We start from the raw sequence: 57,671 nt of genomic DNA, 5'->3' as shown, positions 1-57,671 counted from the left end.
GCGAGATCGCCGCAAGCGATGCCCCGGTCGCTGAGCGGCTGACCGCCGCGGTCGAGGCCTTCGCCCGTCGCGCCTTCGCCAATCGCCGCCTGGCATGGTCGATGATTGCGGAGCCCGCCGACCCGGCTGTCGACGCGACGCGCCTCGACTATCGCCGCGAGATCGCCGGCATCTTCCGCGCACTCGTCGTGGAAGGCGAAGGGCAGGGCGCTTTCCGTGCCGTCGATCCCGATGCCGCGGCAGCGATGATCGTCGGCGGCTTCATGGAGGCGCTGATCGGCCCGCTCTCGCCCGAACGGCCGATCACCTCGGAACGCGGCCGCGAGATTGCCGCCGCGCTTGCAGATCTCTCCCTCGCAGCGCTGATTTCCCGTGAAGGACAGTCCGCATGACCACGCTCGACGCTTACGGTTACGACACGCATGAGGTGCTGAACCAGGCCCCGGCGCTGGCGGATTACGATACCTTTGCCGCCGATCCGGCGCTCGGACGCATCCTCGACACCTTCGGCGCCGGCTGGTTCCGCGAGCAGGCGAGCGTCGTCGGAGGCCATGTCGGTTCGCAACGCGTGCAGGATCTTGCCCGGCAGGCCAATCGCAGCCTGCCGGAACTGCGCACGCATGATCGCTGGGGCCGACGCGTCGACCAGATCGAGTTCCATCCCGCCTGGCACGAACTGATGGGGCTCGCCATGCGCGACGAGTTCCATTCGCTGTGCTGGACCAGACCGCGAGCCGGCGCGCAAGTGGCGCGTGCTGCCGTCTCCTATCTCTGGAACCAGGGCGAGAACGGCATCTGCTGCCCGCTCGGCATGACCTATTCGGCAATCCCCGTCCTGCAGCGCGATCCCGCGCGCTGGGCCGAGTTCGGCAGGCTGATCACCTCCTCCGACTACGACGGGCGCCCGCTGCCGGCCGCGCAGAAGCGCGGCGGCACGGTCGGCATGGCGATGACCGAGAAGCAGGGCGGCTCGGATCTGCGCCAGACCCAGACCGTGGCGTCGCGCAATGCCGACGGCACCTATTCGCTCACCGGCCATAAATGGTTCTTCTCCGTCCCGCATTCCGACGTGTTCCTGACGCTGGCCCGGACGGAGGAGGGCGTCTCCTGCTTCGTCGTGCCGGGCTGGCTGCCCGACGGCTCGCGCAACCGGCTGCAGATCCAGCGGCTCAAGGACAAATGCGGCAACAAGTCGAACGCCTCCTCGGAAGTCGAATTCCGCGGCGTCATCGCCCATCTGATCGGCGAGCCCGGCCATGGCATCCGCGCCGGGCTGGAAATGAACCATTATACGCGGCTCGATTTCGCCGTCGGCTCGGCCGGGCTGATGCGCCATGCTGTAGCGCAGGCGGCGCACCACACCGCGCATCGCCGCGCCTTCCAGAAGGCTCTGATCGACCAGCCGATCATGGCGAATGTCATCGCCGACCTCGCTCTCGAAGCCGAAGCCTCCGCCTGGCTCGCCTTCCGCTTCGTCCATGCGCTCGACCGCGAGGGCGAAAACGAGGCGGAGAAACTCATCGGCCGCATCGGCGCGCCGATCGCCAAATACTGGAACTGCAAGCGCGCCACGCCAGTGGTGATCGAAGCGCTGGAATGCCATGGCGGCAACGGCTTCATCGAGGACCATCTGATGGCGCGGCTCTATCGCGAAGCGCCGCTCAACGGCATCTGGGAGGGCACCGGCAACGTCGTCTGCCTCGACGTTCTCCGCTCGATCCGCCGCTATCCGGATTGCGTGCCGGCGCTGCTCGACGAATTGCGCGCGGCGCGCGGCAGCGACCCACGCTACGACGCGTTCCTGAACGAGCTGGAGACCGATCTCGTCGACGTTCTCCGCCACGAGCATCTGGCGCGGCGCTTCGTCGAGCGCATGGCGCTGGCGCTGTCGGCCTCGCTGCTGATCCGCCACGCGCCGCATGCGGTGTCCGATGCCTTCATCGCCTCGCGTCTGGCGGGCGGCTGGTCTGGCCATTTCGGCTCGCTGCCGCTGGGAGCCGATCTGCAGGCGATCGCGCGGCGGGCAGTGCCGGACCCGAACTGAGACTTCGACCCGAGACGCATCTTAGGCGTCATGCTCGGGCTTGACCCGAGCATCTCATGCCGAAGGAGGCCCCGGCGCCTTCTCGTCCAGAGATTCTCGGGTCTGCGCTTCGCTCCGCCCGAGAATGACGTGCGGGCGAAGGTCAAAGCAGCGTCATAGCCGCCAGCACTGCCGCCAGTCCCCACAGCAACCCGCAGGCGCGCCGGTAGAGCCTGAGCGCCCGGCGGATGTCGGCGGCGTTCGCTTCGGCCCGGCCATCGCCCATCCAATGGTCCTCGACACGGGTTTTGCCATAGATGCGCGGCCCGGCGAGGCGGAGCCCCAGCGCCCCGGCCATCGCCGCTTCGGGCCAGCCGGCATTGGGCGAGCGATGCTTGTCGGCATCGCGGCGCAGGGCTCGCCAGGCGCCGCCTGCATCGGCCGACCGGTCGAGCGCGGCCGAGGCGACCAGCAGCAGCGCCGTCAGCCGCGAAGCCGGCAGGTTGACGAGGTCGTCGAGCCGAGCCGCCGCCCAGCCGAAGGCGAGATGGCGCGGCGTGCGGTGGCCGATCATCGAATCGGCGGTGTTGATCGCCTTGTAGGCGGCGATACCAGGCAGGCCGCCCGCACCAAGCCAGAAGGCGGGCGCAACGATGCCGTCCGAGAAATTCTCGCCGAGGCTTTCGATCGCCGCGCGCGCAACCCCGGCTTCATCCAGCGTCTGCGGATTACGCCCGACGATCATCGAGACGGCTCGGCGGCCGCCTTCCAGCCCCTCGCGTTCCAATCCTTCGGCGACGCGGGCGACATGCTCGTAGAGGCTGCGCTGTGCGATCAGAGTCGAGGCGATCAGCGCGAGCGGGATGAGGCCGAGCGGCCCGAAGAACAGGCACAGACGCTGGACCAATGCGGACAATGCGATGGTGACGGCGAGCAACAGCGCCAGCGCCAGCACGCCCATGACCTTTCGCGTGACGAAGGACGAAGCCTCGCGGTTGAGAGCCCGGTCGAGCACGCCGATCAGTTTGCCAATCCAGGTGACGGGATGGCCGATTGCGGCATAGAAGCGCGAGGGATAGCCGAAGGCCGCCTCGATCGCGAGGGCGAGCATGAGTAGCGGCAGGCTGGCGGAGAGGTTCATGCGGGGCGCGGGCGCAATCGTGGCTGAGGACAGCATCTGGCATGGCGGCGATCTCGCCACAGCCCGTGCGCTCTTTCCGGATGCGCCCGGACCCTGGATCGATCTCTCCACCGGGATCAATCCGATCCCCTATCCGCTTCCGGAGCTGCCGTTAAGCCTGTGGACGCGCCTGCCCGGCGCCGATGACGAGGCGGCGCTGATCGCCGCCGCACGCGCGGCCTACCGCGTGCCGGATCACGTCGGCATCGTCGCCGCGCCCGGCACGCAGATCCTCATCGAGCTGCTGCCGCGCCTTGCGCCGTCGGGGCCCGTCGCCATCCTCGGGCCGACCTATGCCGAGCACGGCCATGCCTGGCGCAAGGCGGGCTTCGCGGTCGCCGAGGCGGCCGCGCTGGAAGAGGCCGCGACCATCGTCGTGGTCAATCCGAACAATCCCGATGGGCGCGCGCTGTCGCGGGCAGAACTCGCGGATCTGGCGGCGCTCTGCGCCGCGCGCGGCGGTCTGCTGGTCGTCGACGAAGCCTTCGCCGATTTCACGCCCGAGACCAGCACCGTGCCGGAACTGCCGCCCGGTGCGATCGTGCTGCGCTCCTTCGGCAAGACTTATGGACTCGCCGGCCTGCGCCTCGGCTTCGCGATCGGCGCGGCCGAACTGATGGCACGGCTCAAGGCGGCACTCGGCCCCTGGTCGGTCGCCGGCCCCGCCCTTCATGTCGGTGCCCAGGCTTTGGCGGATGCCGAATGGCTGGTCAGCGCCGGCCGAGAGCGCGCACGGGATGCCGCGCGTCTCGACGCGTTGCTCGCGCCCCATGGCCGCATCCTCGGCGGCACCAGCCTGTTCCGCCTGCTCGAGACGCCCGCGGCGGCGGCGCTCTTCACGCGCCTCGGCCGACACGGCATCTATGTCCGCCGTTTCCAGAACGCGCCGGATCGTTTGCGCTTCGGTCTGCCGGGCGACGCCGCCGGCTGGTCGCGCCTGCAGACGGCGCTCACCGTCGATGCGCGGGAGGCATCGGCGTCAGCGTGAAGCTTGCATGCGGCGGATGCGGGGACAGGAGCCGGCGCGCCAGCTAACGTCCACCGAAAAGGATTCGGGGAGAGAAAACGCATGGCATTCCTGCCGCCGGAAGGTGAACTGACGATCGGCTTCGCCCACGCCGCCTACCAGCTGGGTGACGAGTTCGCGACGCGCGGACGAGCGGCAGGAAGTTTCGAGGTCCGCAATCTCGACGAATTGCGAGAGCGCGCGCCGGAGGCGGATGTGCTCGTCGTCTCCGGCCTTTGGCGTAACGACCTTCTGCCGCGCCTGCCGAAGCTGCGCTTCATCCAGTCGATCAGCGCCGGCACCGACCAGTTCGACAAGGCGGCGATTGGGGCAGCCGGCATCCGCCTCGCAAGCGCGCAGGGCAGCAATGAACGGGCGGTCGCCGAGCATGCGATGTCGCTGATCCTCGCGCTCACGCGTCAGATACATTTCGCCCGCGACAACCAGGCGAAGCAGCACTGGCGCCCGATGATCGGCGACCGTGCGCTGCGTGAGGACGAGCTTGGCGGCAAGACGCTGGTCGTCGTCGGGCTCGGCCGCATCGGGCTGCGGCTGGCGAAGCTCGCCGCCGCCTTCGACATGCGCGTCATCGGAGTCCGGCGCAGCTCCGAGCCTCAGCCTCATGTCGAGGCCGTCGTCCATCCCGACAAGCTCGCCGAGACGGTCGCGCAAGCCGATTTCGTCACGCTGACCTGCCCGCTGACGCCAGAGACCGAAGGGTTGATCGACGCCCGCATCCTCGCGGCGATGAAGCCTTCGGCCTTCCTGATCAATGTCGCGCGCGGCCGTGTCGTCGACGAGGCGGCGCTGCTCGATGCCCTCGGCAACGGCGGGATCGCGGGTGCCGGGCTCGACTGCGTCCATGAGGAGCCGCTGCCGGCCGCCTCGCCGCTCTGGCGCCTGCCGCAGGTCATCGTCACGCCGCACAGCGCCGGCGAGACCCGCGCCTATGAAGGCAATGTGGTCGATATCCTGCTCGACAATCTCGATCGCCTCGGCCGAGGCGAGACGGCGTTGCGCAACCAGGTCGTCTGACCGGAACAGGGGGCGGCCATGCCCTGGCCCAAGTTCGGACGGCCCGGCGGGCCGTCGCTCATCCTTGCGCTCGGTGTGACGCAGGTCTTCGGCTACGGCGCGCTCTACTACGCCTTCACCGTGCTGGCGCCCCGCATCACCGCGAGCTTCGGCTGGGCGCCGGAATGGACCTATGGCGGCTTCGCGGTCGGTCTCTTCCTCGGTGGCGCGGTCGCGCCCGTCACCGGCAGCCTGATCGACCGCTACGGCACGCGACTGGTGATGACCGCCGGCTCCGCGCTGGCCGGTCTCGCTTTGCTGGCGCTGGCCGAGGCGCGCGGCATGGTCGGGTACGTCCTTGCGATGGTGGCCTTGCAGGCCGTCACCACCGCCGTCTTCTACGATGCCGCCTTCGCGGCGTTGACGCAGGCACGCGGAAGCCAGGCGCGCCGCGCCATCAGCCAGCTCACCTTGATCGGTGGCTTCGCCTCGACCTTGTTCTGGCCGCTCACCAGCAGTCTGCTCGCGATCCTCGACTGGCGTGGCGTGTACCGGCTCTACGGCCTTTCGCAGATCCTCGTCTGCATGCCGCTGCACTTCGTCTTCCTGCCGGGGCGGGTGAAACGGCCGGTCGTCGCGCCGGCCGCTCATGCCGCATCGCCCGTGCCGCAGGAACCGGAAGTGACCTATCTCACGGGCGATGCCCGTCGCCGCGCCTTCCTGCTGCTGGCGCTGGCCTTTTCGCTGCAGGGTTTCGTGGTCTCGGCCATGGCCGTGCATATGCTGGCGCTGCTGCAGGGCTTCGGGCTCAGCGCCGCCGTCGCGGTCGGCCTCGGCGCGATGCTCGGGCCGTCTCAGGTCGCCGGGCGCCTCGCCGAGATGCTGTTCGGCCGCGCGGTCTCGCCGATCACCACCGCCTGGGTCTCGGCCTGGCTGATGCCGTTGGGCCTTGTGCTGCTCCTGATCGGCGGCTCTCTGCCGGTGGCCGCGGGCCTGTTCGCCATCGCCTTCGGCATCAGCATGGGGCTGAGCTCGATCGTGCGCGGCACCGTTCCGCTCCAGCTCTTCGGCCCGGTCGGCTTCGGCGCGACGATGGGCAAGCTCTCGGCGCCCGGCCTCGTCATCAAGGCGGCGGCGCCGCTCGTCTTCGCCGTTTCGCTGCAACGCGGCGGCGTCATGGTCTCGACGCTGCTGCTGATCGCCGTCTCGGCGCTCGCCGCCATCGCGCTTGTCCTGCTGGCGCGCAGCCGGCGCTAGCAGCGGTGCTTGAAAATTCTCGGCCCTCAGGATGGGGGCTCGCAAAGTTGCTCGCCTATGAAAGGCTCAGGCGAGAAGGCCCTGCCACCAGCGCCGGGCGGTGTCACGGGTGCGAATGGCGAAGCCATAGGCGGCCGAGGCGCGTACCCAGCCCAGCACCTGATCGCGCACGCGCACCACCTGTCCCATGATCCAGGCGAACCAGCGATAGCTCAACAGCTTCTCGCGGCCGGCATGATAGATGCGCTCAACGAAGACGAAGCTCATGAGATGCGCGAAGGCCGTCACGACGAGCCCGGCCCAGAACTGCCCGCGCGCGAACAGCAGCAGGCCGAAGAGCTTCAGCGGTTCGGCGATGGCGAACGGGATCGCCAGCGCCAGCAGGACGAGCGGGCGGGGCAGGCCAGAGACCGTTTCCTCAAGCCTGCGCATGACACGCAGGCCCGCGAGCCGGCGGATCAGCGGCCGGTAGAGCGGCCGCAGCAGCTCATCGAGGACGATGAAGACGGTGAGGACGGCGCGCAGTGCCGCGAGCAGCCCGCGCTTCAGCGGGCCGCGCTCCGGGGCGGGCGGGGGCGGGAGGTTGTCGGACATCGCAGCCGGATTCATTGGCCCGGATTTATGGCATTTCCGTGCCGCTCGATATCCGCCATGGCGAGAAGCGATGCGACGAAGCAATCTGGCGGCGGCAGAACTCCCGGTCTCCCGGATTGCATAGCTGCACCTGCAATGAGGTTCCGTTCCGCCCGGTCTAACGGCGCGCATCCTCTTTCAGCATGGCCACGCCCTTCTCGGCGATCATCATCGTCGGGTTGGCGGTATTGCCGGAGGTGATCGTCGGCATCACCGAGGCATCGATGACGCGCAGGCCCGAGACGCCGCGCACGCGCAGCCTTTTGTCCAGCACGGCGCCCGGATCGTCGTCGCCGCCCATCTTCGCCGTGCCGACCGGATGGAAGATCGTGGTGCCGAGCTTGGCGGCGGCTTCGAGCAGGGCTTCGTCCGACTGGGCGCCTTCGCCCGGCAGGTACTCCTCTGGCCGGAAGCGCGCCAGCGGTGCCTGCGCCACGATCCGGCGCGTCAGCTTCAGCGCGTCGATCGCGACCTGCCGGTCTTCCTCGGTATCGAGGTAGTTCGGCGAGATCACGGGGGGGCCGAACGGATCGGCGGAGCGCAGATGGACGTTGCCGCGGCTCGTCGGCCGCAGATTGCAGACGCTGGCGGTGAAGGCGTCGAAGGGGTGCAGGCCCGAGCCCCAGCTGTCGAGCGAGAGCGGCTGGAAATGATACTGCAGGTTCGCGGTCGCATAATGAGGCGCGGATTTCGCGAAGGCGCCGACCTGCGAGGGCGCCATCGTCAGCGGGCCGGAACGCAGAGCCGCCCATTGCAGCGCCATCAGCGGCCGGCGCCAGATCCTGGCATAGTCGCTGTTCAGCGTCTTGACGCCGTGGACCTTGTAGACCGGCCGGATCTGCAGATGGTCCTGCAGGTTCTCGCCGACGCCGGGCGCGTCGACCAGTGTCTCGATGCCCAGGCTCTGCAGCCGTGCCCCGCCGCCGATGCCGGAGCGTTCGAGCAGGAGAGGGGAGGCGACGGCGCCCGCCGACAGCACGACTTCGCCGCGGACCTCGACCCTGAGCTTCTCCTCGCTCGGAGTGCCCTGGCCATGGGTGAACTCGATCGCCTTCGCCCGGCCGTCCTCGAAGACGATGCGCTCGACATGAACGCGCGTCTCGAGCCTGAGATTGGTCCGGTCGCGCTGTTCGAGCAGCGGCTTCAGGAAGGCGCGATAGGCGCTCAGGCGTCGCCCGCGCCGCTGGTTCACCTGGAAATAGGAGGAGCCTTCGTTGTCGCCGGTATTGAAGTCCGGGATCTTGGCGATGCCGGCGGCCTCGGCCGCGTTGCGGATGGCATCGAGGATAGCCCAGCGCACGCGCGGATGCTCGACGCGCCATTCTCCGCCCGCCTTGTGCATCCCGCCGGGCGGCGGCGCGATATGGTCTTCGTGCTTGAGGAAATAGGGCAGCACGTCGTCCCAGCCCCAGCCGTTGAGGCCGCGCTGGCGCCAGCCGTCATAGTCGGCCGCCTGGCCGCGCATATAGACCATGGCGTTGATCGCCGAGGAGCCGCCGACCACCTTGCCGCGCGGATAGGCCAGGGCCCGGCCGCCGAGCCCGGGCTGCGGCTCGGTCTGGAACAGCCAGTCGGCGCGGGGATTGCCGATGGCGAAGAGATAGCCCACCGGGATGTGGAGCCAGATCCAGTCGTCGTTGCCGCCGGCTTCGAGGACGAGGACCTTGGTCTCCGGATCGGCCGCCAGCCGATTGGCGACGACGCAGCCGGCCGAGCCCGCACCGATGACGACGTAGTCGAAGGTGCCGATCAGGCGGCGGTCGGTCGAAGGCGAATCTGGCATGGCGTTTCCAAGGGCTTAGCTGCGAACCCGCCTGTTCGCCGGCGGTGGAGGTACAATCTGGCATAGGTCGGAACGCCGTGTCAGCGCGCGGATATGCACATCCGTGCTGCTTCTCTGCGGCTCATCTGGGCCTGAAAGCCAATCGCGAGTCGCCGCGCTGAAAACCAGGTGAAGTTCTCGCACTGATATCGGAACGGACTGCGGCATACTTGTCATCGCTGCGAGGATGTGGCCGAAGGTGAGATTGCCAGGCGTTCGCATGCATCCTTTTCGCGAGGAGCGGCAAGACGCGCCCGGCATCGAAGCTCCAGCTGCCGTCCGTCCGAGAATGAGCGATATGAATGAAATTCTGCCGGATGAGGCGGCGAAGAAGCTGCTGCAGCGCGTGCTGGACCGTAGCTTCCGGGTTGGGATCATCGGCCTGGGGTATGTCGGCGTCCCGCTCGCCTTGGCTGCTCTGCGTGCCGGCTTCGACGTGCTCGGTTTCGATATCAACTCTGCACGCGTGTCCGAGCTCAACGCGGGCAGAACCGGGATCAAGCATATTCAGGCCGAGGATCTCGCCGCGGCCGCGAGGGCGGGGCGCTTTCTCGCCACGGACGACTTTTCGCGGCTGGACGAGCCAGACGGCCTTATCATCTGCGTTCCGACCCCGCTCACGCGCCACCGCGAGCCGGATCTGAGCTTCGTCGTCCAGACGGCGGAAACCATCGCGGGACGTTTGCGGAAGGGGCAATTCATCGCGCTGGAATCCACCACCTACCCGGGTACGACCGAGGAAGTCCTCAAGCCGATCCTCGAACGAACCGGGTTGAAGAGCGGCACGGATTTTTACTTGGCCTTCTCGCCCGAACGCGAAGATCCGGGCAATCCGCGTTTTGGAACCGCCTCGATACCCAAGGTCGTCGGAGGCGACGGCCCCGAGGCGCTCGCGATAGCGCAGGCCCTGTATGGCGAGCTCGTCGTCCAGACCGTGCCGGTCTCGTCGACCTCCGTGGCCGAAGCCGTGAAGCTGACCGAGAACATCTTTCGCTCGGTCAATATTGCGCTCGTCAATGAGCTGAAATCGATCTACGCGGCCATGGGCATCGATATCTGGGAGGTTATCGATGCCGCCAAGACCAAACCGTTCGGCTTCATGCCGTTCTATCCCGGCCCGGGGCTGGGCGGGCACTGCATCCCGATCGATCCTTTCTATCTTTCATGGAAGGCCCGGGAATACGGGATCACGGCGCGCTTCATCGAGCTGGCAGGCGAAATCAACACGGCGATGCCGCATCTGGTTGTCGAACGACTCGCGCACGGTCTGGATCAGCATTTCGCGCGCGGACTGAACGGAGCGCGGATTCTCGTCATCGGCGCCGCCTACAAGAAGAATGTTGACGATATGCGCGAAAGCCCTTCATTGCGCCTGATCGAGCTGATCGAGCAACGCGGCGCCCAGGCATCCTATCACGACCCGCATGTTCCGATCATTCCGCAGACCAGGGAGCATGGCGGCCTTGCCGGGCGCCGATCCATTGATCTCGCTCCCGGCACGATCGGCGATTTCGATGCCGTTCTCATCGCTACCGACCACGACGCTGTCGATTACAAGAGGCTCGTCGCAGAAGCGCGGCTGGTTATAGACACGCGTAACGCTTGCGAACGGAACGGCGCCTCTGCAGCCAACGTGATCAAGGCCTGACCCGCGCTTTGAGGACGGCGGTGGTATGATAGGCAGGCAGCTGGGTTGATCTGCGTTGGCTTCTCGCCCCGACAGCCGGGCAGGGTCGCCGGAGCGAGCATTGCTCTGCGGCTATGGCCTGCGCGATAAGCGATGGCCGTGTTTTCGGCGTCCGAGCCTAACGGAGTCTCCATGACTTTCCGCAACATCCATTCGCACGGTCTCGTCCGGATCGCCTGCGCCGCGCCGCGGCTGAAGGTGGCCGATCCGGCTTTCAACGTGGCCGAGACGATTGCGATGCTGCGGCGGGCGGACGAGAGCGGGGCGTCGCTGACCCTGTTCCCGGAACTCGGCATCAGCGCCTATGCCATCGACGACCTGCTGCAGCAGAATGCGTTGCTCGATGCCGTGCGCGAGGCCTTGGGGCACCTCGTCGCGGAGAGTCGCGCGCTGCGCGGCGTCGTCGTGGTCGGCGCGCCGCTGCGGGTCGAGGGGCGGCTGTTCAACTGCGCCGTCGCGATCCATCGCGGGCGCATCCTCGCTGCCGTGCCCAAGACCTATCTGCCGAACTATCGCGAGTTCTACGAGCGCCGGCAGTTCGCCTCGGGCGAGCGGGCGGGCGCGCTCTATATCGATCTCTGCGGCCAGGAAGTGCCGTTCGGCACGGATATCCTGCTGGCCGCGGCCGATATCCCGGACTTCGTGGTGCATATGGAGATCTGCGAGGACGTCTGGACGCCGATCCCGCCATCGTCCTACGCCGCGCTCGCCGGGGCGACCGTGCTGCTCAACCTCTCGGCCTCCAACGTCACCATCGGCAAGTCGGACTGGCGCCACGCACTCTGCAAGGCCCATTCCGGCCGCTGCATCGCGGCCTATGCCTATTCCGCCGCGGGCACCGGCGAGTCGACCACCGACCTCGCCTGGGACGGGCAGGCGATGATCTACGAGAACGGCGCGCTGCTGGCCGAGGCGGAGCGCTTCGCCGCCGAGCCGCAACTCATCCTCGCCGATATCGATCTCGAACGGCTGGCGATGGACCGCATCCGCCAGAACACCTTCGGCGACAGCGCCGATGTGAACCGCGACCGGCTCGGCTTCCGTCGCATCGACTTCACGCTGGAGCCGGATCGCGACAACGATCTCGGATTGGCCCGCACCGTCGAGCGCTTCCCCTTCGTGCCGAGCGACGATGCCAGACTGAACGAGCTCTGCTTCGAGGCCTACAACATCCAGTCGCATGGGCTGCGCAAGCGGCTGGAGAGCACGCGGCTCGACAAGGTCGTGATCGGCGTCTCCGGCGGGCTCGATTCGACGCAGGCGCTGATCGTCGCCGCCCACACCTTCGACGAGCTGGGCCTGCCTCGCGAAAACATCCTCGCCTATACGCTGCCGGCCTTCGCGACGAGCAAGGACACCAAGGACAACGCCTGGCGATTGATGCGGGCGCTTGGCGTCAGTGCCGAGGAAATCGACATGACGCCGGCCTGCCGGCAGATGCTGATCGATATCGGCCATCCCTTCGCCAAGGGCGAGCCGGTCTACGATATCACCTTCGAGAACGTGCAAGCGGGCGCCCGCACCTCCGTGCTCTTCCGCCTCGCAAACCGGCACAACGCGCTGGTGATGGGCACCGGCGACCTCTCGGAGCTGGCGCTCGGCTGGTGCACCTATGGCGTCGGCGATCACATGTCGCATTACAATGTCAACGGCTCGGTGCCGAAGACGCTGATCCAGCACCTGATCCGTTGGGTCGCGCAGTCCGGCCGCTTCGGCTCCGAGGCCTCGGATGTCATGCTCGACATCCTCGCGACCGAGATCTCGCCCGAGCTGGTGCCGGGCGATGGCGACAAGCCGGCGCAGAAGACCGAGGATTTCGTCGGCCCCTATGCGCTGCAGGATTTCAACCTGTTCTACACGACGCGCTACGGCTTCCGGCCGAGCAAGATCGCCTTCCTTTCCGAGCATGCCTGGCGCGATGCCTCCGCCGGGGACTGGCCACCGAACATGGAAGCCGGCAAGCGCGTCGCCTACGATCTGCCGGTGATCAAGCGCTGGCTCGGCGTCTTCATCCGGCGCTTCTTCGAGACCAGCCAGTTCAAGCGCTCGGCCATGCCCAACGGCCCGAAGGTCTCCTCCGGCGGCTCGCTCTCGCCACGCGGCGACTGGCGCGCGCCGAGCGACGCCTCCGCCGCGCCCTGGCTGAAGGATTGGGAGCGGATTCCGGATTGAGCGAGAGGGTTTAGTTCGTCGGGCACGCTCCCAGCGCAAGCGGCGAGGTCCGTAACGTCAGATCCCGATCCAAGTGGGGCCTTAAGCATGTCCGCTTTCGGTTGTCGCCGTCGTGCCTGCTATCATGTGATAGAAACCCGGTACGACGACACGCCTTCGCAGATTGTCCCAAGGGGCAGCCTTGCAGCTTCGAGGTCGTGCGAATGGCAGGCGAAAGCGGGCTGTCCGAAGAAGAAATCTGGCTCTGGTTCCGGAATGCAACGATGGAGTTCGCCGTGCTGAAACGATGCCTCACCGTGGTGTTCATCCTTCTCGGGCCAGTCGGTTGTGTCACGCAAGATACCGTTCCCAGCAAAAGAGCGGATGGGCCAGCCTACATGCTGCCAGGCGTTGGCGCGCCCGCACGTCAGACGGACATGTTTGGGAATGCCTTTCGTTAGTTGAAGAAGGCGCCTCTCACCCGTTCGCCGGGATCGTGAATGCCTCCCACAGAGCGTTCAAGGGACCGCGCAATTATGATCAGTGAGGTGCGGCAGCCCGGCTTTCCGGGTGAGCGCGCCGCCCTTCTTGGCCGATTGACCCCGAGCGGCAGCGTCAGCTTTCGAGCAAGTCCTCTCGGCCGGCTCCCCACCCGGAGCGGCAGTTGACGAGCGAGCGCGAGCAATGCTGCAATCCGTAGCCAATCAAAACGGAGACGCCGGTGCATTCGGCCGCGCAGATTTATCAGCGACAGCAAGGTTAGACGATCCCGCTTCGTCTAACGGTAGGACGTCAGATTTTGGCTCTGAAAATTGTGGTTCGAATCCATAAGCGGGAACCACCTGGAAAAAATCGTCAGACAGCGCTCGCTGTTTCCGCTCCCCAGCCATCCTCGCCCTTCGGGCTCACGATTGAACCGCGGTCCAGCCAGCGCCAGAAGAGAACATTCAACCAATGCCGGGAGGCCGACAGTCGCGGCATCTGCAACAGCAGAAATATGATGAGGTACCGCTGCCTTCGGGGCTCATTACCGATCGAATTCGGCATTCTGAATGATCCGCATTCGCGGAAGGCCACAGCAGATCAGCAACCTCGGCGAAGCCGCAACCCGGAATATGCTGGGCGCGACGCGTGACGGTCTCGGTCGCAAACATCGTTCCCGGATGATCGGCGCGGGATCAGGCAGCCAGGCCTTTGAGTTCGCGACACCGACCTTCAAGCAAAGGGGTGTTTGCCGCTGCCAATTCCTATAAATCTATTCCAGATCTTCATAACAACGCGCGTCAAATGCATTGGCCAGCGGCGGTTCGGCCGTGCCATCCTCCGACGATACGGGGGGCGTCGCGGCGCTCCGGTGCAGCGGAGCCCGATGTGCCTGACGACGAGAGTGCTCTCTATCCAGTGGTCGAGTCTTACCGCTCGCTGCGCCTCCCCGTCGGTGACGACCATGAGCTTCAGGTCGAACTGAGCGGCAATCCCGACGGAATTCCCGTCGTCTTCCTGCATGGCGGCCCCGGCGCGGGCACCAAACCCGCCCAGCGCCGAACCTTTGATCCGGCGGCCTTCAACATCGTCACCTTCGATCAACGCGGTGCGGGCCGTTCGCGCCCTTCCGCCGCGCTCGCCGGGAATACGACCCAGGCGCTCGTTGCCGATCTCGAGCGAATCCGCAGCCACCTCGGCATCGAGCGCTGGCTCGTCACGGGCGGCTCCTGGGGTAGCTGTCTCGGCCTCGCCTATGGACAGGCCCATCCCGAGCGCTGCCTCGGCTTCCGCCTGCACGGCATCTTCATGGCCGAGCGCGCCGAGATCGACTGGTGGTTCCATGGCTCGCGCACGATCTTCCCGGACCATTGGGAGACCTTTGCCAATTTCGTGCCGGAAGCGGAGCGAGGCGACCTGCTCGGCGCCTATTACCGCCGGCTCACCGGCCCTGATCGCGAGCAGCAGATGGCGGCCGCAGTCAGCCTCAGAACCTTCTCGGGGCGGACTCAAACCTTCCTGCCCGACGCCGATCATGTCGCGGCCCTGACCGAGCCGCAGGCTGCGCTCGCGCTGGCGCGGATCTTCACGCATTACTGCGTGAACGGCGCCTTCCTCGAACCGGGCCAGCTTCTACGCGACGTCCCGCGCATCCGGCACCTGCCGGCCGAGATCGTCCAGGGCCGCTACGATATCGTGACGCCGATGTGCACGGCCTGGCGGCTCAAGACGGCCTGGCCCGAAGCCCGCTTCACCATCGTGACCGAAGCCAACCACGCGGCGACACCGAACGCGCCGGCTCTATCGCTCGCCTTGCGCGAAGCGACCGATCGCCTGCGCGACTCCATGCCGGCCAGAGCGGCCTGAAGGAACAGCCATGTACGAAGCCGCCAGCCAGATCCGCCTCGGCATCGAACCCTATCTCGAAATCCGCAGCGCCAAGAGCCCGGCCGTTGCGCCCGACGGCGAGCTCCTGGCCTATCTGAGCGACGAGAGCGGCACACATCAGATCTGGCTGAAGCCGGTCGCGGGCGGGGCGCCCTGGCGCCTGACCGACATGCCGGAGCCGGTCGGGGCGATCGCCTTCAACCCCAAGGGGCGCGACCTGCTGTTCACGATGGACTGCGGCGGCGACGAGCGGCATCAGCTCTGGCTCGTGCCGGGCGCTTCCGGCGTGCCGCAGCCGCTGACAGACGATCCGTCCGTGGTTCATGTCTGGGGCGCCTGGGCTCCCGACGGGCAGCGCATCGCCTTCGCCTCGAATGCACGCCATCCCGAGCATATGGACATCTATGTGATGGACATGGCGACGCGCGCGGCGCGGCGCGTCTACGAGGGGAACGGCTATCGTGAGGCCGTGGCCTTCTTCCCCGACGGCCGCTCGCTGCTCGTCGCCGACGCTACCCGCTCGATGAGCGATCAGGATCTTTACCGGCTCGATGTCGAGAGCGGCGCGCGCACGCCGCTGCTTCCGCACGAGGGCCGGGCCCGCTATGCCGCGAGCCGGATGAAGAAGGACGGCAGCGGCTTCTTCACGCTGACCGATCAGGGGCGCGAGCATCTCGGCATCGCCTTCTGCGCGACGGCCGATGGCGCCATGAGCTGGGTCGTTGCGCGCGACGGGCAGGATGTCGAGGCGGCCGCACTCGCGCCCGATCAGGGCCGCCTGGCCTATGTCGCGAACGACCGCGGCAGGAACCGCATCTTCGTGCGCGATCTCGCCAGCGGGACGGAGTTCGAAGCCGGCGGGCTGCCGCCCGGCACGATCGGCTCCGTCGCCTGGCTGCCCGACGGCTCCGGGCTTGTCTTCCCGCTCGACGGCTCGGCCTCGCCGCCGGATGTCTGGTGCTTCGACATCGCCACGAAACAGGCGAAGCGGCTGACGGATGCCTCCAAGGCCGGGCTCGACCCCGCCGCCTTCGTCGAGCCCACCGTGGCGAATGCGGCCAGCTTCGACGGCCTGGAGGTGCCGTTCTTCGTCTATCGTCCACGCGGCAAGGCGCCGGAGTCCGGTTACCCGGCGGTGGTCGTGGTGCATGGCGGGCCGGAAGCGCAGTGGACGCCGATCTTCCGCGCCGACCTGCAGTTCTTCCTGAGCCAGGGCATCATGGTGATCGCCCCGAACGTTCGCGGCTCGACCGGCTACGGCCGGACCTACCAGCATCTCGACGACAAGCATCTGCGCATGGACAGCGTCGCCGACCTCAAGGCGGTGCGGCTGTGGCTTCGCGAGCAGCCCGATGTCGACGACAGCCGCGTCGCCGTCTACGGCCGCTCCTATGGCGGCTTCATGGTGCTGGCGGCGCTGACCGAACAGCCCGAGCTGTGGAAGGTCGGCATCGAGTTCTACGGCATCGCCAACTTCCTGACGATGCTGGAGACGACCGGCCCGTGGCGCCGCTATCTGCGCGCTGTCGAATACGGCGATCCTGTCACGGACCGGGAAAACCTGATCCGCTTCTCGCCGATCCACAAGCTGGGCCGCATCCGGGTGCCGCTCTTCGTAGCGCAGGGGCTCGACGATCCCCGCGTGCCGCCCGGCGAGAGCGAGATGGTCTATTCCGTGCTTCGCGGCCTCGGCCGTCCGGTCGAGTATCTGCGCATCCCGCATGAGGGCCACGGCTTCGCGCGGATCGAGAACCGGCGCACCGTCTTCGGCGGCGTCGCCCGCTTCCTGCGCGAGCATCTCTGAAAGAGGACCAACCCATGCAGAATTCCGAGATCATCTGGGAGCTGGTCGATGCCAAGCGGCAGCCTTTCGAGGCGCTGAGCGATCGCGTCTGGGGCATGCCGGAGATCGCCTATACCGAGTACCGCTCGGTCGGCGAGCATGTTGCGATGCTGAAGGAACAGGGCTTCCGCATCACCGAGAACGTCGCGGGCATCCCGACCGCGGTGATGGGTGAAGCCGGCGAAGGCGGTCCGGTCATCGCCATCCTCGGAGAATACGATGCCCTGCCGGGCCTCAGCCAGGAAGCCAATATCGCCGAGCCCAGGCCCGTCGAAGCTGGTGGCCACGGCCATGGCTGCGGCCACAACATGCTGGGCTCGGCCGCTCTGCTCGCGGCGACCGCGGTGAAGGACTGGCTCGCCAGGACCAGCCGGCCGGGGCGTGTCCGCTATTTCGGCTGTCCGGCGGAGGAAGGCGGCGCGGCCAAGGCCTTCATGGTGCGCGCCGGCGCCTTCGATGACGTCGATGTCGCGATCAGCTGGCATCCGGCTTCGATGACCAAGGTCGACGACGCGCTGTCGCTCGCCAACACCCGGATGGATTTCCACTTCACCGGCCGCGCCTCGCATGCCGCTGCTGCGCCGCATCTCGGCCGTTCGGCGCTCGATGCGGTCGAGCTGATGAATGTCGGCGTCAACTACATGCGCGAGCACATGCCGTCCGACGCCCGCATCCACTACGCCATGCTCGATGCCGGCGGCATCGCGCCGAATGTGGTCCAGGCCTCGGCCAAGGTGCGCTACGCCATCCGCGCCCGCGACCTCGCCGGCATGCTGGAACTCAACGAGCGCGTGAAGAAGATCGCCGAGGGCGCGGCACTGATGACCGAGACCAAGGTCTCGATCTCGATCATGAGCGCGGTCTCCAACATGCTCGGCAACACGCCGCTGGAAGACGCGATGTTTGGGAATATCGACCGGCTCGGCCCCGTGCCCTTCGATGCGGCAGACAAGGCCTATGCGGCCAAGATCCAGGCGACGCTGAGCCAGGGCGACATTCTCAACGACTACCGCCGCACCGGCATCGCGCCACGCGAGAACACGCCGCTCTGCGACTTCGTCGTGCCGCAGGGCACAAGGGGCGTGCCGATGATCGGTTCGACCGATGTCGCCGACGTCAGTTGGAAAGTGCCGACGATCCAGGCGCGGGTCGCGACCCATGCCATCGGAACGCCCGGCCATTCCTGGCAGATCACGGCGCAGGGCAAGGCCCCGGCTGCGCATAAGGGCATGGTCCATGCCGCCAAGATCATGGCGGGCACCGCGATCGACGTGATCAGCGATGAGACGCTGCTGGCCCGCGCCAAGAAGGACCATCAGGAGCGGATCAAGCGCACCCCTTACGTCTGCCCGATTCCGCCCGAGGTGAAACCGCCGATTCAGCCGCGGCCCGCGGCCGCCTGAGCCTTACATCCCGGGACCGCCGGCGAGGCTGTGCCCGGGCGACGTTTCAACCAAACAACAAATAAAGAGCGGGATACGATCATGGCGAACCGAAACGAGAAGAGCGGCACCAAACGAGGCGCCGCCGGCCGCAGTCTCCTGTCGGCTGCGGCAGCCGGCGCCCTCTGCGCGGCGGCGGGAGCAGCTATCGCCGCCACGCCCAAAAATGCTCTGGTGATGGCCTGGAACGTCGACGCCATCAGCACCTTCGACCCCGCCCAGGTCGGCGAGGTCGTCACCAACGAGATCCTGCAGAACACCTGCGACACGCTGGTCGATTTCGACCCGGCCGACGAGCGCAAGGTCGTGCCTGGCTTCGCCGAGCGCTGGGACGTCTCGCCCGACCGCAAGGAGATCACCTTCCACCTGCGCAAGGGCGCGAAATTCCCTTCCGGCAATCCCGTCACGGCCGAGGACGTCGCCTGGTCGCTGCATCGCGTCGTCAAGCTGAACTTCGGCAATGCGGCGACGCTGACCGAGTTCGGCTTCACCAAGGAGAACGTCGAGCAAAGCATCGCTGCGGGCCCGAACGACACGCTCGTCTTCAAGCTCGACAAGGCCTATCCGACGACGCTGGTGCTGCAGTCCATCGCCGCCAACCGGGTCTCCATGGTGATGGACAAGAAGACCCTGATGGCGAACGAGCAGGGCGGCGATCTCGGCAACAAGTACCTGACCACGCGCACCGCTTGCGTCGGCCCCTACAAGCTGACCCGCTGGAACGCCGGCGAGTCGATCGTGCTGGAGGCGAATGAGGGCTATTGGGGCACGACGCCCGGCCTGAAGCGCGTCCTGATCCGCCATGTCGCGGAACCCGGCACCCAGCGCCTGCTGCTCAGCCAGGGCGATGTCGACGTGGCGCGCGACCTGACCCCGGAGGACCTCAGGGATCTCGAAGGCTCCAAGGACGTCTCGATCGTCACGACTCTGAGGCCCCAGCTCTTCTACTGGGGCTTCAACGTCGCGGACGGCCCCTTCTCCAAGGAGAAGGTGCGCCTCGCGATGCGCTACCTGATCGACTATGACGGCCTCGGCAAGACCGTGATGACCCATCTCGGCGTGCCCCGCGCCAGCTTCGCCCAGCTCGGCGCCGTCGGTGCCCTCGATGCGAAGGAGGGGCAGCCTTTCAAGCTCGATCTCGACAAGGCCAAGCAGCTGCTGACGGAAGCCGGCTATTCCAACGGCTTCGAGGCGACCATGATCTTCGGCACGCTGCCGCATGCGAACCCGATCGCCCAGAGCGTCCAGCAGAACGCCGCCAAGGTCGGGATCAAGCTCTCTCTCGAACGCATGGCCAATGCCCAGCTCTTCAGCAAGGTGCGCGGGCGCGAGTACCAGTCGGCAATGCTGGCCTGGCAGACCAACGTGCCGGACGCCCATGGCAACGCCTCGCGCCTCGTCTTCAACCCCGATAACAGGCTGGAAGCCAAGCAGACCCAGTATCCGAGCTGGCGCTCCGCCTTCCAGGATCTCGACCTCAACAAGAAGGTTGACGAGGCCCTGCTCGAGCCCGACCCGGCCAAGCGCGACGCCCTCTATGCCGAAATCCAGAAGGAGGTGATGGCGAAGGGGCCGATGGCCTTCATGTTCCAGATGAACAATGTCGCCGGCGTGCGCAAGGACCTGAAGTCTTGGACCTGGAACGGCTTCCGGACCTATTACGAGCGCGCGGCCAAGTAAGGCCGCCGCGATGTCCCGGACCGCCGCAGTCGCGTCCGGCTTGAGCACCGAATCCGGGCGGAATCTGTTTCCCTCCTGGCTTCGAGCGTCCAGCCGGACTCTCATATCGTTCGCCGTGACCCTGCTCGGGCTCGCGGCGCTGACCTTCTTCATCGGTCGCCTGCTGCCGCTCGATCCCGTCGTCGCCGTGCTCGGCGACAACGCGACCCAGGAAGCCTATCAGGCGATGTACAAGCAGCTCGGTCTCGACCAGCCGCTCCATGTCCAGTTCGGCCGCTATCTCTGGGGCGTCCTGCATCTCGATTTCGGCATGGCGCTGACCACCGGCAAGCCGGTGATGGCGGATATCGCCCGCGTCTTCCCGGCGACGATCGAGCTCGCCAGCGTGGCGATCGTCATCGGCACCAGCCTCGGCATTCCGCTCGGCGTGCTCTCCGCGATGTATCGAGGCTCCCTGATCGACCAGATCGTGCGGGTCGTCGGGCTGGTCGGCTATTCCGCGCCGAATTTCTGGCTCGGCCTGATGGGTCTGGTGCTGTTCTATGCGACGCTGGGCTGGGTCGGCGGCCCCGGGCGCATCGACTTCACCTATGAGTTCGATCTCGAACCCGTCACCGGCTTCCTGCTGATCGACAGCCTGCTCGCCGGCAACTGGGATATGTTCGGCAATGCCGTGTCGCACATCATCCTGCCGGCCTCGATTCTGGCCTTCAGCTCGCTCGCCTATATCAGCCGCATGACCCGCAGCTTCATGATGGAGCAGCTCGGCCAGGAATATGTGGTGACGGCGCGGGTCAAGGGGCTGTCCTGGGCGCGAACCGTGTGGGGTCACGCCTTCCGCAACATCGCCGTGCAGGTGCTGACGGTGGTCGCGCTCTCCTACGCCTTCCTGCTCGAAGGCGCGGTGCTGACCGAGACGGTCTTCGCCTGGCCAGGCTTCGGCCGCTACCTGACCAACGCGCTGCTCGCCGGAGACATGAACGCCGTCGTCGGCTGCACGCTCCTGGTCGGCGTCATCTTCGTCACGCTCAACCTGTTGTGCGACCTGCTTTACCGGGTCTTCGACCCGCGGACCCGCTGAGGCATGGCCATGGCACCACGATCCATCGACCATTCAGCCGGGCGGGGCCTCGGGGCCTGGCTCGCCGCACCCGTCCCGGCCTCGCCCTTCCAGGCGCGGATGCAGCAACTCTCGCTGAAATGGTGGCGGCTGCGGGCTAATCCCGCCGCCCTGTTCGGCCTCGCCATCATCGTGCTGATCGCGCTGGTGGCGCTGTTCGCGCCGTTGATCGCGACGCACGACATCTATGCGCAGGACCTGATGCAGCGCCTGCAACGGCCTTCCGCCGCGCACTGGTTCGGCACGGACGAACTCGGCCGCGACATCTTCAGCCGACTGGTGTTCGGAGCGCGCATCACGCTCTACATCGCCCTGCTGACGGCAGTGATCGCCGCGCCGCTCGGGCTGATCATCGGCACCACCTCCGGCTATCTCGGCGGCTGGGTCGATATCGTGCTGATGCGCATCGTCGACATCTTCCTGGCTTTCCCGAGCCTGGTGCTGGCGCTCGCCTTCGTCGCGGCGCTCGGTCCCGGCATCGACCACGCGATCATCGCGATCGCCCTCGCTGCCTGGCCGCCGATCGCGCGGCTCGCCCGCGCCGAGACGCTGTCGATCCGCAAATCCGACTATATCGCGGCGGTCCGGCTGCAGGGGGCGTCACCGCTCCGGATCATTCTCGGCCATGTCGTGCCGATGTGCATTCCCTCCGTCGTGGTGCGCATCACCCTCAACATGGCCGCGATCATCCTGACGGCGGCCGGTCTCGGCTTCCTCGGCCTCGGCGCGCAGCCGCCAAGCCCGGAATGGGGCGCGATGCTGGCATCGGGCCGCGAGTTCATCCTGACCAATGGCTGGATCGCCGGCATCCCCGGCCTCGCCATCCTCGTCACCAGCCTGGCCTTCAACCTGTTCGGCGACGGCCTGCGCGACATCCTGGATCCCCGCCATGGATAAGCCGCTGCTCGAGGTCGAGGACCTCTTCGTCTCGTTCAAGGGCGCGCACCGCACGGTGCAGGCTGTACGCGGCATCTCCTTCAGCGTCGGCCGCGAGAAGGTCGGCATCGTCGGCGAATCCGGCTCGGGCAAGTCGCTGACCGGACGCACGATTCTGAAGCTGACGCCGAAGGCGGCGTCGATCTCCGCCACGAAGCTGTCCTTCGACGGGATCGACCTGCTGGCCGCCAGCGAGCGGCAGATGCGCAGCATCCGCGGCAACCGCATCTCGATGATCCTGCAGGATCCCAAATTCTCGCTCAACCCGCTGATGCGCGTCGGCCAGCAGATCACCGAGGCCTATCGGTTGCACCACAAGGTCGGCGGGCGGGAGGCGGAAGCGCGGGCGCTCGCGATGCTGGAGGCCGTGAAGATCCGCGATCCCGCGCGCGTCTTCAGGCTCTTCCCGCACGAGGTCTCGGGCGGCATGGGGCAGCGCATCATGATCGCGATGATGCTGATTCCGGAGCCGGACCTGATCATCGCCGACGAGCCGACCTCGGCGCTCGACGTCACCATCCGGCGGCAGGTGCTGAGCATTCTCGACGAGCTGGTGACGCGGCGTGGCGCGGGGCTGATCTTCATCAGCCACGACCTCAACCTCGTGGCGGATTTCTGCGACCGCGTGCTGGTGATGTATGCGGGCCGGATCATGGAGGACATTCCGGCGCGCGAGCTGCGCAATGCGCGGCACCCGTATACGCGCGCGCTGCTCGACAGCCTGCCGCGCCTCGATCGGCAAGCCGACATGCTGCAGGTGCCGAGCCGCGATCCGGCCTGGTTGGACGGGCCGACGCTGCAGAGCGGGAGCCGGACATGAACGCGGCGGATCCGAGCATCGCGAACAACCGCCCGGCTGCCCTCGCCGTCAGCAATCTCTCCATCGTCTTCGGCCGGGGCGCCTCGGCGCTCACCGCGGTCGACGGTGTTTCCTTCACCTTGCGCCATGGTGAGGCCTTCGGGTTGATCGGCGAATCCGGCTGCGGCAAGTCGACGGTGCTGCGCGCACTCGCCGGGCTCAACAGCGAATATGGAGGCACGATCGCCTTCCATGACCGCGAGGTGCCGCATAAGCGCGACAAGGCTTTTTTCCGCCGCGTGCAGATGGTGTTCCAGGACCCCTATGCCTCGCTGCACCCGCGCAAGATGGTGCAGAACGTGCTGGCCGAGCCGCTGAAGATCCATGGCTTCGACCGGCCGCAGGAGCGCATCGACGAGATCCTCACCGCCGTCGGCCTCGGCCCTTCCTTCCGCTACCGCTTTCCGCACGAGCTCTCGGGTGGGCAACGCCAGCGCGTCGCGATCGCGCGTGCGCTGATCATCGAGCCCGAGCTTCTGCTGCTGGACGAGCCGACCTCGGCGCTGGACGTCTCCGTGCAGGCCGAGATCCTCAACCTGCTGAAGCAGCTCCGCCGCGACCGCGACCTGACCTATCTCATGGTGAGCCACGATCTCGCGGTGGTGACGCATCTGTGCGAGCGCGTCGCGATGATGAGCGAAGGGCGCATCCTCGAGGAAATGAGTTCGCAGGATGTCCGCGCCGGCCGCGCACGCGAGCCCTACACGCGGGAATTTCTCGACGCGAGCACAGGCTATCGCCCGGCTACGTGAGCGATGGTGGGAACGGCGGAGGACCAGCAAGTGGATAAGGCAGTCATCGCGGGCGAAAGCCCGGCCGGAGAATTCTGGCCGGTGCAGGCCTGGGAAACCACGGAGCCGGAAGCGGCGGGCTGGTCCAGCGCCGGGCTCGACCTGGCCTGGCGCTTCGCCGACACCATCGCCACGGCGACGGTGATGATCGTGCAGGGCGGACGCGTGGTGGCGAGCCGCGGCGACCTCGCTCATCGCTACCAATGCCACTCCGTCCGCAAGAGCTTCCTCAGCGCGCTGATCGGCATCCATGAGGAAGCCGGCACGATCGATCTCTCCCGGACACTCGCCCAGCTCGGCATCGACGACAGGGAAGGCCTGAGCGAGCGCGAGAAGGCGGCGACGATCTATGACCTGCTGACGGCCCGTTCGGGCATCTTCCACCCGGCCGGCTATGAATCCCCCTGGATGAAGTCGATCAAGCCGCAGCGCCATTCGCAGCCGCCGGGCACCTTCTGGCTATACAATAACTGGGACTTCAATGCGCTCGGGACGATCTTCACTGCCCTCACCGGCGCCGGCATCCATGACGACTTCCTGACGCGGATCGCCCGCCCGCTGGGCATGGAGGATTTCCGTTTTGACGGCGAACGGCGCGACGGCTGGCTCGAACAGGACGATTGCTCGGTTCATCCCGCCTATCCGTTCCGGATGTCGACGCGGGATCTGGCACGCTTCGGCCTGACGTTCCTGCGGCAGGGGCGCTGGCAGGGCGAGCAGGTCATCCCAGCCAACTGGGTTGCGACCAGCGTCCTGCCGCTTTCCGATGCCGGGCCGCGCGGCGGTTACGGCTATATGTGGTGGACCGAGCGCTCCGGCGCCGGCTTCCCCGGCGTCGTGCTGCCGGCCGGCAGCTACAGCGCGCAGGGCGTCGGCGGGCAGAACTGTCTCGTCATCCCCTCGCTCGACCTCGTGATCGTCCACCGGGTCAACACCGACATCAAGGGCACGGAGGTGAACCGCTTCGCCTTCGGCCGCCTGCTGCGCCTGATCCTCGAAGCACGCCGGCAGGATTGAGCAGCCTTAGCCTCCGCCAGACCGACCGGGAGTAATCATGCCCAGCGCCATAGAACGTATTGCCGCATGGAGCCGCTCCGGGTCGGTCTTCTCGCCGCTCGCGCGGCTGAGGGCGCATCACGCCATCACCGATACGGTGGCCTGCATGCTGGCCGGTATCGGCGATCAGGCGACGCAGGCCGTGCGGCAGGCTTTCGCGTCCGGCATCGGCCCGCAGGGCGCGGCTGCGGTCGCCGGTGGTGGCCGGGCGAGCGAGGCGATCGCCGCGCTGGTCAACGGCACGGCCGCGCATGCGCTCGACTATGACGACAATTTCCGGCCGGGCATCACCCATGCCTCGGCGGTGCTGGTGCCGGCGCTGCTCGCCGTGGCGCAAGGGCGCGGGGCGGGCGGACGGGCCTTCGTCGACGCCTATCTCGTCGGGCTGGAGGCGCAGGCCGCCGTCGGGCGCGGCATCAACCCGGCGCACTACACCATCGGCTGGCACGCGACCTCGACGGTCGGCGCCATCGGCACGGCGGCAGGCACGGCCTGCCTGATGGGGCTCGACGCGGCTGGCATTGCGCGGGCGATGAGCGTTGCGGCGAGCATGGCGGCCGGGCCGAAGGGCCAGTTCGGCACGCCGGCCAAGCCGCTGCACGCCGGCCTCGCGGCCCGCAACGCCGTCGATGCGGCTGCACTCGCTGCTGCGGGGATGACCGGGCGGCTCGACATCCTGGAATGTCCGATGGGCATTGCCGAACTGTTCGGCGACGACAGCGCTGCCGGCTGGGAACGCATGGCGCTGGCGTCACCCCATGTCATCGAGAGCGATGGGCTGACGCCGAAACGTCATCCCTGCTGCGGCTCGACGCATCTCGCGGTCGATGCGATCCTCGACCTCAAGGCGGAGCATGGTTTCGCTGCCGATGACGTCGCGGGGGTCGATACGCTGGTCGGCATCGCCAATGCCCGTAACCTCGCCTATCCCGACCCGCAGGACGAGATGCAGGGGCGCTTCTCGATGCATTACTGCGTGGCGCTCGCGCTGTCGCAGGACCGGCTGTCGCTGGCCGATTTCACGCCGGCTGCCGTCGGGCGTGCGGAACTCCGGCGCCTGCTGCCGCTGACGACGATGCGATCCTACGACAAGAGCGACGAGGCGGCCGGGCGCCAGCCGCATCGCGTCACCATCAGCCTCAAGGACGGGCGCGTGCTCAAGGCCGAGCGGCTGGAGGCGAAGGGCTCGATCGCGGACCCGTTCGACGATGCCGACCGGGAAGCGAAGTTCGGGGATTGCTGCGCCGACATGCAGGGCGCCGCTGCACTCTACGCCCGGCTCGCCGACATCGATGCGGCAGCAGACCTCGGTTTCCTGTTGTCGGAGTCCGTCGAGGCCGGACGCGTATAACCGCGCCGGCCGGTGACGGGGCCGGCCGGATCGTCCGGCCGCGAGGGCTGGTTGTCGTCGATGGTGGCAGCCCAGAACTGTTCGACGGAGAGCCGACCCTGCTGCCTGGCCCGGTAAAGCCGGATTTCGGCGGTGATGTACCAGGACGGGTCGGCGGCCGTCACAAGCTGGCCGTTGCGCAACTCGTCGACGACCAGGCTCTCGGGCACCCAGGCGACGCCGCGCCCGGCCATGACCATGGCCTTGAGGCCGACCGACATCGGGTTCTCGTAGACTGTGACCAGCGGCGTCGGCCGCTCCGCGAAGAGCAGGGCCAGCCGTCGCGCGAAGAAGGAGCAGGTGCCGTAGCTCAGCAGGCGGACGGGAGCGTCGCCACAGCGGAAGGCGTGCAGCGGCTCGCCGCGTTCGTCGGGGATCGAGACCGGGATCGCCCGCTCGGTGCCGAGGCGGCGATAGACGAAGCGCTTGGCGTCCAATTCAGGCGACACCGCCGGATGGGCATAGGTCAGCAGGAAATCGCATTCGCCATGGTTGAGGAGCGCGACATTGCCGTCGAAGGAAGAGCGCTGATCACAGAACCGCGTTTTCACCGGCCCGAGCTTTTCCTCGATGCGGCGGACGAGGCCAGGAAAATAGGTCAAGGACAGGGTGTTCAGCGTGGCGAAGACCAGGGTCTCCGACGCGTCCTCATGGAGCTGGCGCACCTCCTGCCGCGCGCCCTGCACCTGCTTCAGGATTTCCTGGGCACGCGGAAGAAAGGTCCGGCCGGCTTCGGTGAGACGGATGGGATAGCTGCTGCGGTCGAACAGCGGCAGGCTGAGCCATCCCTCGAGCTGTTTGACGCGGCGGCTCAGGGCCGATTGCGTGACGTTTCGTTCACGGGCGGAGCGCGAGAAGCTGAGCGTCGTCGACAGGCTCAGGAAGTCTTCCAGCAGCTTCAACTCCATCGCCATTTCCTCCGCCGGCGCGGGCAGGATGGCATGGCTGCTTCGGCCACGCCAGAAGCCGACCGGGCGAAGGGAATCGAAGCATTGGCACGGGCTTGCCTTGCCGTCGGGCGTTGAGCCATCTGCTCGCGGTCGAGCTCCTCTAAGGGCGGGGGAGCCAATTGGCGGCAGTGTCAAACCCTGCTCTGGGATCCCGATCGTGGCCGCGCCTGTTAAACGGCCACCCTCGCTCGCGACGATCCGCTCACAAGGTCACCCAAGGCGCAGTAACAAGTAGCACAAGCGGGATGGCCACCACGGCGAGCACCGTCTGTGTCGCCGTGATGCCAGCCATCAGCGGAGCATCGCCGCCCAGCTGACGGGCCATGATGTAGGCCGACGATGCCGTAGGCAGGGCCTGGAACAGCAGGGCTGTCGTCAGTGCCGGACCTGTAAGGCCGGTCAGCATCGCGAACAGGATGGTTGCAACCGGCATCGCCAGGAATTTCATCGCCGACGACGACGCGACCGGGCCGACCCACTTGCGAGCTGTCCTGAAGTCCAACGCGGCGCCGACGCAGAGAAGGCCTAGCGGCAGAGAAGCGGCACCCAGGGAGCGCATCGCCGGCTCTATACCGGGCGGAATGCCCAGGCCGGCGAGCTGAAATACGATGCCGGCCAGAGAGGCGATCACCAGCGGGTTCGTCACCAGCTGCTTGAGGATGCCCCGGCCGCTCAGCTTGGCCGAGCCGTGCCGGGCAAAAACCAGCACGCACAGGACGTTGACCGTCGGCACGATCGCGGCATTGCAGATTGCCGCCATGGCGATGCCCTTGGCGCCGAACAGTCCGGATGCCAGGGTGACGCCGACATAGTTGTTGAAGCGCACGCTCCCCTGAAACACCGAGGTGAACGCTGGGCCATCCAGACGCAGCAGAGGCCGCACCGCCACAACCAGCGCCGACACGACGATCGTGGCCAGGATGAGCGTCAGGGCCAGCTCGTGAACCGGCAGCGCCTCGAGATGCGCCGTGGCGAGCCCGTGGAAGAACAGGCACGGCAGCAGGATGTAATAGCCGAGCCGTTCTGCCAGAGGCCAGAAGCCGTCATCCAGGAAACGCCGCAGGCGCAGCCCCATGCCCAGCCCGATCAGCACAATGACGGGCAGCAGCGCCAACAGGACATCGCGCGTCATGCCTCGGCTCCCAACGCCGCGACGATGCGATGGCCGCCCTCGACCAGCGTTGCGGAGATCCGCACCATGTCGGGATAGCCGGCCCAATACGGCGCGGGGATAATCACCTCGTCCCCGGCTTCAAGGGTCGCCAGAAACGCGTTGAAAATGACCTGCTTGGCGCCGCAGCCGACAGCGATCTCGGTGTCCTCGTACTCAAGGCCTCGGTCCCGTGCGACGGCATTGCGAGCGGCCATGCGGAGTTCCGGCATTTCATTGGACGGCGTATAGCCAAGCGGCCGGCGAGCCGCGTCTATCGCGGCGTCTGCGACGTGAGACGGGGGCGCGAAGTCCGGCTCCGCGAGGGTTAGACCCACGATATCGCGACCGGCCGCGCGAAGCGCGGCTGCCCGACGCGCCATTGCGAGGATGGGCGAGCCTTCGACGGCGTCCTGGCTGGGAGCAGCGGCGGTCATGTCGGCCTCGTCGGTCGGTCTTTGCCGAAGCAACTACCCCTTTTGAGGGGCGAGAAAAAATGCTTAATTCTTGACGGATCGTTGAGAATAACTTTTGGGTCGAGTGTCTGTGTCGCTGCGCGCTCTTCGCACCTTGCAGGCCATTTCCAGGCTCGGGTCTTTTGCCCGCGCCGGGGAAGCGGTTGGCCTGACGTCGTCTGCCGTGAGCTTGCAGGTGAAGTCGCTGGAGGAGGAGTTCGGCGCCCAGTTGTTTGACCGCTCGCGCCGACTGCCCGTACTGACGGAGGCCGGCAGGATCGTGCTCGCAAAGTCCGAAGAGGTGCTCGCGCTCTACGACCAGATCGCGGAGGCTCTGAGTGTCGAGCAGTCGCTTGCCGGGCGACTAAAGCTTGGGGCCATCCAGACGGCGCTGTCGGGCGTTCTCCCGCAGGCGCTCATGGCACTGAAACGGTCCCATCCACGCGTCCGGGTCCATGTCGAGGCGGGAATGTCGGCGGAACTTGCGCTGAAGGTCTCGGCCGGCGAGCTGGACGCCGCCATCACGACCGAGCCGGTGAAGCCCCACCCGGCGGATCTGAACTGGACGCCGCTCTATGAGGATCGGTTCTGGCTTGTCGCCCCGGCGGGGTCGGAAGGCCAAAACCAGCGGGAATTGCTATCCAACCTGCCTTTCATTCGCTTCGACAGCCGGGCGTGGGCCGGCCGCGTGATAGAGCGAGAGCTGAGGCGGCAGCGGATCAATGTTCGCGAGGAGATGGTCCTCGATAGTCAGGAGGTGATCCTGAGAATGGTCCAGAGCGGGCTCGGAGTCGCCATCATTCCCCTTTCAAACGAAGTGCGGAACGGCTTGCCCATGTTCTGCCTGCCGTTCGGCGAGCCGCAACTCAAACGGCAGATCGTGCTGTTGGAGCGGCAGGGCCAAAAGGGCGGCAGGTTGGCGGCAGCGCTCGCCTGTACGGTGGCGGAAATGGCTGATACGGCGCAAAGGCCGTGAGGCCAATGCCCGCTGCCACGGGTGAGATATCTCCCGAGAGCAGCCCCCTTGAATGACCCGCCCATGCCGAGAAGCACCTCTCGGCCTGTCAGCCCGGAACCTCCGTCTTCGGGCGAGGCGCCAAATTCCGTTATTGGCGCGATCGGGCCGCGCGTAGCTCACGTGGCGGACTTCCACTTTCCACCTGAACAGGACGCTCCGCGGCCCAACAAAAAGCCCGCGGCTCGCGCCGCGGGCTGATTATTTTCGAGATGCGAAGGCCTCAGGCCGCGACGGCGGCCGGCTCCTTCTTTTCCCATTCCTCGCCCCAGATCATCACGGCATGGCCGGGCGAGACCTCGCGGTACTGGCGCACCGGCACGATATAGTCGGGCGCCCGCACCGGGCTCTTGATCTCGTCGTTCGAGACCGGGCGCTTCTGCAGGCGCCGGGCCGGATCGGCGATCGGCACCGCCGCCAGCAGCCGCTTGGTGTAGGGATGCTGCGGGTTCTGGAAGATCGCCTCGCGCGGGCCGATCTCGACGATCTCGCCGAGATACATCACCGCGACGCGGTGGCTGACGCGCTCCACCACCGCCATGTCGTGCGAGATGAAGAGATAGCCCAGCCCCATGCGCGCCTGCAGGTCGAGCATCAGGTTCACCACCTGCGCCTTCACCGAGACGTCGAGCGCCGAAACCGCCTCGTCCGCCACGATCAGCCGCGGCTCGACCGCCAGAGCGCGGGCGATGCAGATGCGCTGGCGCTGGCCGCCCGAGAACTCGTGCGGGAAACGGTTGGCCATCTCCGGCAGCAGGCCGACGCGCTTGAGCAGGTCGGCGACCTTGTCGCGCGCCTCCGAACGGGTGGCGAGGTTGTTGATCAGCAGCGGCTCGGCGACGGCCGTGCCGACATTCATGCGCGGATTGAGCGAGGCGAACGGGTCCTGGAAGATCATCTGCATGCGCTTGCGCTGCTCGCGCAGGTCATGCTGGTTGAGCTTGAGGACGTCGACGCCGTCGAGCAGCACCGAGCCGGCGAGCGGCTCGATCAGGCGCATCACCGAGCGGCCGGTGGTCGACTTGCCGCAGCCGGATTCGCCGACCAGCGCCAGCGTCTCGCCGGCCTTCAGGCTGAACGAGACGTTCTCGACGGCGTGCACGCGCCCCTTCACCGAGGAGAGCAGGCCGCCGCGGATTTCGAAGCGGGTGGTGAGGCCGGCAACCTCCAACACGGGGCGCTCGGCCGCCTGGACGGTATCGGGCACCTCGGTCGGCACGTCCGAGAGGCCGGTCGCGCGGTCGACGACCGGGAAGCGCATCGGCCGCCGGCGGCCTTCCATCGAGCCCAGCTTCGGCACGGCCGAGAGCAGCGCCTTGGTGTAGGGCTTCTGCGGATTGCGGAAGATGTCGTCGGTGTTGCCGGTCTCGATCTCGTCGCCGTTGTACATGACGACAGTGCGGTCGGCGATCTCGGCCACCACGCCCATGTCGTGGGTGATGAAGAGGACGGACATGCCCTCTTCGTCCTGCAGCTGCTTGATGAGCTCCAGGATCTGCGCCTGGATGGTGACGTCGAGCGCGGTGGTCGGCTCGTCGGCGATCAGGAGCTTGGGCTTGCAGGCCAGCGCCATCGCGATCATCACGCGCTGGCGCATGCCGCCCGAGAAGCGGTGCGGATATTCGTGGAAGCGCGACTTCGCGGCGGGGATGCGGACCTTCTCGAGCAGGCGCACCGTCTCGGCCTCGGCTTCCGAGCGCGACAGGCCGCGATGCAGGATCAGCGCCTCGGCGATCTGGAAGCCGATGGTCAGCACCGGGTTCAGCGAGGTCATCGGCTCCTGGAAGATCATGGCGATCTCGTTGCCGCGGATGTGGCGCATGTCGGAATCCGGCAGCGTCAGCAGCTCCTTGCCGTTGAGCTTGATCGAACCTTCGATCTTGCTCGATTGCGGTGGGGTGAGGCGCATGATCGAGAGCGCGGTCACGCTCTTGCCGGAGCCGGATTCACCGACGACCGCCAGCGTCTCCTTTGGCTTGATGTCGAAGGAGATGTTGCGGACGACCGATTTCCACTGGCCTTCCACGCGGAAGGAGGTCGAGAGGTTCGAAACCGACAGGATAGGGGAGGTCATTTCGGGTCCTTCTCTGGATCAGATCACACGACGCGGGTCGAGCGCATCGCGCAGACCGTCGCCGATGAAGTTGATCGACAACACGGTCAGGAAGATCGCGGCGCCGGGGAACAGCGCCCAGTGCGGCGCCGAGTCGAGGTGGTCCTTGGCGTCGAACAGCAGGCGCCCCCAGGTCGGGATGTCCGGCGGGAAGCCGAGGCCAAGGAAGGAGAGCGTCGATTCCGCAATGATCGCGGAAGAGACCTCGATCGTCGAGGCGACGATGACCGGACCGAGCGCGTTGGGCAGGATGTGGCGCGTCATCTGGCGGAGCTTGGTCGCGCCCTGGGCGCGGGCCGCCTCGACGAACTCCTTCTCGCGCAGCGAGAGGAACTGCGCGCGCACCAGGCGCGCCACCGGCATCCAGCGCAGCCCGCCGATGACGACGACGATCAGCACGAAGACGCCGCCCTCGACGCCGAACACCGCCTTCAACTGCTCGCGGAACAGATAGATGATCAGCAGCAGCAGCGGCAGCTGCGGCAGCGACAGGAACAGGTCGGTCACCCACATCAGGACGGGGTCGGCCACCTTGCGGGACATGCCGGCGAACGCGCCGATGACGACGCCGACGATGGTCGCCACGATCATCGCGGCGAGGCCGACGGCGAGCGAAATGCGCCCGCCATACATCATCCGCGCCAGGATATCCTGGCCGAGGTCGTCAGTGCCGAGCGGGTGCGCCCAGGACGGACCCTGGAGCTGCGCCGAGAAATCGATGTCGTTGATCGGGATGGGCCAGAACCAGGGGCCGACGACGACGCCGAGGATCAGGAAGGCGAGCACGAAGGTGCTGGCCATGGCGAGCTTGTGCCGGCGGAACCGGCGCCACGTCTCGCGCCCCGGCGAGACCACGGCGGTGGCGGCGGCTGCCGTCACCGTCGGATCAGCTGAAGGAGATGCGAGGGTCGAGCCAGCCATAAAGGACATCCGCGATGAGATTGAACAGGACCACCAGGCAGGCGAAGACGAACGTCACGGCCATGATCACAGGTGTGTCGTTGGCGAGGATCGCGTCGATCAGAAGCGAACCGATGCCGGGGATTCGGAAGATCTGCTCGGTCACGATGGCACCGCCGAAGACGGCGGGCATCTGCAGCGCGACCAAGGTCACGACCGGTATCAGTGCGTTGCGCGTGATGTGCCGCAGCGTGACCGTGCGCTCGCTGAGGCCCTTGGCGCGCGCGGTGGTGACGTAGTCGAGCCGGATGACGTCGAGCACGGCCGAGCGGACATAGCGCGTATAGGAGGCTGCCTGGAACAGGCCGAGCACCATGATCGGCATGATCGCCTGGCGGAACATCTCCCAGTACCAGCGCCAGCCTGTCGCAGCGACGTCGGAGCGGTAGACGAAGGGGAACCAGTCCAGCGTCACCGAGAAGAGCAGGATGAAGAGCAGGCCGGTGAAGAAGGTCGGCAGCGAGAAGCCGACGAAGGCGAGCGTGTTGGCGATCTGATCGAAGATCGAATAGGGCCGCGTCGCCGCGAAGATGCCGACCGGCAGGGCGATGCACAGCGCCAGGATCTGCGAGGAGCCGACCACGAACAGCGTCGTCGGCACGCGCTGCAGGATGAGCTGGTCGACATTGATGCGGCTGGCGAAGGAAAAGCCCCAGTCGCCCTGCACCATGGCCCCGAGCCAGCGCAGATACCGCACCATGATCGGGTCGTTCAGGCCGAAGCTGGCGCGGATGGCCTCGCGCACCTCGGGCGGCACGTTGGGATTCGTCGCCATTTCGGAGAACGGATCGCCCGGCGCCAATGCGAGCACCGTGAACAGGATCAGGCTGATTYCGAGTAGACTTGGAATGGCGATCAGAAGCCGCCGTATCAGATATGTCGCCATCTAGTGTTTTTCTCTTTGCGTGCGCGGCGCCGCCGCGGACTGAACGCCGACTGCAACCAAATCATCCCTGCAGCTGCCGAAGGCCGAGCGATGAGCCGGTGCAAAAGCGCCTCTCGCGGAGATTGTCTCTCCGCGAGAGGCTGTTCGGCACTTAGCTGCGATACCAGGCCGCGAGGTTCCAGGTATCGACGTCCCAACCGGAATGGTCGTGGGAGATGTTGTTCAGGGCGGCCGCCACGCGGGTACGCGAGAGCAGCGGCAGGATGATGTTGGCCTCGCAGAAGATCTCGTTGACCTTGATCAGCAGCGCTGCGCGCTTGGCTGGGTCGAGTTCCTTCTGGGCGGCCTTGTAGGCCTTGTCAGCCTCGGGGTCCGAGTAGCGCGAGACGTTGCGGCCCAGCCACTTGTTCTCCTTGGTCGCGATCTCCCAGGAGGTGAACTGGTTGAGGAAGCGCTCCGGATCGGGCTGCGGCTGCGTCGTGGTGTACATCTCCATGTCGACATAGAGCTTGGTGTAGGTGTCGGGATTGGCGACGTCCGACGAGAAGAACACCGAAGCCGTGACCGACTTGAGCTCAAGGTCGATGCCGGCGCGCTGGCAGGCCTGCTTGATGATGGCCTGGGTCTTCTGGCGCGGGGCGTTGATCGAGGTCTGGAAGACGTATTTGAGCTTCTTGCCGTCCTTCTCGCGGATGCCGTCGGCACCCTTCTTCCAGCCGGCGTCGTCGAGGATCTTGTTGGCCTTGTCGATGTTGAACTCGTATTTGAGCTTGGTCGACTTGAACTGCTTGGGCTCGTTGACGAAGCTCGCCGTGGCGGTGCCGCCGCGGCCATAGATGAACTTCTGGACCGAGTCGCGGTCGATCAGCAGGTTGATCGCCTGGCGCACGGCCGGGTCCGACAGCGTCGGGTGCTTGGTCTTGATGCTCGAGCGTTCGCCATCGACCTCGGTCCACGGGTCGGTCGGGTTCAGGATGATGAACTCGATGTCGCCCGAAGGCACGGCGCTGACCTTGCCGCGTCCGCCGGTCTCCATGCGCTTGAGGACTTCGTCCTCGACCTGCAGGTTCCAGGCGTAGTCGTATTCGCCGGTCTGGAGCACGGCGCGCGCCGCCGAGACTGCGTCACCGCCGCCCTTGACCTCGAGCGTGTCGAAATGCGGCTGGTTCTTGACGTGGTAGTCGGGATTGCGCTCGGCGGTGATGATGTCGCCCGGCTTGAACTCGACGAACTTGTAGGGGCCGGTGCCGATGGGCTTCAGGTTGCCCGGAGCCTCGCGCGACTTGGCGCCGATGTAATCGCCGAACTGATGCTTCGGCAGGATCTGGCCGGTCACGCCGACGAAAGCGTCGGCCCAGAACGGCGTGGCCTCGGGGAAGATCACCTTGACGGTGAGGTCGTCGACCTTCTCGACCTTGATGTCCTTGTAGGCACCGGTGGTGTAGGCGGCGGTCGCCGGATCCCTGGCATATTCCCAGGTGAAGACGACGTCGTCGGCGGTGAGCGGCTTGCCGTCATGCCACTTCACGCCCGGCTTCAGCTTCCAGGTGACGGCCTTGCCGTCCTCCGAGAGGCCGCCATTGGCGCGGGACGGCACTTCGGCCGCGAGCTGCGGAATGAGGTTGCCTTCCTTGTCCCAGCCGGCGAGCGGCTCGAAGAAGATGCGCGAGGCGATCTGATCCTTGGTGCCGGAGGCGAAATGCGGGTTGAGCAGGGTCGGGGCCTGCCAGAGCAGGATCTTGAGCGGACCGCCGCCGCCGGCCTTCGTCGGTTTGTAGGGCAGCGTGGCATCGGCCATCGCCACACCGTTCCAGACCAGAATCTGGCTCGCGATCGGGGCGGCGATACCGACTGCCGCCATCTTCCGGATGAAGGATCGTCGCGACATCGCGCCACCCTTCACATCCGCGACGAGACCGCGGATTTCCTGCTCATTCATCGGATTGCCTCCACCTAAAAAACAAAAAGTCATCCCCAGCGCTTTCGCGCCGTTTTCTCGTTGATGGGCTCAGCAAGGCATGTGCCAACGAAAGCGTCAACTGTGCAGCGCGGGACGGCCATGTCCCCGTGGCGACCCCGAACGGCCGGAAACGGGCGCCTTTGCATGAATGTGCCTTCCGCTTGCGGGGGGATCGCAATTTTATGCGGGTCATCCGGTGAAGACGACAGTTTTCTTTCCGTTGAGAATGATGCGGTCCTCCAGATGGTGGAGGACGGCGCCCGCCAGGACGCGCCGTTCGATATCGCGCCCCTTGCGGACGAGGTCGTCGGGCGTGTCCCGGTGCGAGATCCGCTCGACGTCCTGCTCAATGATCGGGCCCTCGTCGAGATCGGGGGTCACATAGTGCGCGGTGGCGCCGATCAGCTTCACCCCGCGCTCATGCGCCTGATGATAGGGCTTGGCGCCTTTGAAGCCGGGCAGGAAGGAGTGATGAATATTGATGCAGCGCCCGGCGAGCTTGGCCGACAGCCCGTCCGACAGCACCTGCATGTAACGCGCCAGGACGACGAGGTCGGTCCGGGTTTCCTGGATCAGCCGCCAGATCTCCGCTTCCTGCTCCATCTTGGTCTGGCGGGTGACCGGCAGGTGATGGAAGGGCAGGTCGCCGAGGTCGGTCGAGGCAATATGCTCGCGCGCGTGATTTGAAACGACGCCGGTGATGTCCATCGGCAATTCGCCGATCCGCCAGCGGTAGATCAGGTCCGCCAGGCAATGATCGAACTTCGAGACCAGCAGCATGACGCGCTTCCTGCGGCTGGCTTCGTGCAGGCTGAGTTCCATCCCAAAGCGCTGGCCGAGCGCGGCGAGCGCTTCGGCGATGGCCTCGTGCGGCTGGCTGCCGTCGAGGCGGTTGAACACGACGCGCATGAAGAACCGGTCGGATTCGGTATCGTCGAACTGCTGGGCGTCGAGGATGTTGCAGCCGGCTTCGAACAGCAGGGTCGAGACGGCGGCAACGATGCCCGGGCGGTTGGGGCAGGAGAGGGTGAGGGTCGAGCTGAGATCGAGCATGGCTGACGCCGCCGGGCTGGCGGCCCTTTCAGGGAAACGATGAAGACAGGGAGAGAGGACGGCTGCGCGCGGCGCGCTGCCGTCAACCTCGGCCGGTCGCACGCCCGAAGGCGGCCGGTTCCGAACGACGCTGTGGCCGGGAAAGGGCCTGGGGTCTCGCGGTCGTCATGATCGTATGGGCTACATGGGCTCGCTGGTCGGGGACCATGCGGGATGAAACACCGCCTTCGGCGCTTTTTGTCAACGCAGGCTTCCGGATCGCCTTGACTCGCTCATGTCGAAAATGGAATGTTTATTCCATTGAGCGGGAGGCCTAAAAAATTCCTGCCGTTTTCCGGGAGCCAGCAGCCTTGCCGCAAACCAGTTCGTTCAGCCGTGACCTTCACGGCAAGGCGGCCATTATCACCGGTGCCAGCCAGGGCCTCGGCGAGGCGATCGCGCGCGAATTCGTCGGCCGCGGCCTCAAGGCGGTGCTGCTGACCGGGCGCAATGCCGCGCGCGGCGAGGCCGTGGCGGAAAGCCTGCGCGCCGAAGGCTGCGATGCCCGCTTCCATCAGGTCGATCTCGCCGATCTCGACGCCGTCAGGCGGATCGTCCCGGCCGCCGAGAAAGCCTTCGGCAGGCTCGACATCCTCGTCAACGCGGCCGGCGACACCGATCGCGGCACGATCTTAGACACCTCGCCCGCGCTTTACGAGCGCATCATGGCGGTGAATCTGCGCGCGCCCTTCTTCCTGATCCAGGACGCGGCGGAGCTGATGCGCCGGCACGGCATCGAGGGGGCGATCGTCAACATCCAGTCGATGTCGGCCCATGGCGGCCAGCCCTTCCTCTCGGCCTACAGCGTCTCGAAGGGTGCGCTCGCGGTGCTGACGAAGAACGTCGCCTATGGCCTGATCAAGGACCGCATCCGCGTCAACGGCCTCAATATCGGCTGGATGGCGACGCCGGGCGAGGATGCGATCATGAAGCTGCGCCACGACGCCAAGGACGGCTGGCTCGACGAGGCCGCCGCCGGCCAGCCCTTCGGCCGGCTGATCGATCCGCGCGAGGTCGCCAAGGCCGTGGCCTATCTCGCCTCGGCCGAGTCGGGGCTGCTGACCGGCGCCAACATCGATTTCGACCAGAACATTCTCGGCGCGCACGACTAGCGCTCGGGGCCCATTCGCGGCAGGACGACTGCCGGACGAGACCACAGGACTGAAGACGACCATGAAGATCGGATTGCTGGGCGCCGGCCGCATCGGGCGCATCCATGGGCTGAACGTCGCCGCGCGTGGCGATGCAGAGCTGGTCGCCGTCACCGACGCGATGCCGGAGGCTGCCGCTTCGCTCGCTGCCGCCGCCGGCGCGAAGGCGACGAGCACCGAGGCGATCCTCGCCGACGCTGCCATCGACGCCGTGCTGATCTGCACCCCGACCGACACCCATGCCGATCTGATCGAACAGGCGGTCTCCGCCGGCAAGGCGGTGTTCTGCGAGAAGCCGGTCGATCTCGACGCTGCCCGGATCCGCCGCTGCCTTGCGACGGTCGAAAAATCCGGCAAGCCGCTGATGATCGGCTTCAACCGCCGCTTCGATCCGAATTTCTCGGCGCTGGAGAAGCGTCTGCGCGCGGGCGAGGCCGGCGCGATCGAGATCGTCACCGTGATCTCGCGCGATCCCTCGCCGCCGCCGGTCGATTACGTCAAGCGCTCGGGCGGGCTCTTCCGCGACATGATGATCCATGATTTCGACATGGCGCGCTTCCTCCTGGCCGAAGAGCCGGTCGAGGTTTTCGCGCTGGGCTCCGCCCTGGTCGACAAGGCGATCGGCGAGGCCGGCGACGTCGACACCGCAGCTGTCGTCATGAAGACGGCCTCGGGCCGCATCGCCCAGATCTCGAACTCCCGCCGCGCGACTTATGGTTACGACCAGCGCATCGAGGTCCACGGTTCGAAGGGCATGCTGCGCGCCGGCAATATCCACGAGACCACGGTCGAGATCGCGACGGGGCAGGGCTTCCGCGCCGACCCGGTGCAGAACTTCTTCCTGGAACGCTATGCCGCTGCCTACCGCGCCGAGCTCGACGCCTTCATCGCCGCCTGCAACGGCAAGGCCGTGGCCTCGCCGACCGGCCTCGACGGGCTGAAGGCCCAGATCCTCGCCGACGCCGCGACCGAATCCGCGCAGACCGGCAAGCCCGTCCGCGTCGATCTGGAGTCCAAGTGATGGCTGGTGGTTCGATGACCCCGGCGGAACGCGACCTGCGCTATTACGCGGCGCTCGGCCTTGCGGCCGAGGCCAGCCATCTGGCCCTGGGCTATTTCAACAAGCGCGAATCCCTCGGCGTCACCATGAAGGGCGCGCAGGACTGGCTGACCGTCGCCGACGGCAAGGTCGAGGAATTCCTGCGCCAGCGCCTCTCCGTGCTGTTCCCGAACGATTCCGTCATCGGCGAGGAGGGCGGGGGCCAGGCGTCCGACGCGGTCTGGATTCTCGATCCGATCGACGGCACGGCGAACTTCGCCCATGGCGACCGCAACTGGTGCATCTCGATCGGCTTTCTCGCAGACCGGGTGCCCGAGATCGGCGTCGTCGCCGCGCCGGCGCTCGGCGAGGTCTACGCTGCCCGTCGCGGTGCCGGCGCGACCCTGAACGGCGATCCGATCAAGGTTTCCGCCGCCACAGACATCGCCCGCGCCTCGGTCGAGCTGGGATGGTCGACCCGCATGCCCGCGGCGAGCTATCTCAAGGTGATCGAACGTGGCTATGCCGCGGGGGCCGCGATGAAGCGCGGCGGCTCCGGCACTCTCGGCCTCTGCCATGTCGCCGACGGCAGCAGCGATGCCTATGCCGAGCTGCACATCAACGCCTGGGACGTGGCCGCCGGCATCGTCATCGCCGGCGAGGCGGGCGCCTCCATCAACGATTTCTTCGCCGGCGAGGGGATTGCAAAGGGCAATCCCATCCTGTGCTGCACGCCGGAACTGGCTCCCGTGCTCAGGGAGATCACAGGAATCGCTTAGCCGGCGCTGTATTTCATTGATCTTTCGCGGCCATTCGTCTCAGTTTCACGGCAGTCACAAGAACCGGACAGAGAAGCCGGGTTCTTCGATCAGGGAGGTTACCATGTCATCGAAATCCTGGCTCAGGGCCGGTCTCTTCGCCGCCCTCGCCACCGCGGCCTTCGCCGCGACCCCGGCCCGCGCCCAAGGCTCGCTCGTCATGTATTGCGGCGTGCAGGAGGAATGGTGCCGTGCCATGTCGACGGCCTTCGAGAAGGACACCGGCATCAAGGTCGCCATGACCCGCAAATCGGCGGGCGAGATCTATGCCCAGCTCAAGGCAGAGTCGTCCAACCCGCGTGGCGACATCTGGTGGGGCGGCACCGGCGATCCGCATCTCCAGGCGGCGGAGGAGGGGCTGACCCTCGAATACGAGTCGCCGAAGAACGCCGAGCTGCATAGCTGGGCGCTCGATCAGTGGAAGGCCGCCAAGCAGCGCTCGGTCGGCATCTACGCCGGCGCGCTCGGCTTCGGCTACAACACCGAGCAGATCAAGGCGAAGGGAATCCCTGAGCCGAAATGCTGGGCCGACCTGCTCAATCCCAAGCTCAAGGACGACGTCCAGGTCGCCGATCCCAACTCGTCGGGCACTGCCTACAACCTGCTCGCCACCGTCGTGCAGCTGATGGGCGAGGAGAAGGGCTTCGATTATCTGAAGCAGCTCCACAAGAACGTCAGCCAGTACACCAAGTCGGGCGCGGCGCCGGCCAAGGCTGCGAGCCTCGGCGAGACCGCCGTCGGCATCGTCTTCATCCATGACGCGGTGGTCTTCGCCGTGCAGGGCGACCCGATCAAGCCTGTCGCACCCTGCGAGGGCACGGGCTACGAGATCGGCTCGATGTCGATCGTCAAGGGCGCGCGCAATCTCGAGAACGCCAAGAAGTTCTACGACTGGGCCCTGACCCCGGCGGCCCAGGCGCTGGCCGCCCCGGCGAAGTCCTATCAGGTTCCGTCGAACAAGGCCTCGCCGGTGCCGGCGCAGTCGCCGAAGATGGATCAGATGAAGCTGATCAACTACGACTTCGTGAAATACGGCTCCTCGGCCGAGCGCAACCGCCTGCTCGCCAAGTGGGACAAGGAAGTCAAGGCGCTGCCGAAGTAAGGCGCGTCTCTCCGGCGTGTTTCCGGATGATCTCGGAAACACGCCGTCATCCCGGGCTTGACCCGGGATCCATGCCTGAACCTCCGCCGGATGCGCTCCGGCATGGATCCCGGATCTCCGCTTCGTTGCGTCCGGGATGACGCTGGGGGTTCGGGCGCAGGACAAGGGCTGGGCTCTGAAAGCCGGGGCAACCGGTTCGGGCCAACGGAAACTGTGAGGGCAGGGCAAGCATGGCACCGGCGACGCGACTCGTGCTGCTGATCGGCTGGCTCGGCTATGCGCTGATGCCCTGGTATCTCGTCGAGGGCATGAGCCTGACGAGCTGGGGCTGGCTCGGCGAATATCCGTTCGGCAAGGCCGGGAGCGCGCTGGCGCTGGCTCTTTCGGGCCAGACGCCCTGGCTTCTGCCGGTCGGCGTCGCGCTCGCGGCGGCGACGCTGTTCTGGGGCAGCCAGGACCGGCAGCGCACGGCGCGCGTTCTGGTCTGGGCGGGCCTGCTCGGCATGGTCCTGTTCTTCGCCCAGGCCTTCTCCATCGTCCTGAAGGACCAGGGCATTTCCTGGCTTGCCGCCCTGCTCGGCGGGGCCGGCGCCGCCCAGCGCGGCATCGGCGGCGGCGCCTTCCTCACGCTGCTGTCGCTGCTCTTCCTGCTCTGTCACGGCCTCGCCTATCGCGGGGTCTGCCGCGGCGATCTCTTCACCGTCTCGACGATCGGCCTCGTCATCCTGCTGATCGGCGTCTTCATCTTCTTCCCCGTCTCGATCATCCTGAAGAGCGCGCTGGTCGACCAGAGCGGCGCCTTCGCGCCCTCGGCCTTCATCGAGCGCTTCCTCGATTCCTCGATCTGGGGGCTGGGCTGCGTCACCAGCAACACCAATTGCGGCGTCGCCTGGAACACCCTGGTCCTCGCCGTGCTCTGCGGCGTCATCACCACGCTGCTCGGTCTCGCCTGCGCGCTGCTCATCCTGCGCACCGGCATGCCGGGCAAGCGCATCATGCGCGCGCTGACGGTGCTGCCGATCATCACGCCGCCCTTCGTCATCGGCCTCGCGCTGATCCTGCTCTTCGGCCGGGCCGGCGCCTTCTCGACGCTGCTCTACGAATGGTTCGCGATCCCGCGCTCGCGCTGGCTCTACGGCCTGCCGGGCGTGCTCCTGGCGCAGGTGCTCGCCTTCGCGCCGATCGCCTTCCTCGTGCTGATCGGCGTGGTGCAGGGCATCAGCCCAAGTCTTGAGGAAGCCTCGCAGACGCTCGGCGCCAAGCGCTGGCAGACCTTCCGCACCGTGACCTGGCCGCTGCTCAAGCCCGGCATCGCCAACGCCTTCCTGCTCGGCTTCGTCGAGAGCATGGCCGATTTCGGCAATCCGCTGGTGCTCGGCGGCAATTTCGAGGTGCTCTCGACCAAGATCTTCTTCGCGGTCGTCGGCGCCTCCTACAATCAGGGGCAGGCGGCGGTGCTCGCGATCGTGCTGCTCGCCTTCACGCTCGGCGCCTTCTGGGTGCAGCAGCGCTGGCTCGGCGGAAAATCCTACACGACCGTGACCGGCAAGGGCGATGCCGGCCTGCCGACGCCGCTGCCGCGCCGCATCACCTGGCTCTCCGTCGCCGTCATCGTGCCCTGGGTGGCGCTGACGCTGGTGATCTACGTCGTCATCCTGATCGGCGGCTTCGTCCGCAACATGGGCCGCGACTTCACGCCGACGCTGCAGCACTATCTCACCGGCTTCGCCATCGACTTCAGCAACGGCATCTACTTCCAGGGCTCGGCCTGGCCGTCCTTCTTCACCACGATCAAGGTCGCGGCGATCTCGGCGCCGCTGACGGCGGTGATCGGCCTACTCACCGCCTATCTGCTGACGCGCCAGCGCTTTCGCGGCCGCGGCGGGCTGGAATTCGCGACGATGCTCTCCTTCGCCATCCCCGGCACGGTGCTCGGCGTCGCCTATATCCTCGCCTTCAACGTGCCGCCGATCGAGATCACCGGCACGGGGCTGATCCTCATCATCGCCTTCGTCTTCCGCAACATGCCCGTCGGCGTCCGCTCCGGCATCGCCGGCCTGTCGCAGATCGACAAGAGCCTGGACGAGGCTTCGACCACGCTGCGCGCCCGCAGCTTCACCACGCTCTGGCGGGTCGTGCTGCCGTTGCTGAAGCCCGCGCTGGTCTCGGCGCTCGTCTATTCCTTCGTCCGTTCGATGACGGCGGTCAGCGCGGTGATCTTCCTGGTCTCGGCCGAGTACAACCTCTCCACCGCCTATATCGTGGGGCGCGTCGAGGCGGGCGAATTCGGCCTCGCCATCGCCTATTCCTCGGTGCTGATCGTCTTCATGGCGCTCGGCATCGGCCTCATCCAGCTCGGCGTCGGCGAGCGCAAGCTCGGCCGCCGCAAGCTCATCCCGCTGTCGAGTTCGGCTGCCGAGCCGCTCAAGCCAGGAGTAGCCGCATCGTGAAGGCCGGTCCCGCTTCCGTCGAGTTCCGCAACGTCTCCATGCGCTACGGCGCGGTGACGGCGGTCGACAATGTCAACTTCACCATAGAGGCCGGCCAGCTCGTCACGCTGCTCGGCCCCTCCGGCTGCGGCAAGACCACGACTTTGCGCATGATCGCCGGGCTCGAGATCGCCAGCGAGGGCCAGATCCTGATCGGCGGCAAGGACGTGACCAAGCTCTCGGCGGCTGACCGCGACGTCTCCATGGTCTTCCAGTCCTATGCGCTGTTCCCGCATATGAGCGTGCTGGAGAACGCGGCCTATGGCCCCACCGTGAAGGGCCTCGGCAAGGAGCAGGCGAAGCAGATGGCGCTGGAGAAGCTGGCGCTCGTCGGCCTCAAGGGCTTCGAGAACCGTTACCCGTCCGAGCTTTCCGGTGGCCAGCAGCAGCGCGTCGCAGTGGCGCGCGCCCTCGTGCTGGAGCCGCAGGTCCTGCTCTTCGACGAGCCGCTCTCCAACCTCGACGCCAAGCTGCGCCGCCGTGTGCGCGAGGAGATCCGCGAGCTGCAGCAGGATCTCAACCTGACCGTCGCCTACGTCACCCACGACCAGGAGGAGGCGCTTGCCGTCTCCGACCGCATTATCGTGATGTCGAATTCGCGGATCGCGCAGGAGGGCGCCCCGCGCGACCTCTACGAGCAGCCTTCCAACGCCTTCGTCGCCGACTTCATCGGCGACGCCAATCTGGTGGATGTCACGGTGAAGGCGGTGGCCGACGGCCGCGCCGATGTCGGAATCGGCTCCGCCACCGTGTCGCTGCCGGCGCGCGGGCTCGGTCCCGGCCCGGCCAAGGTGGCGATCCGGCCGGAATCGCTGCTGCTCGGCGAGACCGGTCTGGCTGGCTCCCTGCCGGGCACGATCCGCAAATGCGCCTATCTCGGCAATCACCTCGACATCATGGTCGAGACCGAGGTCGGCGAGCTTTTCGTGGTGCAGTATGGTGCCCGCGAGCTGCTGGAGCAGGGCGCTCCGGTCGCGGTTTCCTTCGCGAAATCGGGCGTGACGTTGATTCCGCCGGCCTGAAGGCCGCCAGACGCAGGAAATCGCTCACATATGCGGCAGGAATCTGCCGCATTCTCAGCACTTTCACTGCTTATATCTGTTGAGTTGGCTAATCAAAAACTGTTAGATTCAGCCTGTCATCGTCACCTGAATCGGGAAAAGACCGCACAAAAATGGCCACGGGCGAGAGCGCAACCAATATCCTGATCCATCTGGCCGGTGGCGTCGCGCTGCTGATCTGGGCGGTCAGATTGGTGCGAACCGGCGCGATGCGCGCCTTCGGCTCGCAGCTCAGGCATGCCCTGCAGAGCTTCACGCGCAATCGCTTCGCTGCGTTCGGCAGCGGCGTCGTCGTGACCATGGTGCTGCAGAGCTCGACGGCCACGACGCTGCTGGTCTCCTCCTTCGCCGGGCAGGCGCTGATCGGCTCGGCCATGGCGCTCGCGGTGCTGCTCGGCGCCAATCTCGGCACGGCGCTCGCGGCCTTCGTCATCTCGATGGATCTCGGCTGGCTCTGGGGCCTGTGCATCGCCATCGGCGTCGCCATGTATCTGTCGAGTGAGGCGATGGAGCGGCCGCGCAATATCGGCCGCGTGCTGGTCGGCATCGGCCTGATCCTGCTGTCGCTGATCGAGCTGAACACCGCGGCGGCGCCGCTCGCCCAGTCGCCGACCTTCCGGGTCATCCTCGGCGCCATCGGCAGCGAGCCGCTGCTCGCCGTCCTCGTCGCCGTCGCCGCGACCTGGATGGTGCATTCCAGCATCGCGGTCATCCTGCTGGTCGCGACCTTCGCCGCCTCCGGGCTGTTCCCGCCGGCGACCGCGCTGACGCTGGTGATCGGCGCCAATCTCGGCAATGCGCTGATCCCGGTGCTGGACCAGCTCGGCGCGCCCGCCGCCCAGCGCCGCGCCGCTGTCGGCAACCTGCTGACCCGTCTGTTGCTGGCGCTCGCGGTCATTCCCTTCGTCGGCCCGCTTTCGGCCTGGCTCACCAGCCTGCCGATGACCGGCCAGCGCTTCGCCATCGAGTTCCATGTCGGGCTGAATCTGGTCGGCGCGCTGATCTTCCTGCCCTTCGTCGGGCCGATCTCCGCCCTGGTCGAGCGCTTGATGCCTGGCAAGCAGGAGAAGGCGGAAGCCGTGGCGCCGCGCTATCTCGACCCCAACGCCCTCGACAGCCCGACCGAGGCGCTTGCCGGCGCGATGCGCGAGGCGCTGCGGCTGGGCGACCGCGTCGAGGCCATGCTGCGCGACACGATGACCCTGCTGGAGAAGGACGAACTCAAGCTCTCCCGCGCCATCGCCCAGGCCGATGACGGCGTCGACACCATCCACGAGTCGATCAAGCTCTATCTGGTCAAGGTCTCGCGCAACGAGCTGACCGAGGAGGAGAGCCGCCGCCTGTTCGAGATCATCACCCTGATCACCAATCTCGAGCATATCGGCGACATCATCGACAAGAACCTGCGCGAGCTCGCCGAGAAGAAGATCCGCAAGCGCTACGCCTTCTCTCCCGAGGGGCTGGCCGAGATCCGCGATTTCCATCAGCGCGTCGCCTCGGCGCTGGCGCTGGCGCTCAACGTCTTCGCGACGCGCGACCTCGTGCTCGCCCGCCAGCTCTTCGCCGACAAGGCGGCGATGCGCGAGGCCGAACGGCGCGCCACCGACAGCCATTTCCAGCGCCTGCGCTCGGGCCGGCCGGAATCGATCGAGACCAGCGCGATCCATCTCGACATCATCCGGGACCTCAAGCGCATCCACGGCCATATCGTCTCGATCGCCTATCCGATCCTGGAGAGCGCCAACGAGCTGCGCGAGAGCCGCCTGCGCGAGACCAAGGAAGCGGCGCGCAATCGCGAGACGCCGGCCGTGCTCATCCCCGCCCCGCATTCGGGCGGGTGAAGGTCGTCCGACCCCCTCAGCCCTCATCCTGAGGAGCAGCCGGAGGCTGCGTCTCGAAGGATGTTCGAGACAGCGGGGGAGCCTCCTGAAGCATCCTTCGAGACGCCCGCTCACGCGGGCTCCTCAGGATGAGGGCTGGAGGAAGCGCACGCTACCGCGGCGCGGCGAGGATGATCGCGGCCCCGGCGAGGCAGATGACGCCGCCTGTCAGGTCCCAGCGATCCGGCCTCACCCCTTCGACCGCCCAGAGCCAGCCGAGCGAGGCGGCGATGTAGACCCCGCCATAGGCGGCGAAGGCCCGCCCGGCCGCCGCGCTCTCGACCAGCGTCAGCAGCCAGGCGAAGAGCCCGAGCGACAGCATCCCCGGCAGCAGCCACCAGATCGGCTTGCCGAGCCTGAGCCAGCCCCAGAAGGCGAAGCAGCCGGCGATCTCGAAGAGTGCGGCGCCGATATAGGCGGCGATGGTCGGCATGGCGGTTCTGGTGGGCTTTTCGAAGCGAGGGCGCCAGTCTAAAGCGTTAAGCCTTCGAACGGAAACATGCCGTCATCCCGGACAAGCCGCGTGAGCGGCGCCGATCCGGGATCCATGCCGGAACATGTCCGAGGAACCTTCAGGCATGGATCCCGGGTCTTCGCTTCGCTGCGCCCGGGATGACGCGCCCAGATGAGAACAGGGCTGCGGTGGAAAAGCCGATACGTAACATCGCCATCATCGGCGCCGGCCCCGCCGGGCTGATCGCCGCCGAGCGGCTGGCCAGTGCCGGGCATCGGGTCACGATTTATGAGCGCATGGCCTCGCCGGCGCGCAAGTTCCTGCTGGCCGGGCGCGGCGGCCTGAACCTCACCCATTCCGAGCCGTTTGAAGCCTTGCTCGGCCGCTATCGCGAGGCGAAGGACTGGCTGGAGCCGGTGCTGCGGGCCTTCCCGCCGCAGGCGCTGCGCGGCTGGGCCGACGGACTCGGCGCCGAGACCTTCGTCGGGTCGAGCGGTCGCGTGTTCCCCCGTGCGATGAAGGCCTCGCCGCTGTTGCGCGCCTGGCTGCGGCGGCTGGACGGGCTGGGGGTGAGGCTGGCATCGGGCCGGCTCTGGACTGGCTGGGACGAGGCGGGAGCGCCGACCTTCAAACTCGCTTCCGACGAAACCGAAACGATCCGGCCCGATGCGGTGTTGCTGGCGCTGGGCGGTGCGAGCTGGCCGCGGCTCGGCTCCGATGGCGGCTGGGTGCCGCTGCTGGAAGGGCGCGGCGTTGCTGTCTCCCCGCTCCGGCCGGCAAATGGTGGCTTCACGGTCGCCTGGTCGCCGCTGATGCAGGAGCGCTTCGCCGGGCAGCCGCTCAAGCGCATCATCATTCGCTTCGGCGGCGAGGAAGCCGCCGGTGAAGCGATGATCGATGCGGATGGTATCGAGGGCGGTGCGATCTACGCGCTCTCGGGTCCGATCCGTGAGGCGATCATGCGCGCTAGCGTGGCCGAGATCACGATCGATCTGCGGCCCGATCTCGCGGTGGGCGATATCGCCGCACGCCTCGCGAAACGCCGCAAGGGCGAGACGCTGAGCAATCATCTGCGCAAGGCCGCTGGCCTCGCGCCCGTCGCTGCCGCCCTGATGCGCGAGTCGGCGGGGACCGCGCTGCCGACGGAGCCGGACAGGCTGGCGGCGCTGATCAAGGCGGTGCCGCTGCGCCTCGATGCGTCCATGCCGATCGCGCGCGCCATCTCGACGGCCGGCGGCATCGCCCGCGACGAAGTCGATGCCGGCTTCATGCTAAAGCGCCTGCCGGGCGTCTTCGTCGCCGGAGAGATGCTCGACTGGGAGGCGCCCACCGGCGGCTATCTGCTGCAGGCGAGCTTCGCGACGGGCGTGGCCGCGGCGGCTGGAATCGACGATTGGTTGCGCCTATCCGGCCCGAATGGTTGAACCTCGGCTTCCCCTCGGCGTTGCTTCAGCATGGAAGCAGGGAGTGTCGTGGGATGACCATGAGGGGAGCGGCTGCGATGCGGCATGTCGACCTCACGCCGCCTGAATCCGTCGCCAAGGCGGCCGCGAAGGGCCTGAGACTGCGCCAGAGGTTCAACCGCGGCGGGACGCAGATCGGTGTGGCCAGGGCCCGCGATCTCAGCCACCGCAGGCCCCTGAGCGAGGAAACCGTGCGTCGCATGGCGAGCTACTTCGCCCGCCACGCTGCCGACTGCCAGGCCAAGGGCTTCGGCGACAAGGACAATCCCTCGGCCGGCTGGGTCGCCTGGCTGCTCTGGGGTGGCGACGAGGGCCGCGCCTGGTGCGAGCGCAAGAAGGCGGAGCTCGACCGGGCCGACGAGGGAGGCGAGCAGAAGCGCCCGTGATGCCCGCTCATCCCGTGGCGCTCAGCCGGCGCGCGAAACTGCGCCCGCCATCTGCTGTCGAGATTTCGCCGACGCGCGCCAGCGGGATCAGGATGTCGCGTATGGCACGCTCGACCTTGCGGCCTTGCCGGAAGCGCGCGGCGATTCCGGCGGCGTCGAGCGCCGTCGCGGCACAGGCCAGGGCCGAGAGCACGCCGGCCACGCGCTCCACCGGGTCGGTCGGGAAGAGCGGCCGGCCCGCGCCTCCCGGCAGCGTCGCGACCAGCTCTTCCGCCTCGATCTGCTCGCCGCCTCGGCCGGCATCGCCGAAGCGCGGGCGCTGATAGTCCGGTCTCAGCCAGCGCACCATGCCACGCCCCTCTTCCTGCAGGCGCTGCCGGTTCAGGGCGACGAGCCGCGCCAGTACCTCCTCGCCCGCCAGATCGGCCGGCCAGCCATAGGCGGCGGCGACCGCGGCATCGATGGCGTCGTGATGCTCGTCGAGGATCAGCACGAGCCCGCGGTCGCGGATATCGCCTTCGGCCGTCGTCAGGGTGCGCCCGGCCCGGATCGCCTCGCGCACATTGTAGAGCTTGGTCAGGGTGAGATCGGGATGATCGGCCAGCACCTTTTTGCGCAGGGCATCCAGTTTCTCGGCAGGTCGGCGGATGGCTTCCTTCTGAAGCTCGGCCGCATCGGGGAAAGGGAAGGGGTCGAAGCAGCGGGATTTCGAGTAGCGCGGGCGATCTTCCAGTGTCGCGCCTTGCGCCAGACACCAAGCGACGTGGATGCGCGACGACAGCACGCCGAGATGGAACGCATCGGACAACGCCACCGCGACCAGCATGTTGTCGGGCAGGATCGACGCGTCGAGGAACTGGAAGACACGGTGCTTCGCGGTCTCGACCGTGGCGATATAGCGCTGGAGCGGGGCGAGGGCGGGGCGAATTTCATCGCGTGTTCGTCCGAAGAGCCACCATCGCGCTTTTATGTCGGCATCTCTGTTGCGATCCCGCTCCACCTTCACCGTCCGGAGCAGATGCTGATAGATCTCGGGGTACTGTTCCCGGACATGGTCGGACCGGAGTCCATGGAGATCGATGACCATCGCGCCTCGTGGGCGGGCCATGAGGTCGCGGCCGTTGCGATAGATGCGGATGTGCTCCTCCAGGCCCGCCCTGCGCCCGAGCCCGAGCGCTTCCGCTTGCTGGGGTGACACAATGAACCCCTTGCCGAACAACATCATGCCGCGTGAACTGAGCCCGACATTGGCCTGAAGGCCCATGGCTTGGCTCGTATCGGCTCCCACCGTCAGATCGGAATTGATCCGCCCCTCGCGCGCACTCAATTCGATCTGCGGTTGATCGGTGTCGAGAGCAGCTTCGGAGAGGGTTTGGCAGAGCCTTCCATGACGCTCGCCTGCCTGCGCCACCGTCATCGCGATGCGTACCGCGGCGGTGTCCTTGCCGGCCTTGGTCCAGGGATGGTCGGGGATCGCCATGACCAGCGAGAGCGGCCGTCGCGCCGTCAGATGCCGCTCGATCGTGCGGCGCTGGAAGAGTTGCGTGATCGAGTTGGTGGTGACGAAGCCGAAGCGCCGCAGGCGCGTGCCGGGCTCGGTCAACAATTCGGCGGCCCGGTTCCACCAGTACATCACGAAATCTGCGCTCTCGTTCATCTGCGGATGCGTCGCCCACAGCGCCTCCGCGTAGACGTCGGTGAGTCGGCTGCGCAGATCCTTGCCGCCGATGAAAGGCGGGTTGCCGACGATGAACTCGGCCTCCGGCCATTCCGGGCGGCGTGGATTCGGCAGGAACTCCCTGCCATTGCGCCAGTCCGGGATCGGCCAGTTGTCCCACGACAGAACGGCGTCACGTTTGTGGATGTGGTTGAGCTTTTCGAGGATCGGTTCCTTGGGAGCGAAACCGCGGGTGCGGAAATGCCATTGCAGATGACCGATCCAAAGCACGAGATCGGCAATGGCGACAGCGCGGCGATTGATCTCCATGCCGAGGAACTGGTGCGGACCTACCGCATGTCGCGCAAAGCCGCCGAGTGCTTCGGCACTGCCGAGCTCACTTGCGGCGTCGAGCACCTCGCCTTCGAGCTTCTTCATCAGCTCCTGAGCGACGTGCAGGAAGTTCCCGGTTCCGCAGGCCGGATCGAGCACGCGTGTCCGGCACAGGGCTTCGTGAAAGCTCTCGACCAGCGCCAGTGCCTTTTTCGCGTCGCCGCCATCGCGCGCCTGCTGGGCGGCGGCGAGCACCGCCCGCCAGTCGTCCCGCAATGGCCCGATCACCGTCTCGACGACGAGCCGCTCGACATAGGCGCGCGGCGTGTAATGGGCGCCGAGCCGGGCGCGCTCCTTCTCGTCCAGCGCCTGCTCGAGCAGCGTGCCGAAGATCGCGGGCTCGACCTCCTTCCAGTCGTGCTCGGCCGCGGCCAGCAATTCGCCGATCTCCTCGCGCCCGAGGGGGAATACCTGCGCATCCTCGTAGAGCTTGCCGTTGAAGCGCTTCATCCGCTCGCGCACCGAGGTCGAGTAATGCCCCTTGTCCATCGCCTGCCAGAGCTCCGAGACGAGCGGCAGGAAGGATTCGGGATCGTCGCGGCATTCGCGCAGCAGCGTCTTGAAGGCGTCCTTGCGGATCAGCCCGACATCCTCGGCGAACATCGTGAACAGGCAGCGCATCAGGAAGAGCGCGACTTCCTCCGGGTCGTGGGCGCGCTCCAGCGCTTTGGACACTGCCGCCAGCCTCTCGGCGATGGCACGGGTGACGCGCGCCGCACGGCGGGTCGGGTCGAGCGAGAGCGGGTCGGTCCAGACCATCGCGATGCGCTGGCGCACGGCCTCGTCGCGGAGATCGTTGAGATAGACGCGGTAGCTCTGCCGGTCTGGGAACTGGACGTAGTTCTTACCCTGCCCGGTGAAATCGGCGTAGAACTCGAAGCAGTGGCCGACGTCGCAGACGATCAGGAAGAGCGGCCAGCCATGCGAGGCCGGCAGGGCCTTGGCATAGTCCTCGGCCTGGCGCCTGGCGTTGAGCATCAGCACGTCCCAGGCGCGATCGGCGCCGCGCCGGCCGCGCGGCCCGGCCGGCTCCGCAAAGGGCAGGACCCCCTGCGCCGGCAATATCTCCTTCGCCTGTCCCTTCAGCCGGCTCTGCTTGGCTTCGAGGACGAAGGCACCCTTTCTGTAGAGGTCGACGCGCCCCGTGCTGTGCCCGCCCTGCCCGTCGGGAAAGCGCACGGGGTATTCGAAACGATAGGTCACCGCGCCGGAATCGCTGGTCGGCGGCTGCGGCGGCTCGACGCCGATCAGCCGGCAGAGCTCGCTGAGGAACTGCGCATAGGCGGCGCGCTCCGCTCCCTCCGAGACCCGCCAGCGGGCGATGAAGGTCTCGATTTCATCGCCCGCCGGCACGGACCTACCCCTCAATATGGTCCGTCCTTTTGGTTGTTCTCGGCCACTATATACAACTTAAAATAGCAAGATGCCCCCCTGTCAACTCCTGTCACCAATCGCGCGGGCGAGGCGCCGCACCCTCTCGCATCCACAGCCGTTCCGCCCCATATTGCGGCCATGCCGAAAAGCTCCGACACCACCGCGACCAAGCCGAAAGCCGCGAAGAAGCCGTCTTCGGCCCGCACGCCGAACTCCAAGGCGTCGAAGCCCGAGCTGAAGCCGCTCGAGGGCTATCTCGCCGATCTGCTGAACCCCGCTATCAACCGCGGCACGGCGGTGCCGGGCGGCGCCTCGGGCTTCAAGGATGTGCCGCAGGCCGGCTACGAGGTTGAAGCGCGCCCGGGCGATGACGATATCAGGCCGAAGAAGAAGCTGTCGAAGAAGGCGGATTCCGCCTTCGCCGGCGCCGAGGGGGCGGCGGCCGCGACCGCGACGTCGCTGCAGCATCTGCTCGAAACCGGCAGTCCCTTCATCGATCCGGGCAAGGCCTGGACGCCGCATCGCCCGCCGCGCCCCGAGAAGTCGGAAGGCGGCATCGCCTTCACGATGAAGTCGGACTTCTCCCCGTCCGGCGACCAGCCGACCGCGATCGCCGATCTCGTCGACGGCATCCGCCGGCAGGAGCGCGACCAGGTGCTGCTCGGCGTCACCGGCTCGGGCAAGACCTTCACCATGGCGAAGGTGATCGAGGAGACGCAGCGCCCGGCGCTCGTCCTCGCCCCCAACAAGACGCTGGCGGCGCAGCTCTATGGCGAGTTCAAGAGCTTCTTCCCCGACAACGCGGTCGAGTACTTCGTCTCCTATTACGACTACTACCAGCCGGAGGCCTATGTCCCGCGCTCGGACACCTATATCGAGAAGGAATCCTCGATCAACGAGCAGATCGACCGCATGCGCCACGCCGCGACGCGCTCTTTGCTCGAACGCGACGACGTGATCATCGTCGCCTCCGTCTCCTGCATCTACGGTATCGGCTCGGTCGAGACCTATACGGCGATGACCTTCTCGGTGAAGCTCGGCGAGCGCATCGAGCAGCGCCAGCTCATCGCCGATCTCGTCGCCCTGCAATACAAGCGCACCCTCGGCGATTTCGCCCGCGGCACCTTCCGCGTGCGCGGCGACGTGATCGAGCTGTTCCCGGCGCACTATGAGGACCGCGCCTGGCGCATCGGCCTGTTCGGCGACGAGGTCGAGAGCATCAGCGAGTTCGATCCGCTCACCGGCCAGAAGACCGGCGAGCTCGAATTCATCAAGGTCTACGGCAATTCGCACTACACCACGCCGCGCCCGACGCTGACCCAGGCGGTGAAATCGATCAAGCAGGAGCTCAAGGCCCGCCTCGACGAGCTCAACCGCATGGGACGCTATCTCGAGGCGCAGCGGCTCGACCAGCGCTGCACCTTCGACATCGAGATGATCGAGGCCACCGGCTCCTGCAACGGCATCGAGAACTATTCGCGCTATCTCACCGGCCGCAAGCCGGGCGAGCCGCCGCCGACCCTGTTCGAATACCTGCCCGACAACGCGCTGGTCTTCACCGACGAGAGCCATGTCTCGGTCCCGCAGATCGGCGCCATGTACAAGGGCGACTTCCGCCGCAAGGCGACGCTGGCCGAATACGGCTTCCGCCTGCCCTCCTGCATGGACAACCGGCCGCTGCGCTTCGAGGAATGGGACGCGATGCGGCCCCAGTCGGTGCATGTCTCGGCCACGCCCGGCAGTTGGGAGATGGAGCAGACCGGCGGCGTCTTCACCGAGCAGGTCATCCGGCCCACCGGGCTGATCGACCCGCCGGTCGAGATCCGCCCCGCCAAGCACCAGGTCGCGGACCTGCTCGACGAGGTCAAGGAGGTCACGCAGAAGGGCTACCGCACCCTCGTCACCGTGCTGACCAAGCGCATGGCCGAGGACCTCACCGAATACCTGCACGAGAACGGCGTGCGCGTGCGCTACATGCACTCGGACATCGACACGATCGAGCGCATCGAGATACTCAGAGACCTCAGGCTCGGCACCTTCGACGTGCTGGTCGGCATCAACCTGCTGCGCGAGGGCCTCGACATCCCCGAATGCGGCTTCGTCGCCATTCTCGACGCCGACAAGGAGGGCTTCCTGCGCTCCGAGACCTCGCTGATCCAGACCATCGGCCGCGCCGCCCGAAACGTCGACGGCAAGGTCATCCTCTATGCCGACCACATCACCGGCTCGATGGAGCGGGCGATGGCGGAGACCAACCGCCGCCGCGAGAAGCAGGTCGCCTATAACGAAGAGCACGGCATCACGCCGCAGACGGTGAAGAAGAACATCGGCGACATCCTCGGCTCGGTCTATGAGCGCGACCATGTCACGGTCGACAAGGGGCTGGTGGCGCCGGCCTCGGGCCACAACCTCAAGGCCGCGATCGCCGATCTCGAGAAGCGCATGCGCGAGGCCGCGGCCGACCTCGAATTCGAGACCGCCGCGCGTCTGCGTGACGAGATCAAGCGCCTGCAGGCGACGGAGCTGGCGATCTCGGACGACCCGCTCGCCCGCCAGAGCGATGTCGAGGCCAGCGCCGGCAAGTACAAGGGCGAGCGCAGCTACGGCTCCAGCGCCAACCTGCCGCCGACAAAAGCCTCGCCGGCAGGCGACGGCGTCTACAAAAGCCGCGCCCGCAAGCCGACGGACGAGGACATGGGCCCGCATAATCTCGGCGGCGGCGAAGGCCGGCCGAAGCGCGGCGCGGCGCCCGAGCCGCTGACCTCACGGGTGCGGAAGCCTACGCTGGACGAGATGGGGCCGGTGCCGGAGTCGCGGCCTAAGGGGGCGGCGGAGAGACGGCGGCAGAGGTAGCTTGCGGATGCTAACACCGAATTCCCGAATTGCAGTAGGGATGAGTTAGCTGTCCGTTCTCGGCTGAGCCCTTTCCGCCATCGCGGACTCGTTGAATGTGATCGTAAGAAACTGATCGAGTTGGATCTAGGAGACCTTTGCAGATCGGGCATTTTACGGATTTTTTTAGAGATTCTTTGATGTATATAGAGGATTTTGTGTCGTCTGAAAAATTTGAAGACGTAGCTTTTTCTTTTAAAGCTAGTATCTTACCTTCTGAATTCGGAACTATTACAGATACAAGGTCTTCAATTTTGAATTTTTTCCCTAATTTAAGATTTTTTACCATGTAATCGATCATGTCGGATGCTCTTTCAAATCTATTTTTGCTTCTAGCTATTTGAAGAGATTGAGTGATAAGTGATTTATTGGCTATAATAAATTTCTCTATATCTGATCTATGGTCAGAGAAATCTCGGAAAAATTGGTCATTGTTATTTGATATATGCTTTTTGAAGCATAGAATCATTCCCAAAAGAAGGTCGGGTATGTGGCGTCCTCTTTCAGAATAAAAGTAGACGGCAGGGTGAAGGCCGAGGCTGCCAGAATCGTTCCCGGAAATCCGACTCATTACCGAAATTGTGTTTTTCAGAACACTGATAGTTTTGCTTCCATCTGAGTCTTCGTCGAATTCATCGATGGGTTGGCGGGTTGTTCCTTGTTTTGCACTTGTTATTGAAATTATATTCATAAGTAATTCTAGGGCATTGAGCGGTGATTTCGTGCCGCCGATAGGTAGGTCGAGCGTCTTGATGGGAATATTTATTTCAGGGGCGAAGAAATTTTGATGGAGTATCTTCGCTTGAGTTTCGATTTTTTCTCGAGTCTCGTCAGGGAATTTTGACCAGTATTTGTGGCCGGTCGCGGCTCTGACGACAGAACGAGCCGCAACCGCAATCGATCTAGTGCGGTTTCGCAAGAGTAACTCTTCCGAAGCGTCCAGGGGGTTCCTTGCGTATTGATCTTGAAGAACGAGCTCTCAGCTTTGTCGGCGTCGCCATTTACCCACTGTAGAGACAATGAGCGCGTTGCCATATTACGCGCGCGCGCTACCCGCTCCGGCGTGTGGGAGCTTTGATTTACAAGGGCGTCTTTAACTAAAGTGTACTTTCCAACGGTTTTTTCTACTTCTCTTCTTGTTTTATCTGCTGTCTTTTTTTGAGAAATAGAAATATTATTGGAGAAGTATTTTAGGGAGATCGGTCCGTCGCCGTAGTCGTCGTTGATCCAAGCTTTGAGCGCGCTGATTCGATGCCCGCCATCGATAACAAAAACGTAAGACTCAGACTGCCAAAGAATTATGGACGGGACTAATTCATTGTCTAGAAAGCTCTCTAGAAAACTGACAACCTGTTTTGTCGTCCAATGATTTGTTTCTCTTTGGAAATCCGGCTTTCTTAGCAGCGGGACTAGCATTCCGTTGCTTCCAAGGCTCTCTATAGAGAGGGCCTTGATAGGCTCCGCAGAAGACATTGGCGGGCCTTTAACTGCAAAATCATCGCGAGCAATCATTGCGTCTAAAATAACTGTATCAGGCATTCGGTGAGCGCCTCCCCAAGAAAAACGAGCATGCCGCAGTTCCGATGTAAAGAGGCAGCTTACTCAATAAAGATGCTCAAAAATGCCATCGCCATGACCGTCCCCTCCACCTTCGTCCACGCCTCGCGCGATTTCGAACGCTTCCTGCTCGATGCGCGCGATGAGCTTGGGCTCGGCACCACGCATCAGAGCTATGCGGCGGTGCTGGCCGTGCTGGTCACCTTCCGGGCGCGATTGACGCCGGCGGAGGGCGTGACCTTCGCGAACGCCCTGCCACCGCTGCTCCGTGCCATGTTCCTGCAGGGCTGGAACACGGCGCAGCCGCCAAAACCCTTCGCCGACCGCGCGGCATTGACGCGCGAGGCGATCGGCCACCGCCACGACCACACGCTCCTCCCTGAAACCGGCATCGCCGATGTCGCCCGCGCCCTGCGCCGGCATGTCGAAGCGCAAGCCTTCGAGCGCGCGCTGGACGAGCTGCCGCCGGGCGCGCGGGAGTTCTGGGCGGTGGTATAGGGCCCCCGCGCTGACGCGTGAAACGCGGGGAACCCCTCTCTCGGATGGGAGAGGGGCAGGGGTGAGGGAGCGCCGCTGATCGTCAGCCGAAACGGCTCCGTTGCGCCTTCTGCGGCAACGGCACACGCCTCATCCGGCGCTCCGCGCCACCTTCTCCCCTCCGGGAGAAGGAAAGGACGGCGAGGTTCGGGAGCCTCACCGTCATGCTCGGCCTTGTGCCGAGCATCCACGTCTTGCGACGTTGCTGATGGGCGGACTCCTCGAGACCAAGCGGACGTAGCGGCCTGCAAAGACGTGGATGGTCGGGACGAGCCCAACCATGTCGGCGGAGGGGCCATCGCCTATCCTCCCGCCATGACCGTCTCTTCCGCCTTCGTCTAAGCCTCGCGCGATTTCGAACGACCTCGATGCGCGCGCTGAAGTGAGGCGCGGGGAACCCTTCTCCCGTGTGGGAGAAGGGCAGGGATGAGGGACTGCTGCTGCCGATGAAGGCTCTACCTATCCGCCTATTGCTGTGCGGATGGTGGCGAGGACATCGTCCCGGCTATCCATGACCTCGGCATTGCTGAAGCGCACAAGCTTGAACCCGTGCCGCTCGATTTCCGCGGTCCTTGCC

General features: G+C 66.2%; 45 protein-coding genes, 1 tRNA gene and 1 pseudogene (1 of these 47 running past the window's edge). 31 read left to right on the top strand and 16 right to left on the bottom strand.

What is annotated here, in order from left to right:
* Both AC1DNE_RS26535 and AC1DNE_RS26530 read left to right on the top strand, forming a co-directional pair.
* Positions 1–392 carry the 3' portion of a TetR/AcrR family transcriptional regulator gene (locus AC1DNE_RS26535; protein ID WP_441473438.1) on the top strand. The gene continues 229 nt to the left of window position 1, outside the view, so only the last 392 of its 621 coding nucleotides appear in the window; its start codon lies off the left edge, out of view; the stop codon is at positions 390–392.
* A complete protein-coding gene (locus AC1DNE_RS26530) occupies positions 389–2,044 on the top strand; it encodes an acyl-CoA dehydrogenase family protein (protein WP_441473437.1) in 1,656 nt (551 codons plus the stop codon). Before AC1DNE_RS26535 ends, AC1DNE_RS26530 begins: the two co-directional genes overlap by 4 nt.
* Before the next feature lie 142 nt (positions 2,045–2,186).
* Here the strand turns inward: AC1DNE_RS26530 and cbiB are convergent, their stop codons facing one another.
* Entirely contained in the window at positions 2,187–3,164 is a 978-nt protein-coding gene (gene cbiB, locus AC1DNE_RS26525; RefSeq protein WP_441473436.1) for an adenosylcobinamide-phosphate synthase CbiB, read from the bottom strand.
* Between cbiB and cobD the strand changes: the two genes are divergently transcribed.
* The 3 genes from cobD to AC1DNE_RS26510 all read left to right on the top strand — a co-directional run bounded on the left by cobD (position 3,163) and on the right by AC1DNE_RS26510 (position 6,480).
* Positions 3,163–4,191 carry a threonine-phosphate decarboxylase CobD gene (cobD, locus tag AC1DNE_RS26520; RefSeq protein WP_441473435.1) on the top strand — a complete coding sequence of 343 codons (1,029 nt, stop codon included), beginning with the start codon at positions 3,163–3,165 and terminating at the stop codon, positions 4,189–4,191. The two genes, cbiB and cobD, sit on opposite strands and share 2 nt — an antisense overlap.
* A gap of 81 nt (positions 4,192–4,272) precedes the next feature.
* The gene (locus tag AC1DNE_RS26515; protein WP_441473434.1) at positions 4,273–5,244 is read left to right on the top strand and encodes a D-2-hydroxyacid dehydrogenase; all 972 of its coding nucleotides are present in this window, start codon (positions 4,273–4,275) and stop codon (positions 5,242–5,244) included.
* Positions 5,245–5,262: 18 nt separating this feature from the next.
* Positions 5,263–6,480, top strand: coding sequence for an MFS transporter (locus AC1DNE_RS26510; protein ID WP_441473433.1), 1,218 nt, complete (start codon positions 5,263–5,265; stop codon positions 6,478–6,480).
* Between the two features lie 66 nt (positions 6,481–6,546).
* On the opposite strand, the gene AC1DNE_RS26505 is transcribed toward AC1DNE_RS26510, so the two are convergent.
* Both AC1DNE_RS26505 and AC1DNE_RS26500 read right to left on the bottom strand, forming a co-directional pair.
* On the bottom strand, positions 6,547–7,074 hold the full coding sequence (locus tag AC1DNE_RS26505; protein ID WP_441473432.1) for a hypothetical protein: 528 nt from the start codon (positions 7,072–7,074) through the stop codon (positions 6,547–6,549).
* Positions 7,075–7,231: 157 nt separating this feature from the next.
* The gene (locus AC1DNE_RS26500) at positions 7,232–8,896 is read right to left on the bottom strand and encodes a GMC family oxidoreductase (RefSeq protein ID WP_441473431.1); all 1,665 of its coding nucleotides are present in this window, start codon (positions 8,894–8,896) and stop codon (positions 7,232–7,234) included.
* A gap of 337 nt (positions 8,897–9,233) precedes the next feature.
* Between AC1DNE_RS26500 and AC1DNE_RS26495 the strand changes: the two genes are divergently transcribed.
* From AC1DNE_RS26495 to AC1DNE_RS26430, 14 genes and pseudogenes are all read left to right on the top strand, one after another.
* Complete coding sequence (locus tag AC1DNE_RS26495) at positions 9,234–10,583, top strand: nucleotide sugar dehydrogenase (RefSeq protein ID WP_441473430.1); 1,350 nt, start codon at positions 9,234–9,236, stop codon at positions 10,581–10,583.
* A 171-nt stretch (positions 10,584–10,754) separates the two neighbouring features.
* On the top strand, positions 10,755–12,794 hold the full coding sequence (locus AC1DNE_RS26490; protein WP_476767084.1) for an NAD(+) synthase: 2,040 nt from the start codon (positions 10,755–10,757) through the stop codon (positions 12,792–12,794).
* A gap of 746 nt (positions 12,795–13,540) precedes the next feature.
* Positions 13,541–13,614 (top strand) — tRNA-Gln (locus AC1DNE_RS26485).
* Between the two features lie 530 nt (positions 13,615–14,144).
* Entirely contained in the window at positions 14,145–15,122 is a 978-nt protein-coding gene (gene pip / locus AC1DNE_RS26480; RefSeq protein WP_476767083.1) for a prolyl aminopeptidase, read from the top strand.
* Between the two features lie 10 nt (positions 15,123–15,132).
* A complete protein-coding gene (locus AC1DNE_RS26475; protein WP_476767082.1) occupies positions 15,133–16,947 on the top strand; it encodes a S9 family peptidase in 1,815 nt (604 codons plus the stop codon).
* Positions 16,948–16,961: 14 nt separating this feature from the next.
* Positions 16,962–18,389 carry a M20 family metallopeptidase gene (locus tag AC1DNE_RS26470; protein ID WP_441473426.1) on the top strand — a complete coding sequence of 476 codons (1,428 nt, stop codon included), beginning with the start codon at positions 16,962–16,964 and terminating at the stop codon, positions 18,387–18,389.
* Positions 18,390–18,470: 81 nt separating this feature from the next.
* Positions 18,471–20,108, top strand: a complete 1,638-nt coding sequence (locus AC1DNE_RS26465; protein ID WP_441473425.1) for an ABC transporter substrate-binding protein — start codon at positions 18,471–18,473, stop codon at positions 20,106–20,108.
* 10 nt (positions 20,109–20,118) lie between these two features.
* A complete protein-coding gene (locus AC1DNE_RS26460) occupies positions 20,119–21,189 on the top strand; it encodes an ABC transporter permease (protein WP_441473424.1) in 1,071 nt (356 codons plus the stop codon).
* Between the two features lie 9 nt (positions 21,190–21,198).
* Entirely contained in the window at positions 21,199–22,125 is a 927-nt protein-coding gene (locus tag AC1DNE_RS26455) for an ABC transporter permease (protein ID WP_441473423.1), read from the top strand.
* A gap of 70 nt (positions 22,126–22,195) precedes the next feature.
* Positions 22,196–22,654: pseudogene (locus tag AC1DNE_RS26450) on the top strand (ATP-binding cassette domain-containing protein); the annotation flags it as partial.
* 144 nt (positions 22,655–22,798) lie between these two features.
* Positions 22,799–22,984 (top strand): ABC transporter ATP-binding protein, encoded by a 186-nt coding sequence (locus AC1DNE_RS26445; RefSeq protein ID WP_441473452.1) that lies wholly within the window; start codon positions 22,799–22,801, stop codon positions 22,982–22,984.
* Positions 22,981–23,775, top strand: a complete 795-nt coding sequence (locus AC1DNE_RS26440; protein ID WP_441473422.1) for an ABC transporter ATP-binding protein — start codon at positions 22,981–22,983, stop codon at positions 23,773–23,775. The genes AC1DNE_RS26445 and AC1DNE_RS26440 overlap by 4 nt, the downstream gene beginning before the upstream one ends.
* 30 nt (positions 23,776–23,805) lie before the next feature.
* Entirely contained in the window at positions 23,806–24,831 is a 1,026-nt protein-coding gene (locus tag AC1DNE_RS26435) for a serine hydrolase domain-containing protein (RefSeq protein WP_441473421.1), read from the top strand.
* A 37-nt stretch (positions 24,832–24,868) separates the two neighbouring features.
* Positions 24,869–26,221: an MmgE/PrpD family protein gene (locus AC1DNE_RS26430; protein WP_441473420.1), complete on the top strand. Its 1,353-nt coding sequence runs from the start codon at positions 24,869–24,871 to the stop codon at positions 26,219–26,221.
* Here the strand turns inward: AC1DNE_RS26430 and AC1DNE_RS26425 are convergent.
* From AC1DNE_RS26425 to AC1DNE_RS26415, 3 genes are all read right to left on the bottom strand, one after another.
* The gene (locus AC1DNE_RS26425; RefSeq protein ID WP_441473419.1) at positions 26,140–27,168 is read right to left on the bottom strand and encodes a LysR family transcriptional regulator; all 1,029 of its coding nucleotides are present in this window, start codon (positions 27,166–27,168) and stop codon (positions 26,140–26,142) included. The two genes, AC1DNE_RS26430 and AC1DNE_RS26425, sit on opposite strands and share 82 nt — an antisense overlap.
* Before the next feature lie 244 nt (positions 27,169–27,412).
* Positions 27,413–28,342: an AEC family transporter gene (locus AC1DNE_RS26420; RefSeq protein WP_476767080.1), complete on the bottom strand. Its 930-nt coding sequence runs from the start codon at positions 28,340–28,342 to the stop codon at positions 27,413–27,415.
* Positions 28,339–28,797, bottom strand: a complete 459-nt coding sequence (locus AC1DNE_RS26415) for an aminotransferase class I/II-fold pyridoxal phosphate-dependent enzyme (protein ID WP_441473417.1) — start codon at positions 28,795–28,797, stop codon at positions 28,339–28,341. Before AC1DNE_RS26415 ends, AC1DNE_RS26420 begins: the two co-directional genes overlap by 4 nt.
* A 109-nt stretch (positions 28,798–28,906) precedes the next feature.
* Here AC1DNE_RS26415 and AC1DNE_RS26410 point away from each other — a divergent pair, with 109 nt between their 5' ends.
* Entirely contained in the window at positions 28,907–29,791 is an 885-nt protein-coding gene (locus AC1DNE_RS26410; protein WP_441473416.1) for a LysR family transcriptional regulator, read from the top strand.
* A 262-nt stretch (positions 29,792–30,053) separates the two neighbouring features.
* Here the strand turns inward: AC1DNE_RS26410 and AC1DNE_RS26405 are convergent, their stop codons facing one another.
* The 5 genes from AC1DNE_RS26405 to purU form a co-directional block, all read right to left on the bottom strand.
* On the bottom strand, positions 30,054–31,904 hold the full coding sequence (locus AC1DNE_RS26405; RefSeq protein ID WP_441473415.1) for an ABC transporter ATP-binding protein: 1,851 nt from the start codon (positions 31,902–31,904) through the stop codon (positions 30,054–30,056).
* A gap of 18 nt (positions 31,905–31,922) precedes the next feature.
* Positions 31,923–32,864: an ABC transporter permease gene (locus AC1DNE_RS26400; protein WP_441473414.1), complete on the bottom strand. Its 942-nt coding sequence runs from the start codon at positions 32,862–32,864 to the stop codon at positions 31,923–31,925.
* Positions 32,830–33,789 (bottom strand): ABC transporter permease, encoded by a 960-nt coding sequence (locus AC1DNE_RS26395; protein WP_476841276.1) that lies wholly within the window; start codon positions 33,787–33,789, stop codon positions 32,830–32,832. Before AC1DNE_RS26395 ends, AC1DNE_RS26400 begins: the two co-directional genes overlap by 35 nt.
* 151 nt (positions 33,790–33,940) lie before the next feature.
* Positions 33,941–35,728, bottom strand: a complete 1,788-nt coding sequence (locus AC1DNE_RS26390) for a peptide ABC transporter substrate-binding protein (protein WP_441473412.1) — start codon at positions 35,726–35,728, stop codon at positions 33,941–33,943.
* Between the two features lie 210 nt (positions 35,729–35,938).
* The gene (purU, locus tag AC1DNE_RS26385) at positions 35,939–36,802 is read right to left on the bottom strand and encodes a formyltetrahydrofolate deformylase (protein ID WP_476767311.1); all 864 of its coding nucleotides are present in this window, start codon (positions 36,800–36,802) and stop codon (positions 35,939–35,941) included.
* Between the two features lie 350 nt (positions 36,803–37,152).
* Between purU and AC1DNE_RS26380 the strand changes: the two genes are divergently transcribed.
* From AC1DNE_RS26380 to AC1DNE_RS26350, 7 genes are all read left to right on the top strand, one after another.
* Positions 37,153–37,953: an SDR family oxidoreductase gene (locus tag AC1DNE_RS26380; protein WP_441473410.1), complete on the top strand. Its 801-nt coding sequence runs from the start codon at positions 37,153–37,155 to the stop codon at positions 37,951–37,953.
* 61 nt (positions 37,954–38,014) lie between these two features.
* A complete protein-coding gene (iolG, locus tag AC1DNE_RS26375; protein ID WP_441473409.1) occupies positions 38,015–39,013 on the top strand; it encodes an inositol 2-dehydrogenase in 999 nt (332 codons plus the stop codon).
* Positions 39,013–39,810: an inositol monophosphatase family protein gene (locus AC1DNE_RS26370; protein ID WP_476767312.1), complete on the top strand. Its 798-nt coding sequence runs from the start codon at positions 39,013–39,015 to the stop codon at positions 39,808–39,810. Before iolG ends, AC1DNE_RS26370 begins: the two co-directional genes overlap by 1 nt.
* 103 nt (positions 39,811–39,913) lie before the next feature.
* A complete protein-coding gene (locus AC1DNE_RS26365) occupies positions 39,914–40,951 on the top strand; it encodes an ABC transporter substrate-binding protein (RefSeq protein WP_441473407.1) in 1,038 nt (345 codons plus the stop codon).
* Positions 40,952–41,181: 230 nt separating this feature from the next.
* Positions 41,182–43,401, top strand: coding sequence for an ABC transporter permease (locus AC1DNE_RS26360; RefSeq protein WP_441473406.1), 2,220 nt, complete (start codon positions 41,182–41,184; stop codon positions 43,399–43,401).
* Entirely contained in the window at positions 43,395–44,462 is a 1,068-nt protein-coding gene (locus AC1DNE_RS26355; protein ID WP_441473451.1) for an ABC transporter ATP-binding protein, read from the top strand. Before AC1DNE_RS26360 ends, AC1DNE_RS26355 begins: the two co-directional genes overlap by 7 nt.
* A gap of 152 nt (positions 44,463–44,614) precedes the next feature.
* Positions 44,615–46,342 carry a Na/Pi cotransporter family protein gene (locus AC1DNE_RS26350; RefSeq protein WP_441473405.1) on the top strand — a complete coding sequence of 576 codons (1,728 nt, stop codon included), beginning with the start codon at positions 44,615–44,617 and terminating at the stop codon, positions 46,340–46,342.
* Between the two features lie 151 nt (positions 46,343–46,493).
* Here the strand turns inward: AC1DNE_RS26350 and AC1DNE_RS26345 are convergent, their stop codons facing one another.
* On the bottom strand, positions 46,494–46,814 hold the full coding sequence (locus AC1DNE_RS26345) for a YnfA family protein (RefSeq protein ID WP_441473404.1): 321 nt from the start codon (positions 46,812–46,814) through the stop codon (positions 46,494–46,496).
* A gap of 179 nt (positions 46,815–46,993) precedes the next feature.
* On the opposite strand from AC1DNE_RS26345, the gene AC1DNE_RS26340 reads away from it, so the two are divergent.
* Together AC1DNE_RS26340 and AC1DNE_RS26335 are read left to right on the top strand one after the other, a co-directional pair.
* Entirely contained in the window at positions 46,994–48,259 is a 1,266-nt protein-coding gene (locus tag AC1DNE_RS26340; protein WP_476767313.1) for a TIGR03862 family flavoprotein, read from the top strand.
* A 53-nt stretch (positions 48,260–48,312) separates the two neighbouring features.
* A complete protein-coding gene (locus AC1DNE_RS26335; protein ID WP_476767314.1) occupies positions 48,313–48,684 on the top strand; it encodes a hypothetical protein in 372 nt (123 codons plus the stop codon).
* A 7-nt stretch (positions 48,685–48,691) separates the two neighbouring features.
* On the opposite strand, the gene AC1DNE_RS26330 is transcribed toward AC1DNE_RS26335, so the two are convergent.
* Complete coding sequence (locus AC1DNE_RS26330) at positions 48,692–52,087, bottom strand: class I SAM-dependent DNA methyltransferase (RefSeq protein WP_441473401.1); 3,396 nt, start codon at positions 52,085–52,087, stop codon at positions 48,692–48,694.
* Positions 52,088–52,246: 159 nt separating this feature from the next.
* On the opposite strand from AC1DNE_RS26330, the gene uvrB reads away from it, so the two are divergent.
* On the top strand, positions 52,247–54,961 hold the full coding sequence (gene uvrB, locus AC1DNE_RS26325) for an excinuclease ABC subunit UvrB (RefSeq protein WP_476841275.1): 2,715 nt from the start codon (positions 52,247–52,249) through the stop codon (positions 54,959–54,961).
* Positions 54,962–54,971: 10 nt separating this feature from the next.
* Here uvrB and AC1DNE_RS26320 read toward each other — a convergent pair whose 3' ends face one another.
* Together AC1DNE_RS26320 and AC1DNE_RS26315 are read right to left on the bottom strand one after the other, a co-directional pair.
* The gene (locus tag AC1DNE_RS26320; RefSeq protein ID WP_476767316.1) at positions 54,972–55,691 is read right to left on the bottom strand and encodes an HNH endonuclease; all 720 of its coding nucleotides are present in this window, start codon (positions 55,689–55,691) and stop codon (positions 54,972–54,974) included.
* A 71-nt stretch (positions 55,692–55,762) separates the two neighbouring features.
* Positions 55,763–56,539: a GmrSD restriction endonuclease domain-containing protein gene (locus tag AC1DNE_RS26315; protein ID WP_476767317.1), complete on the bottom strand. Its 777-nt coding sequence runs from the start codon at positions 56,537–56,539 to the stop codon at positions 55,763–55,765.
* Between the two features lie 93 nt (positions 56,540–56,632).
* On the opposite strand from AC1DNE_RS26315, the gene AC1DNE_RS26310 reads away from it, so the two are divergent.
* Positions 56,633–57,055 (top strand): DUF2267 domain-containing protein, encoded by a 423-nt coding sequence (locus AC1DNE_RS26310; RefSeq protein ID WP_476767318.1) that lies wholly within the window; start codon positions 56,633–56,635, stop codon positions 57,053–57,055.
* Between the two features lie 498 nt (positions 57,056–57,553).
* On the opposite strand, the gene AC1DNE_RS26305 is transcribed toward AC1DNE_RS26310, so the two are convergent.
* Positions 57,554–57,655: a DUF559 domain-containing protein gene (locus AC1DNE_RS26305; RefSeq protein ID WP_476767146.1), complete on the bottom strand. Its 102-nt coding sequence runs from the start codon at positions 57,653–57,655 to the stop codon at positions 57,554–57,556.
* Positions 57,656–57,671: the final 16 nt, after the last annotated feature.

This window comes from Allobosea sp. 05L423 (assembly GCF_056397745.1).
This window is presented reverse-complemented; position numbering and strand designations above follow the sequence as displayed.

Excerpts from the sequence above, each read along its gene's own strand:
- purU (WP_476767311.1), bottom strand. The coding sequence starts at position 36,802 with ATGCTCGATCTCAGCTCGACCCTCACCCTCTCCTGCCCCAACCGCCCG.
- AC1DNE_RS26315 (WP_476767317.1), bottom strand. The coding sequence starts at position 56,539 with ATGCCTGATACAGTTATTTTAGACGCAATGATTGCTCGCGATGATTTT.
- AC1DNE_RS26365 (WP_441473407.1), top strand. The coding sequence starts at position 39,914 with ATGTCATCGAAATCCTGGCTCAGGGCCGGTCTCTTCGCCGCCCTCGCC.
- AC1DNE_RS26445 (WP_441473452.1), top strand. The coding sequence starts at position 22,799 with ATGTATGCGGGCCGGATCATGGAGGACATTCCGGCGCGCGAGCTGCGC.
- AC1DNE_RS26490 (WP_476767084.1), top strand. The coding sequence starts at position 10,755 with ATGACTTTCCGCAACATCCATTCGCACGGTCTCGTCCGGATCGCCTGC.
- iolG (WP_441473409.1), top strand. The coding sequence starts at position 38,015 with ATGAAGATCGGATTGCTGGGCGCCGGCCGCATCGGGCGCATCCATGGG.
- AC1DNE_RS26350 (WP_441473405.1), top strand. The coding sequence starts at position 44,615 with ATGGCCACGGGCGAGAGCGCAACCAATATCCTGATCCATCTGGCCGGT.
- AC1DNE_RS26505 (WP_441473432.1), bottom strand. The coding sequence starts at position 7,074 with ATGTCCGACAACCTCCCGCCCCCGCCCGCCCCGGAGCGCGGCCCGCTG.
- uvrB (WP_476841275.1), top strand. The coding sequence starts at position 52,247 with ATGCCGAAAAGCTCCGACACCACCGCGACCAAGCCGAAAGCCGCGAAG.
- AC1DNE_RS26405 (WP_441473415.1), bottom strand. The coding sequence starts at position 31,904 with ATGACCTCCCCTATCCTGTCGGTTTCGAACCTCTCGACCTCCTTCCGC.
- AC1DNE_RS26320 (WP_476767316.1), bottom strand. The coding sequence starts at position 55,691 with ATGAATATAATTTCAATAACAAGTGCAAAACAAGGAACAACCCGCCAA.
- AC1DNE_RS26340 (WP_476767313.1), top strand. The coding sequence starts at position 46,994 with ATGACGCGCCCAGATGAGAACAGGGCTGCGGTGGAAAAGCCGATACGT.
- AC1DNE_RS26400 (WP_441473414.1), bottom strand. The coding sequence starts at position 32,864 with ATGGCTGGCTCGACCCTCGCATCTCCTTCAGCTGATCCGACGGTGACG.
- AC1DNE_RS26440 (WP_441473422.1), top strand. The coding sequence starts at position 22,981 with ATGAACGCGGCGGATCCGAGCATCGCGAACAACCGCCCGGCTGCCCTC.
- cbiB (WP_441473436.1), bottom strand. The coding sequence starts at position 3,164 with ATGAACCTCTCCGCCAGCCTGCCGCTACTCATGCTCGCCCTCGCGATC.
- AC1DNE_RS26430 (WP_441473420.1), top strand. The coding sequence starts at position 24,869 with ATGCCCAGCGCCATAGAACGTATTGCCGCATGGAGCCGCTCCGGGTCG.
- AC1DNE_RS26455 (WP_441473423.1), top strand. The coding sequence starts at position 21,199 with ATGGCACCACGATCCATCGACCATTCAGCCGGGCGGGGCCTCGGGGCC.
- AC1DNE_RS26500 (WP_441473431.1), bottom strand. The coding sequence starts at position 8,896 with ATGCCAGATTCGCCTTCGACCGACCGCCGCCTGATCGGCACCTTCGAC.
- AC1DNE_RS26515 (WP_441473434.1), top strand. The coding sequence starts at position 4,273 with ATGGCATTCCTGCCGCCGGAAGGTGAACTGACGATCGGCTTCGCCCAC.
- AC1DNE_RS26420 (WP_476767080.1), bottom strand. The coding sequence starts at position 28,342 with ATGACGCGCGATGTCCTGTTGGCGCTGCTGCCCGTCATTGTGCTGATC.
- cobD (WP_441473435.1), top strand. The coding sequence starts at position 3,163 with ATGCGGGGCGCGGGCGCAATCGTGGCTGAGGACAGCATCTGGCATGGC.
- AC1DNE_RS26345 (WP_441473404.1), bottom strand. The coding sequence starts at position 46,814 with ATGCCGACCATCGCCGCCTATATCGGCGCCGCACTCTTCGAGATCGCC.
- AC1DNE_RS26510 (WP_441473433.1), top strand. The coding sequence starts at position 5,263 with ATGCCCTGGCCCAAGTTCGGACGGCCCGGCGGGCCGTCGCTCATCCTT.
- AC1DNE_RS26370 (WP_476767312.1), top strand. The coding sequence starts at position 39,013 with ATGGCTGGTGGTTCGATGACCCCGGCGGAACGCGACCTGCGCTATTAC.
- AC1DNE_RS26390 (WP_441473412.1), bottom strand. The coding sequence starts at position 35,728 with ATGAATGAGCAGGAAATCCGCGGTCTCGTCGCGGATGTGAAGGGTGGC.
- AC1DNE_RS26495 (WP_441473430.1), top strand. The coding sequence starts at position 9,234 with ATGAATGAAATTCTGCCGGATGAGGCGGCGAAGAAGCTGCTGCAGCGC.
- AC1DNE_RS26425 (WP_441473419.1), bottom strand. The coding sequence starts at position 27,168 with ATGGAGTTGAAGCTGCTGGAAGACTTCCTGAGCCTGTCGACGACGCTC.
- AC1DNE_RS26360 (WP_441473406.1), top strand. The coding sequence starts at position 41,182 with ATGGCACCGGCGACGCGACTCGTGCTGCTGATCGGCTGGCTCGGCTAT.
- AC1DNE_RS26460 (WP_441473424.1), top strand. The coding sequence starts at position 20,119 with ATGTCCCGGACCGCCGCAGTCGCGTCCGGCTTGAGCACCGAATCCGGG.
- AC1DNE_RS26465 (WP_441473425.1), top strand. The coding sequence starts at position 18,471 with ATGGCGAACCGAAACGAGAAGAGCGGCACCAAACGAGGCGCCGCCGGC.
- AC1DNE_RS26530 (WP_441473437.1), top strand. The coding sequence starts at position 389 with ATGACCACGCTCGACGCTTACGGTTACGACACGCATGAGGTGCTGAAC.
- AC1DNE_RS26335 (WP_476767314.1), top strand. The coding sequence starts at position 48,313 with ATGACCATGAGGGGAGCGGCTGCGATGCGGCATGTCGACCTCACGCCG.
- AC1DNE_RS26475 (WP_476767082.1), top strand. The coding sequence starts at position 15,133 with ATGTACGAAGCCGCCAGCCAGATCCGCCTCGGCATCGAACCCTATCTC.
- AC1DNE_RS26310 (WP_476767318.1), top strand. The coding sequence starts at position 56,633 with ATGACCGTCCCCTCCACCTTCGTCCACGCCTCGCGCGATTTCGAACGC.
- AC1DNE_RS26470 (WP_441473426.1), top strand. The coding sequence starts at position 16,962 with ATGCAGAATTCCGAGATCATCTGGGAGCTGGTCGATGCCAAGCGGCAG.
- AC1DNE_RS26415 (WP_441473417.1), bottom strand. The coding sequence starts at position 28,797 with ATGACCGCCGCTGCTCCCAGCCAGGACGCCGTCGAAGGCTCGCCCATC.